This window comes from Leptospira adleri, from assembly GCF_002811985.1.
Lineage (GTDB): Bacteria > Spirochaetota > Leptospiria > Leptospirales > Leptospiraceae > Leptospira > Leptospira adleri.
On record NZ_NPDU01000035.1, the window covers coordinates 1 to 45,133 of the forward strand.

At 42.5% G+C, this 45,133-nt stretch carries 44 protein-coding genes and 1 pseudogene; 20 read left to right on the forward strand and 25 right to left on the reverse strand.

All coding sequences use genetic code 11. The features are described from left to right. The first annotated feature begins 132 nt into the window (after positions 1–132). The 5 genes from CH376_RS13845 to CH376_RS13865 are packed head-to-tail and all read left to right on the forward strand — an operon-like array spanning position 133 to position 4,092. Entirely contained in the window at positions 133–1,278 is a 1,146-nt protein-coding gene (locus CH376_RS13845) for an LIC13341 family surface-exposed protein (protein WP_243394678.1), read from the forward strand. Beyond that, positions 1,275–1,925 (forward strand): FFLEELY motif protein, encoded by a 651-nt coding sequence (locus tag CH376_RS13850; protein WP_100784657.1) that lies wholly within the window; start codon positions 1,275–1,277, stop codon positions 1,923–1,925. The genes CH376_RS13845 and CH376_RS13850 overlap by 4 nt, the downstream gene beginning before the upstream one ends. Beyond that, positions 1,922–2,650, forward strand: a complete 729-nt coding sequence (locus CH376_RS13855) for an OmpA/MotB family protein (protein WP_100784658.1) — start codon at positions 1,922–1,924, stop codon at positions 2,648–2,650. Before CH376_RS13850 ends, CH376_RS13855 begins: the two co-directional genes overlap by 4 nt. Positions 2,651–2,661: 11 nt before the next feature. Continuing rightward, on the forward strand, positions 2,662–3,087 hold the full coding sequence (locus CH376_RS13860; RefSeq protein WP_100784659.1) for an LA_2478/LA_2722/LA_4182 family protein: 426 nt from the start codon (positions 2,662–2,664) through the stop codon (positions 3,085–3,087). 12 nt (positions 3,088–3,099) lie between these two features. Next, positions 3,100–4,092: a M14 family zinc carboxypeptidase gene (locus CH376_RS13865; RefSeq protein ID WP_100784660.1), complete on the forward strand. Its 993-nt coding sequence runs from the start codon at positions 3,100–3,102 to the stop codon at positions 4,090–4,092. 278 nt (positions 4,093–4,370) lie between these two features. On the opposite strand, the gene CH376_RS13870 is transcribed toward CH376_RS13865, so the two are convergent. The 5 genes from CH376_RS13870 to CH376_RS13890 all read right to left on the reverse strand — a co-directional run bounded on the left by CH376_RS13870 (position 4,371) and on the right by CH376_RS13890 (position 8,920). Beyond that, the gene (locus tag CH376_RS13870; RefSeq protein ID WP_100784661.1) at positions 4,371–5,576 is read right to left on the reverse strand and encodes a pyridoxal phosphate-dependent aminotransferase; all 1,206 of its coding nucleotides are present in this window, start codon (positions 5,574–5,576) and stop codon (positions 4,371–4,373) included. Next, positions 5,573–5,812, reverse strand: a complete 240-nt coding sequence (locus CH376_RS13875; protein WP_100784662.1) for a DUF2905 domain-containing protein — start codon at positions 5,810–5,812, stop codon at positions 5,573–5,575. Before CH376_RS13875 ends, CH376_RS13870 begins: the two co-directional genes overlap by 4 nt. Before the next feature lie 91 nt (positions 5,813–5,903). Next, entirely contained in the window at positions 5,904–6,635 is a 732-nt protein-coding gene (locus CH376_RS13880; protein ID WP_125231908.1) for a hypothetical protein, read from the reverse strand. 153 nt (positions 6,636–6,788) lie between these two features. Then, the gene (locus CH376_RS13885) at positions 6,789–8,354 is read right to left on the reverse strand and encodes an FAD-dependent oxidoreductase (protein ID WP_100784664.1); all 1,566 of its coding nucleotides are present in this window, start codon (positions 8,352–8,354) and stop codon (positions 6,789–6,791) included. After that, the gene (locus CH376_RS13890; protein WP_100784665.1) at positions 8,351–8,920 is read right to left on the reverse strand and encodes a hypothetical protein; all 570 of its coding nucleotides are present in this window, start codon (positions 8,918–8,920) and stop codon (positions 8,351–8,353) included. Before CH376_RS13890 ends, CH376_RS13885 begins: the two co-directional genes overlap by 4 nt. Positions 8,921–9,006: 86 nt before the next feature. Between CH376_RS13890 and CH376_RS13895 the strand changes: the two genes are divergently transcribed. The 3 genes from CH376_RS13895 to CH376_RS13910 all read left to right on the forward strand — a co-directional run bounded on the left by CH376_RS13895 (position 9,007) and on the right by CH376_RS13910 (position 11,563). Further along, complete coding sequence (locus CH376_RS13895) at positions 9,007–9,240, forward strand: ferredoxin (RefSeq protein WP_100784666.1); 234 nt, start codon at positions 9,007–9,009, stop codon at positions 9,238–9,240. A gap of 393 nt (positions 9,241–9,633) precedes the next feature. Beyond that, positions 9,634–11,172: a PAS domain-containing sensor histidine kinase gene (locus tag CH376_RS13905; protein ID WP_100784668.1), complete on the forward strand. Its 1,539-nt coding sequence runs from the start codon at positions 9,634–9,636 to the stop codon at positions 11,170–11,172. 1 nt (position 11,173) lies between these two features. After that, positions 11,174–11,563, forward strand: coding sequence for a response regulator (locus CH376_RS13910; protein WP_100784776.1), 390 nt, complete (start codon positions 11,174–11,176; stop codon positions 11,561–11,563). Here the strand turns inward: CH376_RS13910 and CH376_RS13915 are convergent. The 12 genes from CH376_RS13915 to CH376_RS13970 all read right to left on the reverse strand — a co-directional run bounded on the left by CH376_RS13915 (position 11,545) and on the right by CH376_RS13970 (position 23,011). Next, positions 11,545–12,540, reverse strand: coding sequence for an NAD-dependent epimerase/dehydratase family protein (locus tag CH376_RS13915; RefSeq protein WP_100784669.1), 996 nt, complete (start codon positions 12,538–12,540; stop codon positions 11,545–11,547). The two genes, CH376_RS13910 and CH376_RS13915, sit on opposite strands and share 19 nt — an antisense overlap. Next, positions 12,540–14,006 carry an NADP-dependent isocitrate dehydrogenase gene (locus CH376_RS13920; RefSeq protein ID WP_100784670.1) on the reverse strand — a complete coding sequence of 489 codons (1,467 nt, stop codon included), beginning with the start codon at positions 14,004–14,006 and terminating at the stop codon, positions 12,540–12,542. Before CH376_RS13920 ends, CH376_RS13915 begins: the two co-directional genes overlap by 1 nt. 143 nt (positions 14,007–14,149) lie before the next feature. Continuing rightward, complete coding sequence (locus CH376_RS13925) at positions 14,150–14,332, reverse strand: hypothetical protein (protein ID WP_100784671.1); 183 nt, start codon at positions 14,330–14,332, stop codon at positions 14,150–14,152. A gap of 192 nt (positions 14,333–14,524) precedes the next feature. Then, a complete protein-coding gene (locus tag CH376_RS13930; protein ID WP_100784672.1) occupies positions 14,525–14,938 on the reverse strand; it encodes a nucleoside-diphosphate kinase in 414 nt (137 codons plus the stop codon). A gap of 9 nt (positions 14,939–14,947) precedes the next feature. Then, positions 14,948–15,430, reverse strand: a complete 483-nt coding sequence (gene coaD, locus CH376_RS13935; RefSeq protein ID WP_100784673.1) for a pantetheine-phosphate adenylyltransferase — start codon at positions 15,428–15,430, stop codon at positions 14,948–14,950. Further along, positions 15,427–16,638 carry an argininosuccinate synthase gene (locus tag CH376_RS13940; RefSeq protein ID WP_100784674.1) on the reverse strand — a complete coding sequence of 404 codons (1,212 nt, stop codon included), beginning with the start codon at positions 16,636–16,638 and terminating at the stop codon, positions 15,427–15,429. Before CH376_RS13940 ends, coaD begins: the two co-directional genes overlap by 4 nt. 121 nt (positions 16,639–16,759) lie before the next feature. Next, complete coding sequence (locus CH376_RS13945) at positions 16,760–17,287, reverse strand: hypothetical protein (protein WP_100784675.1); 528 nt, start codon at positions 17,285–17,287, stop codon at positions 16,760–16,762. A 67-nt stretch (positions 17,288–17,354) separates the two neighbouring features. Further along, positions 17,355–17,999 carry a hypothetical protein gene (locus tag CH376_RS13950; RefSeq protein ID WP_100784676.1) on the reverse strand — a complete coding sequence of 215 codons (645 nt, stop codon included), beginning with the start codon at positions 17,997–17,999 and terminating at the stop codon, positions 17,355–17,357. 365 nt (positions 18,000–18,364) lie between these two features. Continuing rightward, complete coding sequence (locus tag CH376_RS13955; protein WP_243394679.1) at positions 18,365–18,988, reverse strand: hypothetical protein; 624 nt, start codon at positions 18,986–18,988, stop codon at positions 18,365–18,367. A gap of 31 nt (positions 18,989–19,019) precedes the next feature. Beyond that, entirely contained in the window at positions 19,020–20,015 is a 996-nt protein-coding gene (locus CH376_RS13960; RefSeq protein ID WP_100784678.1) for a M12 family metallopeptidase, read from the reverse strand. Between the two features lie 258 nt (positions 20,016–20,273). Further along, entirely contained in the window at positions 20,274–21,542 is a 1,269-nt protein-coding gene (locus tag CH376_RS13965; protein ID WP_243394686.1) for a DUF2779 domain-containing protein, read from the reverse strand. Positions 21,543–21,853: 311 nt separating this feature from the next. Then, the gene (locus CH376_RS13970) at positions 21,854–23,011 is read right to left on the reverse strand and encodes an ACP S-malonyltransferase (protein ID WP_100784680.1); all 1,158 of its coding nucleotides are present in this window, start codon (positions 23,009–23,011) and stop codon (positions 21,854–21,856) included. Between the two features lie 268 nt (positions 23,012–23,279). Between CH376_RS13970 and CH376_RS13975 the strand changes: the two genes are divergently transcribed. Continuing rightward, positions 23,280–24,374 carry an AraC family transcriptional regulator gene (locus CH376_RS13975; protein WP_100784681.1) on the forward strand — a complete coding sequence of 365 codons (1,095 nt, stop codon included), beginning with the start codon at positions 23,280–23,282 and terminating at the stop codon, positions 24,372–24,374. A 42-nt stretch (positions 24,375–24,416) separates the two neighbouring features. Then, positions 24,417–26,321: an AMP-dependent synthetase/ligase gene (locus CH376_RS13980; protein WP_100784682.1), complete on the forward strand. Its 1,905-nt coding sequence runs from the start codon at positions 24,417–24,419 to the stop codon at positions 26,319–26,321. Between the two features lie 185 nt (positions 26,322–26,506). Here CH376_RS13980 and CH376_RS13985 read toward each other — a convergent pair whose 3' ends face one another. Then, positions 26,507–26,917 carry a DoxX family membrane protein gene (locus CH376_RS13985; RefSeq protein WP_100784683.1) on the reverse strand — a complete coding sequence of 137 codons (411 nt, stop codon included), beginning with the start codon at positions 26,915–26,917 and terminating at the stop codon, positions 26,507–26,509. 548 nt (positions 26,918–27,465) lie between these two features. Between CH376_RS13985 and CH376_RS13995 the strand changes: the two genes are divergently transcribed. The 8 genes from CH376_RS13995 to CH376_RS14030 are packed head-to-tail and all read left to right on the forward strand — an operon-like array spanning position 27,466 to position 35,649. Further along, positions 27,466–28,395: an ABC transporter ATP-binding protein gene (locus tag CH376_RS13995; RefSeq protein WP_100784685.1), complete on the forward strand. Its 930-nt coding sequence runs from the start codon at positions 27,466–27,468 to the stop codon at positions 28,393–28,395. A gap of 7 nt (positions 28,396–28,402) precedes the next feature. After that, a complete protein-coding gene (locus CH376_RS14000; protein ID WP_100784686.1) occupies positions 28,403–29,131 on the forward strand; it encodes an ABC transporter permease in 729 nt (242 codons plus the stop codon). Next, positions 29,128–31,101, forward strand: a complete 1,974-nt coding sequence (locus CH376_RS14005; RefSeq protein WP_100784687.1) for a motility-associated ABC transporter substrate-binding family protein — start codon at positions 29,128–29,130, stop codon at positions 31,099–31,101. Before CH376_RS14000 ends, CH376_RS14005 begins: the two co-directional genes overlap by 4 nt. Then, positions 31,098–32,195 carry a hypothetical protein gene (locus tag CH376_RS14010; protein WP_100784688.1) on the forward strand — a complete coding sequence of 366 codons (1,098 nt, stop codon included), beginning with the start codon at positions 31,098–31,100 and terminating at the stop codon, positions 32,193–32,195. Before CH376_RS14005 ends, CH376_RS14010 begins: the two co-directional genes overlap by 4 nt. Continuing rightward, positions 32,192–32,809: a hypothetical protein gene (locus CH376_RS14015; RefSeq protein WP_100784689.1), complete on the forward strand. Its 618-nt coding sequence runs from the start codon at positions 32,192–32,194 to the stop codon at positions 32,807–32,809. Before CH376_RS14010 ends, CH376_RS14015 begins: the two co-directional genes overlap by 4 nt. Next, on the forward strand, positions 32,806–34,203 hold the full coding sequence (locus CH376_RS14020; RefSeq protein ID WP_100784690.1) for a UDP-N-acetylmuramate--L-alanine ligase: 1,398 nt from the start codon (positions 32,806–32,808) through the stop codon (positions 34,201–34,203). Before CH376_RS14015 ends, CH376_RS14020 begins: the two co-directional genes overlap by 4 nt. Beyond that, positions 34,200–35,225 (forward strand): phenylalanine--tRNA ligase subunit alpha, encoded by a 1,026-nt coding sequence (gene pheS, locus CH376_RS14025; protein ID WP_100784691.1) that lies wholly within the window; start codon positions 34,200–34,202, stop codon positions 35,223–35,225. The genes CH376_RS14020 and pheS overlap by 4 nt, the downstream gene beginning before the upstream one ends. A 1-nt stretch (position 35,226) precedes the next feature. Further along, positions 35,227–35,649 carry an acyl-CoA thioesterase gene (locus tag CH376_RS14030; protein WP_100784692.1) on the forward strand — a complete coding sequence of 141 codons (423 nt, stop codon included), beginning with the start codon at positions 35,227–35,229 and terminating at the stop codon, positions 35,647–35,649. Positions 35,650–35,912: 263 nt separating this feature from the next. On the opposite strand, the gene CH376_RS14035 is transcribed toward CH376_RS14030, so the two are convergent. Beyond that, on the reverse strand, positions 35,913–37,898 hold the full coding sequence (locus CH376_RS14035) for a gamma-glutamyltransferase family protein (protein ID WP_100784778.1): 1,986 nt from the start codon (positions 37,896–37,898) through the stop codon (positions 35,913–35,915). A 304-nt stretch (positions 37,899–38,202) separates the two neighbouring features. After that, positions 38,203–38,343, reverse strand: coding sequence for a hypothetical protein (locus CH376_RS24265; RefSeq protein WP_165781694.1), 141 nt, complete (start codon positions 38,341–38,343; stop codon positions 38,203–38,205). On the opposite strand from CH376_RS24265, the gene CH376_RS14040 reads away from it, so the two are divergent. Then, positions 38,294–38,845 carry an MORN repeat-containing protein gene (locus tag CH376_RS14040; RefSeq protein ID WP_100784693.1) on the forward strand — a complete coding sequence of 184 codons (552 nt, stop codon included), beginning with the start codon at positions 38,294–38,296 and terminating at the stop codon, positions 38,843–38,845. The genes CH376_RS24265 and CH376_RS14040 overlap by 50 nt on opposite strands. A gap of 450 nt (positions 38,846–39,295) precedes the next feature. Here CH376_RS14040 and CH376_RS14045 read toward each other — a convergent pair. The 5 genes and pseudogenes from CH376_RS14045 to CH376_RS14065 all read right to left on the reverse strand — a co-directional run bounded on the left by CH376_RS14045 (position 39,296) and on the right by CH376_RS14065 (position 44,693). After that, positions 39,296–40,155, reverse strand: a pseudogene (locus tag CH376_RS14045) (LIC13305 family lipoprotein). Positions 40,156–40,942: 787 nt separating this feature from the next. Continuing rightward, the gene (locus tag CH376_RS14050; RefSeq protein WP_100784694.1) at positions 40,943–41,380 is read right to left on the reverse strand and encodes a hypothetical protein; all 438 of its coding nucleotides are present in this window, start codon (positions 41,378–41,380) and stop codon (positions 40,943–40,945) included. A gap of 1 nt (position 41,381) precedes the next feature. After that, positions 41,382–42,647 (reverse strand): acetyl-CoA acetyltransferase, encoded by a 1,266-nt coding sequence (locus CH376_RS14055; protein ID WP_100784695.1) that lies wholly within the window; start codon positions 42,645–42,647, stop codon positions 41,382–41,384. Positions 42,648–42,667: 20 nt separating this feature from the next. Next, positions 42,668–43,978, reverse strand: coding sequence for a 3-hydroxyacyl-CoA dehydrogenase family protein (locus CH376_RS14060; RefSeq protein WP_100784696.1), 1,311 nt, complete (start codon positions 43,976–43,978; stop codon positions 42,668–42,670). 199 nt (positions 43,979–44,177) lie between these two features. Continuing rightward, positions 44,178–44,693, reverse strand: a complete 516-nt coding sequence (locus tag CH376_RS14065; protein WP_100784697.1) for an O-acetyl-ADP-ribose deacetylase — start codon at positions 44,691–44,693, stop codon at positions 44,178–44,180. Positions 44,694–44,850: 157 nt separating this feature from the next. On the opposite strand from CH376_RS14065, the gene CH376_RS14070 reads away from it, so the two are divergent. Further along, positions 44,851–45,133, forward strand: a 283-nt coding sequence (locus CH376_RS14070; protein ID WP_125232021.1) for a DUF1564 family protein, incomplete at its 3' end; no start/stop codon positions are given.

Below are 45,133 nucleotides of genomic sequence, written 5' to 3' on the forward strand. Positions count from 1 at the left end.
CTTTCCGAAAAAATAAAATAAGTTTTTGGGACGCACTGTAAGTCGAATTTTTTCTTAAAATCTGCGACGGAAAGTAGGGTATCGGAAAATCATAGACAGGCTTTTTTCCCTCTCGGATTCTGTTATCGAACCATGAATCCATTCGTTTCTCGTTTTCAAAAAATTCTTCAAGTACTGATTTTGATTTTTATCGCGGTGAGTTGTTCCTCAAAAACTCCTTCGGATTCTCGAATCGTAGAATTGCTGTTATCCCCTTCCGATCAAAAGAACCCCGACGTCGTCCTGAAAAAGGTGGGCAATCTCGATGAAGATCAGGATTTAGAATCGTTCGCTCTGGTTCGAAACGGAACCGAGGAAGTTCTCGGCGTTTTCAAAAAGAAAAACGGCGAATGGTCTTTGATAAATAAATTTTCCTTTTCCCTCTTGAACATAGGTCCTCTTCACTACGAAGCTTCGAAATCTTCCTGGCTGCCTGGAGAAGGCGAGAATCCGCAAACGAAGGAAGCCGGTTTTGTAGTTAAGAGAATTCTAATGGAAGAACTTCCCGGAGACGGATTCAACTCTCTCTTTTTAGAAGTGTTGAGCGAAGAGCCTCCGCTCGGACTCTTTTCGGTTCCTTACGGGATCAGAAAAGGTCAAAAAATTTTGGACGGGCTTCTGTCTCTGAAAGATCACGAGTTTCTAATCAAAACAAAACGAATCGACTTTGATTATAATAAAACCGAAAAAAACATAACGATCTTCCCATCGAATCGTAGTTATGCGCAGAATTTTATTTTTAACGGTTGGGAAATGGTTCCGGATATACCGCGAGTCGCCGTTCCGTCGCTTCTTTCCTTGGAAGCTCCCGCAGAATGGAAAAAAGGAATCGCCGGAGAAGCCGTCCTTTGGTTTAAGAATCGAGGTTCTTATGCGGGTACGACTTATCTTTCCCTTTCTTTTCCGGACGGAGGAAAAGTAAGCATTGATACTACAAAAGAAGGCCAGAGATTCTACTCTCCAGGTTCGAGTGTTTTTTCATCTGCGGGCAAATATATCAATTCTTCCGTTCCCCTCGTTGAGATTACGAAAGAAGGATGGGGAAGAAATCATAAATACGGAATTCGTTTTTCCATAATACCGGATAAGGATGGAATTCCGAGCGTTCTTTTTCGATCCTCGACTCGCATGGGAAGAGACGTGGTAAATCTTCCGAACCAATTCGGCTCGGTTCAAAAACAAACCGATCAACAAGGTTTTTCGGCTTATAAGCTGGAGTTGATTCCAAAAAAAGAATGAGCGATCTCGCGGGCAAAAAACTAAAAGCGGCGAAAGCCGAAGTCGTTCGCGCTCAAGTGGAACGCTTCCGAGTCTTCTACGCCAACTACTTTCATCTGGAAGAAACGATTCCTATGGTGGAATATTTCTTCGAAAAAATCTACAACTTGGACGGAAGAGAAGTCTGGCTGCAACTCGCGATGGACACTTACCAAAAAGTGAAAGGTATGATGAAGGAAAGCTCGAGAGAAAACATCGAATATTTGATCGAACTTAATAATCTGACCGAAGAGATGGATACCATTCTCGCGAAACATCTGGTGGATGGAGGTTGGGACGGAAAACGTCTGACAAGAGAAGAATACGATCTTCATTACGGCCAGATGGGGCATTATAAGGAAAGAATCAGACAACTTGAGATCGTTCTTAGAAATTTGAAGGTTTTTTACGAACTCGCACACAAACCGATCGCAGCATATTTGATTCGACCCGCGCGATTTATGGCCGGAATGCTCGGAGTGTCCGCTCTATTTCAAAGCGTGGAAGAGGCGTATAACGCGACGTTGCCCGTTTCCTCCAAGATCTTTAATTCTTTTTACGAAGAAGTGGAAAAGAGGGAAACCGAATACATAGAAACTTTGTTGGGAAATCATCGGAAGGAAGCATGAGCCGTCTTCGAAGACAACTTCTGGAAAGGAGCCGCCGCAAGGAAGAATCGCACGAAAATCGTGAACGTTGGTTGTTGACTTACGCGGATATGATCACGTTACTTTTGGGTTTGTTCATCATCATGTATTCCATTTCGCAAGTCGACCAAGCCAAGCTCAAACAAGTAGCCGACGTGATCCGCGGAGGTTTCGGTTTGGGAGAATCTTTCTTTCAAGGAAGTAACGTTTCCATAGAAGAAGATCCGCTATTGCAGCCTCGAACGCAGCTTTATCGTTTTTGGGAGCGAGTCAGTTATGCGTTGAAAAAATTAAAAGAAAAAGCAAAATTGAATATAGGAATCCAGGAAACCGAAGAGATTAAAATCGTGCTTTTCGGATCATCTCTGGGAGAAGGCCAGTTTCAACCGGACGAGGACATGACTTTCGCTTTTCAAAAAATATCGGAACTATCGAGTGCGATGGACGTCGATATCACGTTAAAGGTTCAGATTCCGTACGGAAACGAAGCCGCGCAAAAAGGATTTAGAAACGTATGGGAATACAATTCATATAGGGCGGAGTTGATAGCGGATTCCTTATCGAAGAATTATAAAATTCCGAAAGATAGAATTTCCATCGAAGCGTCCAGCGCCTACAAAGCGATTGAGAATTCTTCTTCCACGCCGGAAGGAAAGGCTTCGGGAGAAAGGGTTGAAATTTTTATTCGTAAAAAATCGGAACACTGATCATAAAAACTATGAAACAAAAATACAGAAATATTACGCTCGGTTTTCTCGGAATTTATTTCCTTTTGAACCTCTCGTTGTGCAAAAAGAATTCCTTACCGCAGGGAATCGTCGATGAAAAATGGAGAGAAGAATCTTCCGAACTAGTTTCTTCCTATTGTCAAAAACTTGCAAATTGCACAGGAGAATCTCCTCTGAATCTAAAGGATTCGACAAAAAATCTGATTCAAGAAAGACTCAACCCCGCGAACTGCGCCGAAAAATTTCGCAAATCGAACGCCTATCTACTCGCGAACGAAGATCCCGAAAAAATCAAAAAGGCGGTTCGAGGTTGTTTTCAGATCGTCGCAAACGAGACTTGTGAGAAGATTCAAGGCGGAGTTTTGAAACTTTCCGAAGATTGCAACGACCTGCAGCTTATTCAATCTAGACAATAAGTCGCCAAATCTATGTTACGCGGATATAAAAGACTCAATCGATACGATAAAAAACTTCTCAAGATATTGAAGTTGGGCGGTAAACTCGCGAACCTGAGTCAGATCGGCTTTTCAAGAAAAACCGAAGAGGGGTTTCGTTTTCCGATCCACGCGCTTCGATTGGGAACAGAAAAAGGACTGAAGGAACACCCCGTGGGAATCGTCGCTGGCGTTCACGGATTGGAAACCATCGGGATTCTTATCTTACTGGATTTTCTAGAATATATCTTACATCCGGATTCCACGGGTTATCTCCCGGAGTTGAAGAAGGGAAAACTCGGAATTGTGATTTTACCGATCGTCAATCCTGGCGGCGTCGTTTTAAAACAAAGATCGAATCCCGCGGGTGTGGATCTTATGAGAAACTCCGGTATCGACGCCGTGAAAGCCCTTCCTTTTTTCGGCGGTCAAAAAATTTCCAAACGACTTCCTTACTATCGAGGTCAAGGATTGGAACCTGAATCGAGGGCTTTGTTCCGATTGGTTCAAGATTCTTTTTTTGACGTGGAGGATGCGATCATGCCCGTTCTCGATCTTCACTCAGGTTTTGGCACCGTAGATAACGTTTGGTGGCCTTACGCTTATACAAAAAGTCCCTGTCCCGATACTCTTCTGTATCAAAAGATAGGAGAACATCTCAAGAATCACTGCGGACACATTCACTTTCAGTATGGACCTCAGAGCGAAACTTATACGACTCACGGCGATCTCTGGGATAAGTTCTACGATCACTATCATGATTATCATAAAGAAAAATCCCCTTGGAATTCAAAATTTTTGCCGTTAACTCTCGAAGTCGGTACTTGGTCCGATATCAAAGAGGATCCTTCCAAACTTTTTCGAAAAAGAGGAATTTTCAATCCTGCTTCGTTTAACAAAATTGAGACGGTGGGAAGATACAGGGGTTTTTTAAGAGACTTCGTGAAACTCGGCACGACCAAACCGAAAGACTGGGGACTTCAATAGATTTTTGCATTTCCTTTAGAAAGAATTTTTCCGAAAACTTTCCGTCGCAGATTTTAAGAAAAAATTCGACTTACAGTGCGTCCCAAAAACTTATTTTATTTTTTCGGAAAGATCAAGCTGCAAGGTCCTGTCCCAGTATTGGGACAGGACCTTATACGATTTCCGAAAATGGATTTCGTTAGTTTTCCCAGAGTTTACCTTTTTTGAAGCACTTCCAACACCGCAACTTCTGAGGATTTATCAGGTCCAAATTCGGCAAAACCTTCTTTTAGATTGTACTAATTAAGTCGGATCTCTTTCGAGAATTCTAAAATTTTTGCGAGGCCGGACTCGAAAACATCTGTTTCCGTCAACAGGCTCAGAACGATTCTGCCGGCCGCGTCTGTGTTCGGAAATCCGAACATTTCTCCCGCGTGAACGTAGACTTGTTTTTCTTTTAATAAACGAAGTGAGAATTTTTCCTCCGGAAAAAAATCCTTACTTTCTATCATACAATACCAGCCTGCCTTCGGAAGATCGCACTCGATTCTTTCCGATGTGTCGAATTCGAAGATAATCTGCTTTAACACGGCTCGATTTCTCTGAATTCTTTTTAAAATCTGAGTTTGTATCATCGTTCTCCATTGCATCAAATCGGAAAGGACGTTTTGTACGGGAGTATTTACGGAAAGATAAGTGTCCGAAATCAATTCTAAAAGTTCTTTCGTTTTCTTTTTCCAAGGCGCGGGGCCGCTGAGGAGAATCCAGGAAAGTTTCATTCCGGGCAATCCTAAAGTTTTCGACAGACCGTTTACCGTAATTACCGGAATTTCGGAATCGGTCAGAGTAAAATGGGATTCTCCTTCGTAGACGTAGTCCGAAAAAACCTCGTCGATGACCGTTGGAATATTATATTTCTTTAAAATATCTTTCACGGATTCGAAATCGGATCGGCCGAATACGGAGCCGGTTGGGTTGTTCGGACTTACGATTAAGAGAAGTTTGCTTTTGGAGAGAATTTTCGGATCCAGATCGGTCGCTTTTAAGCGCCAGGAATTTTCCTTTTTTGTAATATAAGCAATCGTTTGAAGTCCTTCCATTACGGAAAGAAATTCGAACAAAGGATATCCCGGAGCCGGTATTAAAATCGAATCACCTGCGTCGCAAAAGAGTTTGAATAGATAAGAAAATGCTTCGGAAGAAGATGAAACTAAAAACAGATCGTCGGGATCAATCATAACCCCTTTGGATCGGTAGTAATCGGAAATCGTATTGCGAGCCAGTTCGTTTCCTTGAGGATCTGGAATATAAGTGATGAGATCGTTCGTTTGAAAGCTATGTCTAATCGCTTCGAAAGGATATTGAAATCCGGCTTGCGTGGGATTGGATAAGGTTAAGTCGATATAGGAAATTTTCTTTTTTTTGTATTCGGAAAGAATTCTTGAGAATTCGTTTTCACCGTCTTGGAAAGAGAATCGCGAGCTGAAGCGAAATTCCTCCTTCATGGCGAACCGTTTCTGAATTTTTGAATTAAAAAAAGGACGATCGAAATTACGACGCTGACGAGAATTGAAGTCGTGAGCGGAAAATAAAATCTAAAGTTTTCCTTTTCGATTCGAATGTCTCCGGGGAGTTTTCCTAATTCGTTTAGGAACGGAAACCTGCTTCCATAGAGAAAAAAGATTCCGAGTAATAAAAATAACGCACCGAGGATAAGAAAAGGTTTTCCGAAAGATTCCATTTGCAGTTTCGATCTTATTTTGATTATGGATTCAGTCAAGACGCATTCGAAAAGAGCCAGAAGTTTATCTAAATATGCAAGATTTCTGATATTATTTCCGAATTGGGACGGCTTCTAAAGTTTCCAATCGGATATGAATATTCTTTTCGGGACTCAACAAAGGTATATGAGTTTTTACGAAAACTTCGCCGGATCGTACGATCGCGACTTTATCCGGAGTTAATTCCATGTTGATTTTGAAATACAAATCCTTGACTCCAAATTTCCACTTAGAAGTGGTTCCTTCGATATAATAAGGATGTAACGAGTTTTTATCGTAATAAATTTTTCCTTTGAAATGTCTCGGTGAAAGCTGCAGAGGCGTCACTTCCACTACGTAGCTTTCCCTGTTTTTAAAAAGAATCGGTCCCTGGATTTGGATGGAATAATGGTCTTCGGATTGATCGTCGAATATAGGATAGGTGGGAGACGTTTTTTCCGGCTCATAATCTTTAGGAGGAAGATTCTCTCCGTTCTTAACGTAACTCAGAACTACGATGACGGGTCTTTCATAGTAATATTCGACTCTTCTCGTAGAAATTTTTGAAACTGAAATTTGACTGCCGGTTTTGGAATCCGTTTCCGTGATCGTTAAATCTCTCTTATAGTCTATCCCTTTAAATTTTGCGATTACGCTCTTAGAGCTTTGTTTGATTTTTTCGACTACATGGCTTAGTTCCCGATTCGAAGAAGGGGACGCAGTAAGGCCGTATGATTTTCCTATTAGAATATAAAAAGATAGGATTAGAAGAGTTGTTCCCTTTCGAGTAAGAAAAATTTTCATGATGATCTGCGGATGACGGAGCAAGATGATAAACCTTGGCCTTTCAAATGCAAGAAATTATTCGTTTTCTAATTCTCAATCGAGATCGATTTATAGATCCGGCTAAAAGTCAAAAAAACTTACCGAAAAAGAATGAGAAAAAAATTCTTTATGTCAATTTGCGGATACGTACGAATCTTCAAGGATGAATTTGGCAGTTTGTTTGCTGAAAGCCATGATCGTATAACTTGGATCGACCGAAACTCCCGTCGGAAAGACGCTTGAATCGGAGACGTAAAGATTTTCGAGTCCGTGAACGCGATGTTTCCAATCGACAACGGAACGAGCGGGATCTTGTCCCATTCTGCAACCGCCTGCGGGATGAGGCGCGGCCATCATCATAGAGGCCGGGTTCAGTTCAAGTTGATCCACTTTATCGATTTCTTTTTCGGATTCGATTCTTGTTCTTTGAAGATCCGGAAGGAGAATCCATTTCGCTCCGGCTCGAAAATTGAGCTGAATTTGTTTTCGTATACAGTCCCTAAGAAACGCTTTCGTCGTCTTACCGAAGTTATACGTTACCGTTCTTTTCCCCGAAGAATTTACGGAAATATTTCCCAGTTCCGAAGGAACGTCGTCGATCCAGCCGATCGTCCCGCCTACGTGGGGAAGAATTTTCATTATCTCTCTGTGCTCGGATCCGAATCCCGGAATCAATGCGGCAAGACTTCCCGGTTGAAGCTGATTTGCCATGATCAAAAATCCGCCTTCCAAATACTCCCCGTCCTTAAAACGCGCGAGTCGAAATTCTTCCACGCCGAACGCGGAAGGAATGTTTCTCCATTGTACGATCGGTTCTTCGTAGATCGCATGTACGAAAGGAGAAGGGTTGATTGCGAGGTATTCTCCGAGCGCCGGTAATTTTTTCTTCCATCCGTTTCGAAGTAAGAATGTGGAACTTCCGAAACCTCCGGCCGCAATCGCAAAAACAGGCGCCTGAAATTTTAGCGTGATTCCCGACTCCTTTCCCGAAGGTCGATCCATCATCACTGCTTCTAAAAATTCGACCTTATCGCCTTTCAGTTCCAAGCGAACTGCTTTACAGTCGGCGTAGATATCGGCGCCTAACGCCAACGCTTTTGGAATGTGAGTGACCAGCTGGCTTTGTTTCGCTCCGAACATACAGCCTTGCATACAATGACCGGACTTCTGACAGTTTTTTCTCGCTTGAGGGACTGGATTGCCTTCCCACCCGAGAGACTTACACGCCTTTCGAACGAGCTGATTCATTTTATTATGATATTCTTCTTTAGCGGGATGGACGTTGAGAGTCTCATCCAATTCTTTCCAGTAAGGTGCGAGGTCTTCGGGAGAATGTCCGTGTATTCCGTATTCTTCCTTCCAAAGGTTGAGACGATCGTCCGGAGTTCTGTAACTGTCAGCCCAATAATGAACCGATGCGCCGCCCACGTTTTTTCCATAGACTAAATTGATGGAACCGGATCCGTCCGTAGCCATGTTTCTTTCGGCGGAAACTTTTCCGGCCATATTGAGTTCATGATTGTCGAAAGTTCCGGTGTGGTAATAACCGCCTTCCTCGATGAGAACTACCTTTTTCCCATTTTTGGAAAGTTCGTAGGCAAGAGTTGCGCCGCCGCAGCCTGTTCCCACGATCACGACATCGGCCTTGACCGTTCTTGAATCTCCGAGATTCTTCCATTCGTAAACGCGACCGCTCATGATTCCCCCAAAATTTTTCTATAGTAGATTCTGGATTCGCTTAATTTTTCCGGCGGATCGGAGAAAGGCCCGTCATACGAAATTGCTTTGAAAGAAGATTCGTGTCCGTAGTACATCAAAAAAATCGGCATTTTAAGATTTGCTAATGCAGCTCGAATCAGATCCGAATCGGTAGTTTCTTGGGAAGATAAAAATTCGTTTCTATCTTTTTCATCAAGTCTGGAAAATCGGCTCCAATATCCGCTTACGAGCGGCAGATATTCTAATATAAGAATGAGAGATTTAAAATCATCGGTGATTCCCGGATCTACGAAAAAAAATTCTTCGTCGAGCCGACGAACAACCTCCGCTTTTTCTATATCGGGGAATCCTTTTTCCGATGGTAACAGCGTTTGAGCGTAAGCCTGCAAAAACTCTGCCTCCGATTCGGAGAAGAATAACGTCTTGGGAACACTTCCGGAATACGACCTGCGGCAGAGTAGAGTTCCGATAACGATACTGAGTAAACCTCCTAGGCCGAAGCCGAAGAGTTTGCGTCTTGAGATTTTTTCCGAAAGCGCGTTCATCGTTCCGTGATTATTCTTATATTAGAATCGGTGTCAATTCTGAAAACAGGGTTGACGAAACAATCGTTCGATTAACTTTGTAAAGCATGGCTGACAAAAACGACAAAGTCAAACAAAACGCTCCCGGTAAATATTATATAGATAACACCTGCGTTCCTTGCAACGATTGTGTGGAAGAAGCTCCTATGCTTTTAAAATATACGGATGACGAATCCAAGGTTTACTTTCATAGACAACCGGCAAATCCGGAAGAAGAAGTGGCCGCGAAAAAAGCAATGGAGATTTGTCCAGTGGAAGCGCTTGGAGACGACGGAGAATAATTTTTATCCGAGCCGGATTGGTTCCTGTAATCCGGCTGAAACTTCCTCTCTAGCATTGTAAAAGTTCATTTTCTTCTTTCTGTCTCCTTGATACATCCGATTCCTTTTTAGTTCGAACGATCCTTTCACCGTATTCTTTCATTGTAAGCTGCGTGCTTTTTCACGATTTGGAACCCTTTCAAAGGACATGAGTTTACTATGTCTGGAAGCCGATTCCGTTATAAAGGGGTTGAAGAATCGTTTCTTTAAAAACGTAAAACCCTAAAAGAAATCGTCCAATTCTATCTCCTTTATCTTGTTGCAAAAAAGATAAAATTCGAAAATTCACGTTTGGTATTGGATTGTTTTTTGTAGAAGTACGTTTATCGTAAATCAACTTGCAGAAGGCCTATTTTGAGTGAATTGAATATTCAATCCGAAGAATTCTATAAACTATTGGTTCAAAGAAGTCCCGAGCTGATCTGTTATCATAAGCCCGATGGAACTTACGAATACGTAAGTCCGGTCGTGCAATCAATGTTAGGTTATCAACCTGAAGACTTGATAGGAAGAAGTCCGTATGATTTTTTCAATCCATTGGATAAGGAACGTATTTTTAAAAATTCTCACGAACCGTTACAGAACGGTTCTAACTTCGGAAACGTAGAATATCAATTTCTTCGAAAAGACGGAAAGTATGTCTGGTTGCAAACGCTTGCTCAGTCAGTTCAAAATGAAAAAGGAGAAGTAGTCGGTATTCTTACGAGTTCGAGAGAATATTTAGGATTGACTACGATCGTAGACGAGACTGAAAAAAAAAGGGCATTAGAGGAAGTCCGTTTATCGGAGGAAAAATTCTTCAGCGCTTTCTATTACTCCGGTGTCGGAATGGCTTTGGTTTCCTTGGAGGGGAAATGGCTGGAAGTAAACCCTCATCTTTTGGATATTCTCGGTTATACAAGGGAAGAGCTCTTAAAACTTACGTTTCAGGACATCACTCATCCCGACGATCTTGTGGAGGATCTAAGTCTTGTTCAAGAGCTACTCGATGGCAAAAGGGATTCATATAAAATGGAAAAAAGATACTTTCATAAAAACGGAAGTATCATCTGGATTCTTCTTATCGTTTCGATCGTAACGGATCCGAAAAAGAAACCGCTATTTTTTATATCTCAGATTCAGGATATAACGGATCGTAAGAATATGCTTTCTGCTTTGATCGAAAAAAACGAGACTCTACAGGCTCTGAGTAATCGCCTAACGGAAAGAAACGCTCAACTGGAAGAATTTAATCAGATCGTGTCCCATAATCTTCGAGCCCCGATAGGGAATATTTTCACTTTAGTTCAAATGCTCCTAGAAAAAGACGCTATCGACAAAGAGGATCTACTTGAGTCTCTTGAAATCAGCGCGAACGATCTGATATCCACATTGAACGATATCATTGAAGTAATTAAGATTAGAAAAAGTCTAAATATAGACAAACAGACGGTTTCCTTTCAGGAGGCTTTTTTGAAGGTGCAGAATCTGCTTTCCGCACAAATCAAGGAAGTCGACGCTGAAATCAAATGTGATTTCTCGGCGGCACCAGAAATTCTTTACCCTAAAGTATATTTAGAAAGTATTCTTCTCAATTTATTGAGTAATTCTCTGAAATATTGCGATCGGAGTCGAAAATTGGAAATATCTTTCGTCTCATTTGTAGAGGATAATAGAGTCTTTTTAGTGGTTCGAGACAATGGACTCGGGATCGATCTGAGAAAATACGGCCACCAGATTTTCAAAATGAATAAAACGTTTCATCGGGAAAAAGAAGGACAGGGAATCGGTTTATTTATGACTAAGAATCAGATAGAATCTTTGGGCGGGGAAATTACCGTGGATAGTACGCCCGGTCGTGGTACTGCTTTTGTAATAAATTTTAACAAGTACAATGATTTTGAACAAAGATAATATGAATTTCTGGTTAATCGATGATGACACTATTTACATCATGATTGCAAAACGATTTTTAGCAAAAGACGGAAGAACGAAAAAATTAAGAGACTTTCAAGACGGAGAAGTTGCGATCAAACAACTTCAAACCCTCCGCGCAAATTCGGAAGAACTTCCGGACGCTATTCTTTTAGACATCAATATGCCATTCATGGACGGTTGGCAGTTTTTAGACGAGTTTAAGAAAATTCAAGGCGGTCTCGCCAAGAAGATCACGATTTTTATGGTTAGTTCTTCCGTGGACGAGAGGGATATCGTTAAGGCGAATTCCTTTCCGGAAGTAAGAGGTTATCTCTCAAAACCGCTTACCCAAGATCATATTCGAAAACTTTATAACGATTTAGCATAGGCTTTGATCCAAGTCTGCGTTAATTGAAGAGCTTCTTTTGTTTCAACTTTGGGTTGATAACCCAAAATCGATTTTGCCTTTTCAATCGAAACAGGATTTTCTCTTAAAATAAAATTGACTCCTTCCGTCGTCGCAGGCGGTTCTTTCCCTAAAAGTTTATAGAAAATTCCCATTACAAAAATCATAACCTTTAGAAACCATGCAGGCGCTGACAAAGGCCTGGAAAGCCCCGCTGCGTCCGCCACTTGGAAAAAATATTCCTTCCAAGTCAGAGTAGTTCCGTCGGTGATATTAAACGCCTCTCCCCACGCTTCCTTTTCTAAAGCGAGTAACGTGCCTTCCACAAGATTGTCCACGTAAGTAAGATTGATTCTTCCCTTGCCTCCGCTCGGAAGCGAGAGCAATCTTTTTTTCATCAGTTGAATCGGTCTAACTACCCAAGGCCCGGATCCGGGTCCGTAAACGTCGCCTGGACGAATGAATAAGATTCCGAAAGAAGAAGGAACATTTAACGGACGTAAGGCGGATTCCCCTTCGATCTTGGTCATACAATAAGGATTTCCCTCTCCTCGAAACGGTCCTTCTTCGGAAATGTCCGCAGGATAAGAAAAGCCGTAAACCATTATGGAAGAATAATGGATCATTCCTTTGACTCCGGAAGCCTTGGCGATCTTCGCCAATTCCACCGTGGAATCCACATTCACTTTTCTGAATTCTTCTAAGGAACCGCCTTCGCGTACGATTGCCGCCGTGTGAATTACGTAATCCGATCCGGTAACCGCTTCTTTTAAAGCCGAGCGATCACCGGTATTTCCTTGAATAACCGTAAAGCCTTCTTTACGCAGCGCCTCGGCTTTTATCGGATCGAGTTCGATTCCTCTGACTTGAATTCCTCTTTCCTTCGCGATCTCCGCCAAACGCCTTCCGATAAAACCGCCGATCCCGGTGATACAGACGGTTTTTCCTTTGAGATTCATTATTCTCCCTGGCCCAAGGAGAAGGCTCGTTTTCCATTGAAGTAATAAAGGTTTTCCGTTTTTATCGCGTCAAATCCCGCTTCGTCCAATTTTAAAAGTAATTCGCCGATTTGTTTGTGAGAGACGGGATAGTAGGTGGGATTTTCGGGATGTAAAAGAGCTTCCTTGTTGACGAATCTGCAACGCCAATGATCGATCAAAAAGGTTTCAGGTTGTCCGTCCGGATATACTTTTACGCCTCGATTCGTGATGATCTTTAGCTTTAGGTCGCCGGCGATTGATTCCAGTTTTTTTCCGAGTTCGTTCGGATCGGTTCCGGTCCAATCCAGGAAAACGTCGGTTCCAACCAATTCTTTTTTCTGTAAGGCTCTCGTATATTCAGGAATTGTAATTTTCTTAGCTTTGCCGAAAGATACCGGTTTGAATTTTTCAGGGAGATGTCCCAGGTTTCCGATCACCGCTTCCGCGAATTCTTTGGTTCCGACTTTGATTCGGCTGACTCCGGGTTTGAAAATATCGCCTGTATGAATTCCTTCCTCTATCGTCAGCAACCATGCGTTATTTATCTTCGCAGCGATATCCGGTTGTCCGATATGAACCAACATCATCACTGCCGCGTTGATGAGACCGGAAGGATTTGCAAGATTCTTACCTGCGATATCGGGCGCCGATCCGTGAATCGCTTCGAACATGGAAACGATTTCCCCGATGTTCGAAGAACCTGCCATTCCTACCGAGCCTGCGATTTGAGCGACGATATCGGAAATGATGTCTCCGTATAAATTTAGCGTTACTACGACGTCGAAGTTTTGGGGCCTGTCCGCGAGGTTGGCGGCTCCGATATCGATAATTTGAGAATTGGATTCGAGCTCCGGATATTCTTTCGCAACTTCCTTAAAGATGTCATGGAACAATCCGTCCGTTTGTTTCATGATATTATCTTTCACCATTGCGGTTACTTTTTTTCGGCCGTAAGCTCTTGCATATTCGAACGCATAACGTATGATTTTTTCCGAACCGGGACGTGAAATCAATTTGAGACATTGAACGGTATCGTTCGTTTGTTGGTGTTCGATTCCGGTATAAAGATCTTCTTCGTTTTCACGAACGATCACGATATCTAAAACAGGATGTTTGGTTTCGACATAAGGATAAAGCGAAAAGCACGGTCTAACGTTGGCAAAAAGTCCCAAAGTAGTTCGAACCGTAACGTTTAAACTTTTGTAACCGCCTCCCTGAGGAGTCGTGATCGGAGCTTTCAAAAAAACTTTCGTTTGTCGCAAGACGTCCCAGGCTTCCGGTTTGATTCCGGAGGAATGTCCTTCCTTATAAACTTTTTCTCCGATCTGAATTTCGATCGGTTCGATTTTGGCTCCGGCGGCGTTGAGAATCTTGAGGGTCGCCTCCATAATTTCAGGACCGATTCCATCACCGTGCGCGATTGCGATTTTAGTTTTTTCGGACATTCTCTTCTCCTAATACTTCAAATAGAAAGAGAATCGAGAAAGAGGTCAATTCCCTTCCTGCGGCTCGGTATCGAAAGAAAGGAAAATTTGAATCGGAGAATTTTGCAATAGAGAAATGTAAGAGTTATTAAAGCGAAGTCGAGCTATTCAATTTCAAAGTCGGATTCCGAATCCACAAGAAACTCTTCTCTGGAATAGATCAGTTCCATCACGTCGTCCATCCAATCGGGCGTTCCGTGATTGGGATCTCCGAACGGATCGTTCGCTCTGTACTGTTTCATAATTTCGCTGTGCTTCTGAATCTGGTCTCTCGTGCTTGCGTTCATACTAGAATTGTCGGTTTAAAGAACCTTTTCCTGACAGATTTTGGAAAGAATTAATAATTTCTTTCCAAAAGTACAACCGAAAAATCGTTTATTTTTGCAATACTTTTAACCGAAGGGGCGTCGCAATAAAACCGGCGCGTTCTCAGAAAAGAAAGAGCGGAGCCTAACGAATGTCAGGCTCCTAAAAAGTTTTTAGAACAGTTCGTTTCCTTTGAAGAAAAAGGAAATTTCAAGCGCTGCGTTGTCGTCCGAATCGGAGCCGTGTACCGCGTTCGCTTCTTTGCTTTCCGCAAAAAGAGCGCGAATGGTTCCGGCCGCCGCTTCTTTCGGATCGGTTGCGCCGATCACTTCTCTCCAATGAAGAACCGCGTTGTCTCTTTCGAGAGCGGCAGCTACGATCGGACCGGAGGACATGTAAGAGCAAAGGTCGTTATAAAACGGACGGGCCGAGTGAACCTTGTAGAATTGTTTTGCATCTTCCAAGGACAACTTCAGGTATTTTAAACCTAGGATTTTGAATCCTTCTTTTTCAATTCTTGCGAGAATATCTCCGACGTGTTTGTTTTTAACTCCGTCGGGCTTGATCATGATAAACGTTCTGGACATTTTTTTTCCTTATTGAGAGAGTTTTTTAAGTAATGCTTTGCTTACGATTTCCGGAACCTGATTGCTTACGTCCCTTCCGTGTCTCGCTACTTCTTTTACGATCGTTGAGGATATGAAAGAATATTCGTTCGAAGACATGAGAAAAACGGTTTCTACTTCAGGCGCAAGTTTTTTATTCATTAGAGAAATTGCATATTCATAGTCGAAATCGGTCACGGCCCTTAAGCCACGAATGATGCTGGTAGCTCCCACCTTGGCGCAATAATCCACGGTAAGACCTTGAAACGTGTCTATTTCCAGACCTTTCATTCCTTTTGTAACTTCGCTGATAAATCCGAGTCTTTCTTCGATCGAAAACAAAGTCGTTTTGTTGGAGTTCACCGCAATCGCAATGATGACCTTGTCGAACAAGGTCAAGGATCGATGGAGAATATCCAAATGACCGTTTGTCAACGGATCAAAGGAGCCCGGATAGATCGCGACTCGGTTCATTTTTTACGAAGCCTTGCCGTTTCTTGCGCGGGGAGTCCGTAAATATTGATAAAACCTTCCGCGTCTTTTTGATTGTACAATTCTTCCTTTTCGAAAGTCGCCATTTCAGGATTGTAAAGGGAAACGGAGGATTTTCTTCCCACAACGGAGCAGGTTCCTTTGTACATCTTTACTTTCACGGTTCCGGTGACGTATCTCTGTGTTTCCGAAACAAAAGCGCGAACCGCTTTCATCCTGGAAGAAAACCAGTGTCCATTGTAGATGAGTTCCGCCAATTCGATGGATAATTTATCTTTATGATGTTGAGTATCTCTGTCGATCGTGATGGATTCTAGATCTCTATGAGCGATAAATAAAACGGTTCCGCCCGGGGTTTCATAGACCCCTCTCGATTTGATGCCAACGAGTCTGTTTTCAACGATATCCACCCGACCTACTCCGTGTTTGCCCGCGATCGTATTGAGGGTTTCCATCACTTCCAAAGGATTCAATTTTTTACCGTTGACCGCGACACAGTTTCCTTCTTGAAAATCGAGTTCTACATATTCGGGAGAGTCCGGAGCTTTTTCGGGAGAAGTCGTCAAAAGAAACATTTTCTCGTCGGGCTCTTTATAAGGATCTTCTAATATCCCACCTTCATAGGAAATGTGCATCAGATTTCTATCCATGGAATACGGTTTTTCCGCGGTGACTGGAACGGGGATACCTTTCGACTTTGCATATTGAATGAGGTCGGCTCTTCCGCCGAATTCCCAGATTCTCCAGGGAGCGATGATCGTTTTTTCGGGAGCTAAGGATTTAACTCCGAGTTCGAAACGAACCTGATCGTTTCCCTTTCCGGTGGCGCCGTGTGCGAACGCGTCCGCGCCTTCTTTTTCCGCAACTTCCACCATCGCCTTTGCGATGAGAGGTCTTGCCAAGGACGTTCCTAAAAGATAACGCATTTCATAGAGCGCGTTTCCTTGAATGGCCGGGAAAATAAAGTCTCTAGCAAATTCCAGACGAAGGTCTTGGATATAGACCTTGGAAGCTCCGGTTTTAATTCCTTTTTCTTCCAACCCGGAAAGTTCTTCTTTTTGACCTACGTCCGCGGTAAAAGCGATCACTTCGCAGCCGTATGTTTCTTTTAGCCAGGTTAGAATCACGGATGTGTCCAACCCGCCTGAGTAAGCTAGGACGATTTTCTTAACTGGTTTGCTTTGCGCCATTCTGAGAACACTGAAAATCGATCCATGTCTGTGGACAACCGGATTTTATGGGTTCTATCCGAGGATTTCCGAAGATTCTTATGAGAGCGGCTTTTACATTCAAAGTTTTCGAAGAAAGGATTTAAGAATTTCCATCCGCCCAGTCTCGTGCTTTCTGATTTGAGTTTGGTTGATTGGTTTCGATTTCATAACGGATCTGTTCAAAGCCGTGTAATCCTTTTACAAAAAGAATTTCCCGGGTTCGCGACTTTTTATGAGTAATGGATTGATCGTGTTTATCTTTTTTATACTGGTAAATTCTGAAAATGATCGCAAAAGGTTTTCCGTTTTTAAAACGCCATTCGAACATTCTTTCCTGATCCGAAAAAGCAAGGTCTTGTTCTGCCACCGGGATTGCCGCGTCTTTTCCGTTAAAAATCCCGATTCTTACCGATTTCTCTCCGGAATAAATTTCCAGTTTGTAAGATCCGTATCCTTTGCAGATAATCGGAATGTCCTGTCCTTCCATAGCATAAGACGGATCTTCCTTACAATCTTTCGGAATATTCGTATATCTGCTCGTGTAGCTCGGTAGTTCGCCTTCGCCAAAGATGGGATTACAAAAAATGGCGAAGACGATAAAAGTGAGGATGTATTTTTCGAAACTCATAACCTTTCAACAAGCGATTCCAAATTCTTATTCTTTTTTTTACGATCGCAGGTCGTGATCGATTGTATTAATAACACCCTCTTCCAAGAGACGTAATCTCAACTGTCCAATCGGCGTTCGCATTTTGTTTTTGAATCGTAAAATCCGAATCGTTACAGGCGCTTGCGGAACCGTCGGCGGCTTTTCGTTTCATATCTCCTTGGTATCGATACCAAAATCTTTCACCTGAGTTTCCGAATTCTCCGTCGTCGATTTTGAGATCGGAAAAAGTATATTCTCCCGAATATTTATCGTTCAGAGCTTTGAGAATGATTTCTTTCACTTTCGGTTTTGCAGGCGCTGCTTGATCTCCGCCGGCCATCTTCTCGACGTTGCCTACGCCCACTTCCGAAAAATTCCATTGATTGGATTTGCTGAGAACGTAATTTGCGCCGGCCTCGAATTTTGTTTTGGAGTTTCCTTTTTTGGAAACGACGATAAAAGGAATTTTATATTTCGTTTCGACGACCTTTCCTTTTGCGTCGGTCTTTTCTAAGATCACCGGTTCTCCGCCGCTTTCAATGGACTCGATCGTTTCTCCTTTGTATTTTTTTGCCCAATGAGAACGAAGATCCGATTTTGCTTTTTCCTCACTCGGCGGGGCCGGAGTTTCGGAATAAACCGAAGTTGTGAATAAAGCGAAGGTCAGACAAAACGCTAAAAATCTTTTCATAGTTTCTCCCAAGAATGATCTGTTTCGGAAAGTTTTTCCGCAATGAGAAAGAATAGACGAATTATTTTAGATTTCAATCAGGGAATCGAAAGAAATAAAATATTTACAGAGCGTCCCAAAACCTTATTTTATTTTGTCGGAAAGATCAAGCTGCAGCGTTCTGTCCCAGTTTTGGGACAGGTTCTTATCAAAGAAAGAAGGAATTTTTTGCGGGAAGGATTTCGAAGATCGGTTTTCCCGAAACGAAGCGAGAACGGGCTTTAGGTCCGATAAAGGCCGTTTTCATTTAAACGCAATTTTCGAACAACAAAGGATCGACTCGGAAAATTAAAAACGACCGAGCGTATAAAGAAGCAAAACCAATCTCATTCGACAAGGACGGTTTTTTCTTCCGATCTCAGATTCAGGATTCGTTTCGGTTTAAAATCCACCCAGGAATTTTGATAATAGATCAGGAAGAATGTATATTCTCCCGAACGCGGAAGAAGAATCAAATGATTCGGTCTTAAGAAATCCTCTCTTTCTTTCATTGTGGAAAGAATTTCTTTACGATTCCGATTGAGGACGAGCATCGAAGATATTTCAAAAAGAGTTTCGTCGACTGCGTCGTAACCTTCCGGGTCCAAGAGTTTTTTTGAAAGAGAACGTTTTGGTATTTTAGAATTCGGAATCCAAGTCGCCGTTACGGATCGTTCCCAAGATTCTCCGGGGAGTAAGAGGATCTTATTTTTATCGTAATAATTTCGCGTGGGAGGCTGAGCGGGCGGACCGTAGTACGAACGTAATTCCTGCGTCTTTGAATCCTGCATTTCCACTCTGAAATGCGGGCCGCCCCATCCGATCGTCTGCGGAAACGTTGCGATCTTCGGATAGATTTCTACGGCCTCTTCTCCGTGATTTTCAAAACGAATCTTAAATTCTAAATCGATGATTTGAGACGAAGGAAGAATGGAATCGGAAGTTTCCGCTCTTAACATAACGGATTTCATTTTTTACCTATACAATGGATTTTTAATACATTCAAATTCCATTGTATAGGTTGTGAATCGTAAAAATATCGGTAGCGCTGAACCCAGTAGGGTATGGAATCGTTTTTTCATCCTTTGTAATGATAAGAGGAGCTAACGTAGTAAGGTTGAGAGTGGAGTAGGAAGAATAGTGCATAATAGAACACAAATCGTAGTTCGGCGCCGTCGTTTCAATTCCTGCGGGCTTTTCAAATCGAACAAAACCGCCTGAGCCGGATGGAGGGACATTTAACCAGACAACGCTGATAAAGGAATCGCGATCGGGCCTCTGATGTTCATGCAATAATCCTAATGAATGACCCATCTCGTGAACGACGGCGGAGACTCCGCATTCGTTTCCTACATTGATATCCTGTTTTCCTCCGATTTTTCCGATATTAGAATTGCAACCCGACTGATTATCTTGAAAATTTACGTAATCAATTTCGATCGTACGAGGAACAAAACGAATTTCAGTATGAATAGAATAATAATCGATTGCCCGCGTTATGCGCGTTGTTTCTTTGAGTGAGGAATGAAGAGTGTAGGGAACGGTCTTGTTTGCCCACAATCTAGCGAAAGGAGAAGAGATAGCGAAAGTTCTGGGAGTTCTCGTATCAGAGAATAAATCGATTTTATTTTTAAAAACCATATCTCCTCCCACTATAAATTCTCCGGAATTCAATTGAGAATACTCTGCGCTGATAGTTCCCGTTGGAGTTGAAAAAGATCCGAATTTTGAAATTCGATTCGGAGTCGCATCCGCTAAAGGAAACAGCTCTTGATTCAAATTTGTTGGACCCGAGAAAATCGATTCGTTCCCGCGGGTCGGAAGAGAACCGATCGGTTGACAAACCACTTGATTTTTTGAAAAAGCAAAGAGAGTTCCCGCAATCAATTCGATCGTTTCTTTTTCAGTGACATAGGAGGATACGGAATTTGCACAAGAAGCCAGAAGTAGAACGATGAAACGAATCGGAAATAAAATTAATTTATTTTTAAGCCTCATGGAGAAAGATGTATTTTTGAAAAATCGAATTGTCGATAAATTTTTTACTGTATAAGTTCACCAAATATTGATTAACCGATGTTCTGTGTTGGAGTATTATAAAGTGTAATCAATTTTATAAAGTAATCGTGATAAAAGTAAAAATACTATCGATCGTCTGTTTAGAAAAATTTACGAACTCGAATATGTTTCTTAAGTGATTTTCTCGATACGTTAAGCGACTTCGAAAAAAAGATCAAATCGTTCATTAGAATTCTTTCATGCGTCCGGGTTTGGATGACTTCTGACCCATTCCTGAATTTTGCGGAGAATGAGAACCATCGCATACGTATCCAACTTGCAGTATTGAATCAGATTCTTTTCGATTTCCCGTTTTTCGGAATCGGAGAGCGGTTCGGTTTTGACTCTCAAAAATTCGGAGTTCGCCATTTGGCCGGATTTGATTCCAAGATCCTTATACGATTGACCGGTAATCACGGGAAGAATCGTTTTCAAGGACGTACTTCCTTTTTGATCCGGATGGTAGTAATCGTATTCCCAAAACGGTTTCGCTAAATCGACAAAGTCGTCTTGGATCGATTTGAGCCAAGGTTTGTGTTCCGGGAACGCAGCCGCCGATTCTTCCAGACATCTTCTTTCGAACTTATCGTTGAAACAAAGAATAGTTCCTCCGGGCGAAATCCACTGTTCCAGTTTTTCCAAAATTCCCTTTCTCGGATCGACGACGGCATCGTCGATATAATAAAAACTTTCCGGTTCACCGAAAAGATCCTCCCGAACCACGTGAAGCGAAAACAAAAACGGAACGTGTTGGAAAGGATAAGAATTAGGATAAACCGGAATCGGAGGATTGATCGATTCGAAATCGAGAAAGTAAATCGGATATCGGATCTTACTCAAGAATTCCGCGAATACTTTATGATTGGTAAAGGGTTTTCCGGTTTGCGACGCCTGGATCTGCGTTTTTTGACGGTGTGTGAGATTTTCGGTTTCTTGAATGTCTTTTAGGTTTAAGATTCCTTTTTCGTAAAATTTTCCCGATTCTTCCTTTCCTTCACGAAGCGTAAATATATCTCCGGGAATTTTCGGAGTCAGACAAACTTCAGGATACGCGCAATTTCTCGGATGGGAGCACATGCGGCTTAGGTAACGAGCGGGGCGGTTTTTTCTGGATAGAAGATCGTAGAGAGAATCCGCGAGTTCTTTTGTTTCTTTGTCTTTGAGAGAGGTTTCGGCGGTTACATCCTTTCTAACGAAGAATTCTTCCGGTTGAATTTTTCCTTGATAAAAGAATTTGGAATTCACGAAAATCAGAGTACATTTTGAAACGGGGAATCCGGCTTCTTGCGCCGCGAATTTTTGAAATGCAATTTCTTGAATATGTTGTTTTTTGAATGAAGTAGACGCTTTTAAGACTACGATTTCGAAAGTTCCGGCTTGTTCCGGATTCGGAAGGATATATTCCGTTTTCATCGAGAACTTTTCCGTTTCCAAACAGGCGGATCTGACTCCTTGTCCGGAGTTCAAAATTCTCCTTGTTTCGCTTTCGGAATAACGGACGTTTTTGGTATTCGGATAAAGAAGCTGAGAGAGATCTCTAAGAGCGGATTTTTGTCTTGGAGAAATATACTGGTGCTCGTAAGGATCGAAATCGGGGCGAGGTTCGTATGTGTTTAACCAGAGATGATATTCGCAGTAAAGACCGGTGGTAAAATGCGCTTTGGTGAGTTTCGGAATTTCCTCTTCCGGTCTTTTTAGAGATAGAAGGACGGAAACCCATTCCGGAAGAAACTTCCGAAACGGGTAAATCAATTTTAAAATCGAAAATCCCCGGCTGTTCAGGCCAGAAGAACCTTGATATCCTTTGGACTGGAAACCGCGTAGATTTTGTTCTCGGATGTTCCCATATTTGCCTGAGTCAATTTCTGACTCACGACACTCGGTCCAAAGTCGATACCGATAACGTTAGGCGTGTTTACAAATGCCTTTACGGCTTTGTCCCAGTATAAGGTTTTGATCAACATTTCTCTAAAAAGAGGAAGGCCGATTCCTTCGTCCGATTGCATATTTCTTCCGTCGAAGATCGAGAAGACCGGAGTTTTCAGATCGGAACCTTTGAAATCGAAGCCGATTCTTTCCATATCCAGAGGAACCGTTTTGTTTGTATCCTCCATATGCGGAGAATGAAAAGGGGCCGTTGTTTTTAAATAAACGAACTTCACTTTTTTCTCGTCCATTTCCGCTTTGAACTTTTTACGAAGTTCTAAAAGTGATTCCGGGCTTCCGGAGACGATATTGGAATCGGGAGTGTTGAAAAGACTTACGTAAATCGCTTTAGTTCCGCTCAGACCCAGCGCTTCGTTTGTTTGTTTGACTCTGTCTTCTAATTCTTTTTGTAGATAACCGATCACCGCAACCATCGGAGAAGGTTGTTTGTCTCCGATTTCTTCGTTCGCTTTGATAAGAGCTTCGGAAGGATTGTAAGGACCGACTAGCTCCTGCGCTCTGTAACCGATATACAAAACGAACTTTAAGAATTTTGCATATGCGGAATAAAAAACCGCTCCTTCTTTTCCGAGGGCGATCAAAGCGGAAGAGATCACTCCTTGGCTATGACCGGTGACTCCGATCGAATTGGAGATCAATTCCGAAACCGGAAAGCCTTTGTTTACGAACGAGATATAATTTGCGATTTGAGTCAGAAAAATTCCGACGATGGAAACCGGAGCGCTGCAGAGATAGTTTTCATCGGGAGCCGTATCCGGGTTTTTTACCCAGCTTTCGAAATCGTAACCGCCGTAGATGATCTTTTTGTCTAAACTTGGAACTTCTTCCGCGATGGTTTTAAAAGAAATGTCGAAGAATTCTTTGAGAGACGGCTCGGATTCATAAAGTTTGGAGAGTTCTTTCAAGAAGGGAGATCCTTGTCCTCCGAATTGAAGAAAGAGTTTGCCTCCTCCAGTCTTTACTTGAGTCAGAAAGTTTGCGATTGCCATGAACTTTTGTTTTCCTTAGGTGTTTAAGGATGGATCCCGTTTCACGGGTGGTTTCGCAATTCTTTTTTGGTGGGATGAGTTCCTAAGATCCTGAATTGACATAACTCTCATCATTTTTAATGAGAAATCGGAATAATTTAAGAGAATTTAGGACTTTTTAGAGATCGATTCCATTCTTCGCGTCGACGAAGTCGGGATCAAGATTCTTCGATAAAAATAAAATTGGCAGAAATCAAACGAACGTTAGTTTTGCGAATCGGTTGTAAGAATGTGGATCGAGTTGTACGGATACGCGAGCGCCCTCTGCGCAGTTTTGATAGGAGTAATGTTGGGAGTGAATCGAAGCGATTCACTTTCCTTAAGAATCGGATCTTTTCTTTTTGTCGCGATTTCAATTTGGCTCGGACAACTTCACCTTTTTATTTCCGGAACTTTGCTGAGCTTTCCCGATCTCATTTTTTTGCACGTTCCATTCGCCATTTTTTCGGGCCCTTTGTTTTTCCTTTTTATTCAATCCATTTTCGAACAAGAGTTTGAATGGAAGAAATTCCAATGGGCGCATATCGTTTTCGTGATCTTTTTGGATTTTCTTTTTCTTCCGGTCGCATTAATACCTAAGGAAATAAAAATTGAAATCTTTCAAAAAAACCTTTCGGTGGTTTCACCGCATCTCAAATACTATATTCTATTTTTCTTAAATATGAGTTATTTAGTTCCCGGAATCTATATCGCGTTTTCGTTTCGACTTTTATTCAACGGAAGAATTCTGTTTTCCGCCGGAAAGGAAAAAGCTCTTTTTGTGTTCTACATGATTCTTGGAATTTTCGCGGTCTCTATGTTGTTCACTTTTTCGGGATTTAGAATGGAACTTGCGTTTCTAAAAACGATAGGCGCCGTCGGATTTTCGACCGGTGTATTTTTGATTTTTATTCTTCTTTCCCGTTATCCGGATTTTTTGGATCTCGTAAGCAGGGATATCAGGGAAATTCAAAGGAAACAGAATCGGATCAATCCGGAACTTTCCGGGTCGGCTTTGGAAAAGCTGAAATTTCTCTTCGAAGAAAAAAAAATTTATCTAGAAGACGATATTTCACTTCAATCGCTCGGGCGTCAGCTTTCGCTTCGGCCGGATCAACTTTCTCAGGTTGTAAACGATTCTTACGGAATGAATTTCAACCGATTTCTAAATTATCATAGAATTCAGGAAGCGATTCGGATTTTAAAAAAGGATCCGGATGCGAAAATCATTCACGTTGCGATGCGCTGCGGATTTAACAGCAAGAGTTCGTTTAACGAATCCTTTCGGAGAGAAACGGGAACAACGCCGACGGAATATTTCAAAAAAAAGAGTATGGAATCATGAATCCCGTCGACCAACTCTGAAATTAGAGTTATTGTCTTTTGCATGTCCAATGCAAACTTTAAGAATTATAAAAATCTCGCTCAGTTGTTTCGAGATTCGATTCAGACTTACAAAAATGAAAAATCCTTTCTCACTAAAAATTCGAAAGGAGTTTTCGAAGGCCCGACTTACGGAGAACTCTACGAAGACGCTCTTTCTTTGGCTTCTTATCTGATCGAAAAATGCGGTTTGAAAGAACAGGAAAACGTAGCAATTATCGCGGACAATCGGCTCGAATGGATCAAAACGGATCTTGCCGTTTTATTTTCGGGTGCCGCCGACGTTCCGAGAGGCAGCGACGCGACCGTGCAGGATTTGGAATACATTCTTTCGCATGCGGATTGTAGAATCGTATTTATCGAAAATCAAAACGTACTCAAAAAATTGAATTCGATAAAGGATAAACTTCCGAAATTGGAATTTATCATTTTGATCGAAGGAACTCCCGAGATTTTCAAAGAAGGAAAAATTCTTTCCTTCAGAAAGATTTTAGAGGAAGGTTCGCGGCTTTCGAAGCAAAAGGTTTTGTCGAGAATCGACAAAATCGAATCGGACGATCTGCTCACTCTGATCTACACTTCGGGAACGACCGGAAATCCCAAAGGTGTGATGCTGACTCACGCGAATATTCTTTCACAAATCAGAAACATACCTTTGGGTTTGCAAAAGGAGGATAAAATTCTTTCCATACTTCCCGTTTGGCATATCTTCGAAAGAATTTTCGAAATAGGCTCGATCGCCTTCGGTTGTAAAACGTATTACACGAATATCCGTTCTTTAAAGGAGGATTTACAGATCGTGAAGCCGACGTTTATGGCTTCGGCTCCTAGGCTATGGGAAAGTATCTTTCAAGGTATTCAATCCAAGCTGCAAGCTATGGAAGGGTTGAGTAAGTTTTTGCTCCTTACCGCGCTCAGGACAAATCGGATTCGATATAAACACAGCTCCAATCTAAAAAATTTAAAACTGAAGATGATTCCGGAATCCCGGCCGGTTTCCTTTTTTAAAAAACTTTATTCTTTTATAATATTCTCGATCGTAATCTTTCCCGCAAAACTTTTGGACAAAATCGTTTTGAAAAAAGTAAGACAAGCGACGGGTGGAAACTTAAAGGCGAGCGTTTCCGGAGGAGGCGCACTTCCTCAACACGTGGACGAACTTTTTAACGCCATCGGCATTCCCGTTTTGGAAGGTTACGGTTTGACGGAGACAAGTCCGATTCTTGCGATGAGAACTCCTGATGAATTGATCGTTGGCACTGTGGGAAGAATTTTCCCTCAGACCGAAATTCGAATCGTGGACATTACGACCGGAAAGGATATTTATCCGAGTTCGAATCCTTTCGGAAAAAAAGGCGAGCTGATCGTAAAAGGTCCTCAGGTTATGAAAGGTTATTATAAGAATTTGGAAGCGACTGAAAAAGTATTACAAGACGGTTGGTTTAAGACCGGGGACCTGGCGGTTTTTACTGCGAACTCTTGTCTGAAGATCGTGGGAAGAATCAAAGAAACGATCGTACTATCCAACGGAGAAAACTTAGAACCGGTTCCGATCGAAGCGAAATTGCAGGAATCACCTTTGATAGAATCTTGTATGGTCGTCGGACAGGATAAAAAGTTTCCCGGAGTTTTGGTGGTTCCTAATTTTCAAAATCTAAAAGAATACGGAGCCGATCTCGGTGAAGTTTGCAAACATCCCGAAGTAAAAACTTTGATTCGCTCCGAAATTTCAAAGATGATCAGCGATCAAAACGGATTCAAATCCTTCGAGAGAATCGGAGGCTTTAGTCTTCTTGATCGTTCGTGGGAGAAAGGAGAAGAGCTTACGGCTAAACTTTCTCTCAAAAGATTTTTGATTACGGAGAAGTATTCGAAACAAATCGATCAGATCTACGAAAATGGAAAGTAATTATTAAAGGAAACGTTAGTCTTCGCTTTCGTTTCTTTTTTTGCAGGGACAAATCCCTCAAAGTTGGAGGATCGATAAAGCTCGGAGATGCTTCTACGGAGGGGAGGCTCCGAGCTTTTTTAGAAAGAGCTGTTTTTTGTCTCACTTTTTGAAACGATTGAATGCCGCTCTATGCAAATGGAAAGTCAGCGTTTTTGCGGATCGAATTCCAATCCTCGAAATAGATGTTTATAAAATTCTTTTCGACGATAAGCCAAATAAAATCCGGCGCTCGATAAAAATAGACTCATCACAAACGGCGGAAAACCGATGCCGGCTTGTAAAAATAAAAGATAAGAAACTATATTGACTACGATCGGCGCCAAAACCAAAAGTCCGAGCGCGGTCCATCTTCCGGAAAGAACCAGGATTCCTCCCAAAATTTCCATAACACCGAGGATCTGCCAAAGATAACCGGTTTCCAACAAGGAACTTATAAATCGAGCGGCGTGCGGGAGCATCGGAGGAGAAGGAATAAACAGAACGAATTTGTTGATTCCAAACGCAAGGAACACTCCTCCGAGCGCATATCGAAAGAAAAGGTCTAAGATTTTCATAAGAATCTCCATTACTTGTCTAAACAAGTAATTATTACCTAAGACCGGATTTAGAAATATTACAATCCTTTTTTACTTGTTCGAACAAATAAATTAAGAAAAATCGTTTCCGGTCGATATCGTTTAGAGGGATTTTTTGTCTTAGTGATTGGGTCATCCGATCCGGAAGAATCAAGAAAGCGAATCTTTGAAATTTTCGACAGCCGGAAGCTGATCCGAGATTCGTTTGACGGAACGACTCGGCTCGACCTATTCGAATCGAAGTCGCTTCTGCCTTGGAAGAAAATTCTTTCCGTTCGCGGAACTTGTTTTAATCTTAAAACGGTCCAAGAACGTTCTTCGAGAATTCTTTTCAGCAAGAAAGAACGCTTCTACTTCTTAACATAGAAAAGGGTTGACCCGATGCCTAAAGTTTTTTCTATTCTTTCCTTGGGAACGATCGGATTTATTTTCCCGAGATCCCGCAAAACCGCATTCGTAAGATGAAATTTTTCACGGGAAAATTTCATTGATTTAGAACCTGTCCAATGTGAGCAGTTTAAACAAAGATGATCAAAGTCAAAAACCTATCTAAATTCTATGGCAAAAAACTCGCTATAGACCGTCTGAATTTTGAATTGGGAGAAGGGGAGATCGTCGGTCTTCTCGGCCTGAACGGCGCGGGAAAGACGACTACGATCCGTATTCTTACCGGATATCTAATCGCCTCCGACGGAATCTGCGAGATCGACGGAACCAATACGTTTGAAAATCCTCTCGAAGTAAAAAAGAAGATCGGATATCTTCCGGAAACTCCGCCTCTTTATCCGGAATTATCGGTCGAAGATTATCTCAAGTTCGCTGCCAGGATCAAACAAGTCCCGATCGAGTCGATCGATTTCGAAATCGCAAGAGTCTGCGAAAGAACCAACTTAAAAGACGTTCGAAGAAATAACATCGAAACTCTTTCTCTCGGCTTTCGCAAAAGAGTCGGAATCGCACAAGCCCTTCTTGGAAATCCGAGGATCATCATTTTGGACGAACCCGTTTCGGGACTCGATCCAAAACAGATCGTTGAAATCAGAAATTTAATCCATTCTTTGAGGGAAGGACATACGATTCTTCTTTCGAGTCATATTCTTCCGGAAGTTTATAAAACCTGCACGCGGTTTCTGTTTCTTCATAAGGGAAGAATGGTGTATCAAAGGGATCGTAAACAACTTGAAGAGGAAATGGAAAAACTTTCCGGTTTGGAAGTCACTCTTTCCGGAACCGATCCCGAGTCGGGTAAGAAATATCTTTCAACTCTTCCGGGTGTGATCTCGGATAAAACGCAGGCGATCGGAGAGGATTCGAAAGGGAATACGTTTCTTGTTTCCACTTCCACGGAAAAGGAATTTAAAGACAAACTTTTCGCTTCGGCGTCTTCTTCTCCGCGTCTCGAGTACATTCGCAAACAGGAAGTAACGTTAGAACAGATTTTTATGAATCAGGTTTAAGGAAACTATGTTCCAAAATATCAAATGGATTTTTTTTAAAGAAGTGAAAGTGTTCTTCGGAACGTTTATGGCTCCGTTGGTTTTCGGCGGAACCGCTTTCTTGAATTCTCTTTTTGTGCTCATCTTGAATTTTAACGCGGGCACAAACTACGTTGACACAACGGTCATCACGTTTCTATCATTTATGTCCACGATCATCATCGCGATGTTGATCCTGTCGATGGGAAGCATCACGGAAGAAAGAAACAGAGGAACTCTGGAGTTTCTTTTTACGGCTCCGATCACCGATCTCGAAATCGTTGTCGGCAAGTTTACTTTCGGCGCCTTGGTCTGTCTTTTGATTTCGGTTTTCGTAAACGGATTGTTTCCGATCTTTCTATATTCTTTTTGGAAGGCCCCGTTATACATCGTTGTTTCGGGAACGATCGGAGTTTTTCTTTTGGGAATTTTTTCCTTCGCCGTAGGACTTTTCGGAAGCAGTCTCGGAAAAAATCAGATGACCTCTCTTTTGATTTCCATCGTGATCGTTCTGACGCTCTGGGTTTCGGGTTATTTCTCTTATCTTTTCGATTCGGTCACTCGAAAGATCTTATATCACCTTCATATTTTTTCCCATTTTATCGGGTTTTGTAAAGGAGTACTCCCTTTGAACGGAATCGTTTTCTTTGTCAGCGGAACGTTATTCTTTCTTTATCTCACCGTAAAAGTTTTGGAATCTAGGAGGTGGAGAGGATGAACGAATCGGTATTATTCAGAATCCTTCCCTGGATTTCACTCGCTTCGCTTTTTTTATACTTTCCGGTAAGAGACAGCATTCAGACTCCGGGCGCTCGCTGGCTCTGGCTCGGTTTTGTATTCGCGGTCTTAATCCTCGAACCAGGTTTTCGCTTCGTACGGAAAAAGAACATAAAGGAAGAATGGAATTCTTATCTTTCCGCCGGTTTGGGTTTGCTTGCGTTCGGAATCTATCACCTTCGGGTTTTTCTGGAAGACCTCGCTCTGAAATCGAGCGGTTCTCATTCCGGGAACGATCGCTTTCGGGAAATTCTTCTCGTGTTGTTGGTTTTTTCGGCGATCGGATTTTTGATTCTTACCTTGCTGAAAGAATTGGGAAAAGATTCCGCGGGAGCGCAGAGCGTTCTCAAAACTTCCAAACAGGCTTTGGTACGTTATTTCATTTTGAATCTTGCGATCGTCTTTGTCGTTTTGGTGATCATCAATTACGTTTCCGTAATACGAAATCACAACTTCGATTTGAGTTCGAAAGGACAATATTCCTTCAGTCCCACCGCGGTTAAAATTCTGAAAAACGTAAATCGAGAAGTCGAAGTCGTCGCGTTTTATCCGAGACCTCTGGAGAATTCGTCCGCGAGCGATAAGGCGAATTCTTTTTCACTCCGTAGAATCCGTCCGGATCTGGAGATTTATCTCGATCAGCTGCGGTCCTTAAGTCCTCAGTTTAAGGTTCGTTTTATCAACGCGGACGTTGAGTTGGACGACTTGGGAGAATTCGGTCAGGTTTCCAACGGCTTGATTCTTGTAAGAACCAAAAAACCGTTGTCAGACGACGGAAAACAATACGCAGAACAAAGGCTCTCCGTAAAAGAGAAAAACGATCTCGAAGACTTGGAAAGAAAGCTCGTTCAAGCTGTCGTGAACATTACTACCGAAGAGAAAAATATTTATTTCACACAATCCAACGGGGAACGGTTTTCTCCGATCTTCCAAAATCTTCCCAACGAGAAAGTCGGAATTCTCACCAACTCTCTCAGCTTTCTCAATTTTAAAGTGAAAGGTTTGGGAATCGCGGAAGGCTGGCCGGGAAGAATTCCCGAAGACGCGGACGTTCTTGTGATCGCGGGGCCGACCGTCACGTATTCGAAGGACGCGCGTGAAGCCGTATCGGATTTTATCGAAAAACGTAAGGGAAAGGTTCTCATTACGATTGAACCGAAAGGAACCGAGAACTTCGATTGGCTTCTCGAAAAGTCCGGTTACGAATTTATCAAAGGACCTCTTTCTCAGATTCCAAGTCAACCCGGGGTTATCGTTGCAAAATCCTTCCGCAAACATCCGATCGAGGAAACCCTGACTCGTAAAGATATGGGAGCCATGTTTCCGTTCGGCGGATTTTTTCTTCCGAAAGCCGTGTCCAATCCCGGAAGTCAATCTTTGGAACCGTTTCCTCTTATGGAATCGGGCGGAGAATCGATTCTTGATAAAAACAACAACGGCAAAATGGACACCGGAGAAGATAAGAGAAACGTAATACTCGGTTTGATTCTTAGAAGTCCGTCCAAGAAAGAAACGACGCCTAACGCGACTAAGGCGGAAATCGATCCGACGACGAACCTTGTTCCGGGCCTCGCTCCGGAATCGGAAACGCCGACGCCGAACATCGCGAATACCGAATCAAAGGGCGAAGGACGCGCAGTGATTTTTTCCGGTACTTCTTGGATCACGGATCAGTTCATTTCTTACGGAACGAATTACGAACTCGCAACTTCGGCGATTACCTGGATGTATCAGGATCTTTCTTTGTCTTCGATCCAGCCTAAAAAGGAAGAGATAAATACGGTTTCGCTTACCGACACTCAAAAGAGAATCGTCTGGATTTTAGGAATGTTTATCTTTCCGGGTTTGATCGCCTTTCTCTCTTCCGTCGTTTTGATACGTAAAAGAAGAAACGAAGGAGAAGAATCTTGAAAAGAGGAATTCTTTTCGTTCTAGCATTGGTTCTTTTGATCGCGAGTTTCTTCTTTCTGGAGGAAAAAAAAGAAGATCAGACGGAAGTTTCGTTTTGGGATATCGATATCGACGAGATCGAATATCTTCCTCCTAAATCCTCTTGGAACGCCGAAGACGCTATGAGTTTTTATCCATCTTCGATCGTTCTCAAAAAGGAAAGAACGTTAAGCGAAACCGGCGAGTTCATTTCCGTAAAATCGATCGACTTGGAAACCGGCGGATCTCTTGCATTCGAAGGGGGTTACAATGCCGAAAATCTCTTTCGCGAGTTGTCGGTTTTTAAGGTAAAGGGAGTTGAGTCGATCGGCGATGCAAAGGATTCTTCCACTTTGAAAATCAACGAAGGTTCGCCTGAAATTCTTCTTAAATCCTCCGGAAAATTGATCAAAAAGATTTTGATCGGCAAAAAGAAACCTTCCGATTCGGCCCGAATCGTAAAAGAAGGAAACGATATTCTCATCGCCCAAAGTCATACCCTGGATCGATTTTCGCGTTCCATCGGAGAATTCAGACAAAGGCAGCTCGTCAATCTCAAGGATGATTTTATTTCGGAAACGGTCTGGGAAGAGGAAGGCAAAACTCTTCGATTGGACAATCACCCTTACAAAGAAGAAAATATTAAGAAGAATTTTTGGAGAAGACTTTCCGGAAAGATCGTGGCGATCGAACCGCATTTGGGCGACAACTGGAACAATCAGATCATCGGTCAGAGAGTGGATCTTTATCCGGACGATCCGAACGGCGCCGGTTTTGCCGTGGCTAAAAGTCTTACATCAGTGCCTGCGGAATCTTCCCTCAAGTTGCGTCTTTCGAACGGAGACTGGTTGACGATTCGTTATTATCCGAAGACCAATATCAATTCGGTGGATTACAGACCAGCAGTTCGAATTTTAAACGATCGATTTTCCGAACCTCCTTTTTACATCCGCGAAGATAGTTTCTTGCGGATAAAAGAAAATGTGGGGAATTTGGATAAAGCGGAGCAGAAAAAGCCGGCGGCGATTCCGATCCCGACGCAAAAAAATCCGACGTCCGCTTTTCCCAAAAAATGATCGTAGATAAAGAACAAGACTTCTCAGACGTTAGATCCGATATTCTCCGAAGAATTTTCCAATCTCCGGAGAACGCTTATGAAATCTATCAAAAGGCGGAAGGTTTCGGTTACGCCGAAATTCTTAGAACTCATTTTCTCCTTTGGATTTTAGCGCCGGCCGGTAAATTTATTTCCAATCTTGTATTTTCCGTTCTTTCCTTCGTTCGTTTTGACGAGGGAGAATGGACGATTTTCTCCGGAGTTTTATTTTCCTTTTTGATCTATCCGGTCGTTCTGTTTTTGGTCGTGCAGTTCGACGTCTTCCGAGTATTTCAAAAAAAAGCGGACCGAACCAAGGGAGAAGTTCTTCCGCCGGCGAATATTCTTTTGTTGTCGTTTTTGCCGTTCAGCGCTTCTTCCGTCTTCTGGATTTTACCTTCTCCGTTTCAAGCCGTCTTTGTTACGGTCTCCTTTTTTCTTTCCTGTGCATTGTCGGTAAGAAGCATGAAAAAAATTCTAAACTGGAATGATAAGGAAATTATAATATTCTTTTTATCCGGAGTCGCTTATTTGCTGACCGGAGTTTTATTTTTGACCGTAATCTATAATTTAATTAGGACTATTCTCAATTGAAAATTTTTCTGATCGGGATCGGCGGAATTGCGATGGGCAATCTTGCACATATGCTCAAAAAAAGCGGACACGAAGTTTCCGGTTCGGATGCGGGCGTATACCCTCCTATGTCCGACAAGCTGAAAGAATGGGGAATTCCCTACTTCGAAGGTTTTAAGGCCGAGAACATTCAAGGTCAGGATCTGATCATCGTTGGAAACGCTATTTCCCGTGGAAATCCGGAAGTGGAGGAAATGCTCAACTCCGGAGTGGATTATCTTTCCATGCCGGCGGCCATCAGCAGATTTTTTCTGAAAGGAAAAAAGGCGATCGTAGTCGCGGGAACGCACGGAAAAACGACGACTACATTCTTAATTCATCATATTCTCAAAGAGAACGGGGTTTCTCCCGGTTTGTTCGTGGGCGGGATCCGCAAGGACGGTTTTCCCGGATTCGAACTCGGGAACGGTTCTTATTTCGTGATAGAAGGCGACGAATACGATACCGCTTTTTTTGATAAGTCTTCCAAGTTCCTGCACTATCGTCCCACCTATGCGGTGTTAAACGCATTGGATTACGATCACGCCGATATTTTTCCAAATATAGAAGCGATCGAAACGATGTTCAAACGTTTGATCAACTTGGTTCCCGGAAACGGAAAGATCTTCTATTGGAGCGGATCCGGTTCTTTGAAGAAATTGGTGCAACACGTGAAGTTCACGAGGACCGAAGGTTTTGAATGGAATCGAAAAGATTCTTCACTTTCCTGGAAAAAGCACGAACTCTTCTGGGAAGAACGAAAACTGAATCCTGTGATTTTCGGGGATCACAATTATCGAAATCTGGAAGTTGCAATCCGCGTTTGTTCCGAAATTTTGAAAGAAGAAAACCCGAGCGGTTATAAGGAAGGGATCGCAAAGGCGATCGATTCCTTTCCGGGAGTAAAAAGAAGACAGGACATTCTTTTTCAATCTCCGAAAGCGATCGTGATGGAGGACTTTGCACACCATCCGGTCGCCGTACACGAAACGATTCACGCGATCAAAAAACGCTTTCACGGTTATAAGATCATAGCCCTTTTCGAACCGAGAAGCGCGACGTCGCACAGAAACGTTTTTCAGAAAGAATATTCTTATTCTTTTCTGGGAGCGGATCTGACCATTCTTACCGAAATCCATAACTTGAAAAAAGTCTCAAAAGACATCCGTCTAGACGTTAAAAAACTGGTTCAAAAACTTTTGAAAAATTCCAAAACGATTCCGGTTTATGCAAAGGATCCTCAGGAGCTGATTGCAAAACTTCAGAAAATGATTCCCCAATTTACGGGAGAAAAAATTCTTATCTTAGCCATGTCCAACGGCTCTTTCGGCGGAATTTACAACGGACTTGTGGAACTGGCTCGGAATCACAAATGAATTTATCTCAAGAACTCGATTCTATTTACGAAGAGGCGATCCGAAAAATCGGAGCTTCCATTTCCGAAGAAGATTTAGATAAGAATAAAAACGACTTTATCGGTAAAAAAGGAAAGTTGACTGCGGTTTTAAAAAACGTGGCTTCCCTTTCCATCGAGGAAAAAAAGACCGTAGGTCAAAAGGCCAACGAACTTTCTAAAAAACTCGAGGCCTTTGTTTCTGAAACGAAATCGACTCTCAAGAAAAAACTTTTCGAATCTCAAGCCGCTTCCGAATTCTTCGACGCGCTTAGACCTCTTTCAAGTCCGGAGAACGGAAGTTTACATCCGATCACTCAGATCCAATACGAAATCGAGGACATCTTTGCTTCGATGGGTTTTAGCGTGATGGACGGACCTGAGATCGAAACCGATACGAATAATTTCGGCGCTCTTAATTTTACCGAAGATCATCCTGCTCGTGAAATGCAGGATACGTTTTATTTGGAGAATGGAAATCTACTAAGAACACATACTTCCGCGATCCAAGTGAGAACGTTGAGACATCTCAAACCTCCTTTTAGAATCATTGCTCCGGGAAGAGTTTTTCGTTACGAAGAAGTCGACGCTTCTCACGAGCATACGTTTTATCAGATCGAGGGAATGGTCGTTGGGAAAAATATTTCCGCGGCGAATTTGATCGATACGATGCAGGTTTTGTTATCGAGAATTTTCGAAAAGGAAATCAAAACCAGACTTCGTCCCGGTTATTTTCCCTTTGTCGAACCCGGTTTCGAGTTGGACATCAACTGTCTCGTTTGCGAAGGAAAAGGATGTCCCGTTTGTAAACAATCCGGTTGGTTGGAACTTCTTCCTTGCGGTTTGATTCACCCGAACGTTCTTTCGCATGCGGGTTTGGATCCGAAAGAATGGACCGGTTTTGCGTTCGGTCTCGGCTTGGATCGTCTCGTGATGATGCGTTACGGAATTCACGACATTCGTTATTTTCAATCGGGCAATTTAAGATTCTTAAAACAATTCTAATATGATTTCCACGCCGATTCAAACTCGATGGATGGATATGGATCCCTTTGCTCATGTGAGCAATTCGGTTTTCGTTTCTTATTTGGAAATCGGAAGAGTCGATTATTGCCGCCGTCGTTTCGGCGTGAAGGATGTTTTCGAAGTTCCTTTTATTCTCGCAAGAATCGAAATCGATCTCAAAAAATCGATCGAGATAAACCACGTGGTTGAAGTGCAAACTTCCGTGATCCGAATCGGAAACAGTTCTTGGGATTTTCAATCCGTAATTTTAGAATCCAATACGAAGGAAATCTTTGCAGTCGCGAAGACGGTCCAAGTTACCTTTGATCATAAAACGAAGGCTTCGATTCCGATCCCTCCGAAAGTGCGCTCGATTTTGGAAGCGGATCTCAAAGTGTTTCAAAGGCAAAACGTAGAAGGCTGACAGCAATATCGCTCGATCACGAGACCTTTGCGGTGGATTTTGAATGTAGGAACTATTACGTGGTCCTCTCGTAAAACGGAAAATTGTGGGAACTCTTACAAAGAGGGCGCCGTGTTTTTTCACAAAATTTCCGCAACGAGGATGAGACGTAATCTGTGGGAACTATTACGTTTTTCTACATACGATTTATCTGAGAATCAAAGAATGTAGGAACTCATACTTTCTTAAGAGTTTTCGAAAAAGTCCGCTTTCTTTTGGAGCGGCTAACGTCCTTCCGCCCAGGATTCTTTTCTCGGGTCCGCTCCTCCGTAGAGTTTCCCGGTCTTTGGATCTTTCATCGAAATACAAGGCGCCGCAAAATCGTATTCCCAGGCATCGCGTCCGATCACGTCGTAACCCAATTCTTTCAGCGCTTTTCCGTATTTAGAATCGATTTCTTTTTCCAGTTCCAAACGGCCCGGATAATAAGCGTGAGGCGAAAAAGCGTCCGGCCAATTTAGGGAACGAAACCGAGGGGCGTTAACCGCGACTTGAGGGTCCATTCCGAAAACGATCATATTCAAAAAAACTTGTATTGTCGCCTGCGTCTGCATATCGCCGCCCGGTGTTCCAAAACTCATAAAAAATTTTCCGTCCTTAAATACCATGGAAGCATTCGGAGTTATGGTCGGTCGTTTTCCGGGAAGAAGAGCCGAAGGATGATCCGGATCCAAACGAAACTGAGTCATCCGAATTCCCAAAGTGATATCTCCTTCTATCATCGGAGATTGCGGAAAGTCGCTCGGCGTGAGAGAGAGGGAATTTCCCTCCGAATCGATGATGCTGAGGTAAGTGGTATCTCTTCCAATTCTTCCGGTTTTTTCCCAAAAGGAAAGTTCCAGATCCTCCTCGGAAGAACGGGAAGCAAGAGAAGAAGAGTTGTTATCGACGGGTTTTTTGTCATCGGAAAGATCGATTTGAATTTTTGGAATTCCGGTTTGAGAAGAATTCTTCTTTAAATCTATGCCGGCCTTGAAAGAAAGATTTCTTTTTTGAAATTGAAACGGATTTCCGAAAGGAGGAGTTTTACCGAAAGCGTTCGACTGAAGAAGTTTTCTTCTTTCGTTCGCGTATTCCTTACTAAGAAGTCCCTCCGTAGGAACGTTCACAAAGGACGGATCTCCGAAATACTTTTCCCGATCCGACATTGCGAGCTCGATCGCCTGTGCGACCGTGTGAATGTATTGGGGAGAATTGTGGCCCATCGATTTTAAATCGATCCCTTCCAGAATTTGAAGCGCGATCGGAACAACGGCTCCTTGGTTCCAAGTCTGATTGGAAAAGATCGTATAAGATCCGTATTTTCCTTGAAGCGGTTTTTCCCAAGCGCCGGAATATGTCGAGAGATCGGATTTGGTCATCGTTCCGTCGTTCAGATCGTGAGCTTTTACGATCCTATCCGCGATCGGACCTTCGTAAAAATACTTTCGAACCGATTCCAGGGCTTTGTTGCGATCTGAGCCTGATGCGATCGCTTGAGATTCTACGTTGGCAATTTCGCGTAACGTTCTTCCTAAGGCCGGGCGGGAAAACTTTTCCTTGTGATAAAGGGGCTTCCACCATTTTTTATCGAGATAAATTTCAGCATTGTAAGGAAGAAGAATAGAAAACCCCAATCTTTTGAAAATGTTGATATTCAGATTTCGCAGAAGAATCCTGTGAACCGGAAAGCCTTCCTCGGCAATCTTAATGGCCGGGGCGCTGATTTGTCCGAAACTCATCGTTCCGTATTTTTTCAAAAGCGCAACGATTACATCCGGAGAAGCGGGAACCAATTGGGAACTATATTTCAAAGTTGGAATGTATTTGTGTCCTCTGGATTGAAAGTATTCTATCGTGGCTTTGGAAGGGGCCTTCCCGGCTCCGATGTAACTTTCAACGGCCTGTTTTTTTGCGTCGTAGTAGAGAAGAGGTGCGACTCCCGGAAAGGATGCTTCCTCTCCTTGCGTCACGTTTAACACCAATAATGCGGCAATCCCCGCATCAGCAGCGTTTCCTCCTTTTTCCAAAATTTCCAAAGCCACTCGGGTTGCGAGCGGGTGACCGGAGGCAACCATCATCTTCGATCCTTCTGCGAGAGGGCGGTCCTGATGATAGGGATCGTTAAATTCTAAAATTTGATTGGGTCTTGAAAAGGCGAAGTAGAGGACGGAAAGTAAGACGATTACGCTTAAAAAACTTCCAAGAATGTATTTTAAAATTCGGTTCATTTGTTTTTCCTCTTTGAATTTCTGTTGCGAAAATCCATTTCTCCATTTATATAAGAGTTGTCCCAAAACCGGGACAGCTCTTTCAGCTTGATCTTTTTGACAAAGTAAAATAATGTTTTGGAGGTGCGCGCTGTAAGTATTTTTCGGTCAAAGTATAACTTTTCGGAAAAATGAATCCAGAGAAAAAGTGCTCTTGGAAATAAAGACGAATGAACGCCTAAAGCTTAAGAGTTCCTACTTTAAGGACCGAACGCGGGTTTTGTTTAGAATCATTTCCGATAGTCCAGAAGTTTTTTTCTCCGTTTTAGGTTGTTAACAATAAATAAAGATATCCCGTATAAGATTCGCAGACTTCCATTTTTTTGAGGGGAGATTCGGGAAGTTTCCCCGTCGACATGTTTAAGATAATAGTATTCATTCTTTTTTGTTTCAGTTTTTCCTCCATTCTTCCACAATCCTTAGCGTTAAAGAGTTGCTTATCCGGAAATTGCCGAAATGGAAAGGGTGTTTTTCTCGATTCTTTCGGAAACGAATGCAAAGGTACTTTTGTGAACGGAAAATTGGAAGGTTATGCGGAAGTTAAATTCAAAAATCGGGAAACGTTTTCGGGAGTTTATAAAAATTCTTCCATAAGAAGTTTGGGCCAATGGACCGATCCTGAAACCGGAAAAATTTTATACGGGACTTGGATCGAGGACGGGGATTGTGATAAAAAGGGATGTAAAACTTGGGCTAAATTCATCCCGGATTCGGACGTGGAATGTATCTTTCGGGGATTATTTAAGGAAAACCGAAAAGTGGGAAAGGGCAGTTACACTTGTATAAACGGAGAAAGTTTTGACGGAACCTACGCAAACGATTTGGCGAATGGCCGCGGAAAATTAAGATATTCCGCCGGAATTATATTTGAGGGAGAATTCAAAGACGGTCACCCGGTTTTTAAATAGAAATTCAATCATAAACAGGCGATTGTTTTGCGGATTTTATCTTCGTTTTTTTGGAACAAGAATTTACGAACTTTTTAAAAGTTGGAGCTCCTACAATCCAAGACAAAAATAGAACTCCTTTAGGGTTGAACTCTGCGACAAAGGAGCATATCGACGGAATTATTCTTGCAGCTTTTGCCTAACGCTTTGTTATTTTCAAGTCGGATTCGATACCACCCTGATTCTATGAAATGTTTTGAGGAAGTTCCCACAAATGGAAATTCTTTATCTGCAAAAATGAAATCTTCTGATAGAAAAAGCTGTCAGAATCTATCATCGCATCGCGCAAGGTCCCACAAAAAGGCGGCCGAGTCTTTTCCTCCGTTTTAAATCGGAGAAAAAATTCTTCGATTTAAAAATGAGTCATTCGATGGTGTCTAATGTTATTTCGTTTTTTGTTAAGGAATTCGGTCAATTACATTGAATCTCGGAGAATCTACGCTTCCAGGCTGTGTTCTCCGTTCCATGATAGGGCCAAAAACGGTTCATCTCATCGATCGTCAAACGCACCTTTGCGGCAACGATCGGATCGACGGCGCAAATTTCGTTTAAATAAGAAAATTGACGTCCTTGAATAGCGCCACCGACATCCGCTCTGTCCTCCGCAAAATTCGATGTGGCATATTCGCTTACAAAACCGTCAATGGGATTCCAAACTGGAGTTAAAGGGACGTTGGGATTAGTGAAACGACGCGGACTGGAAGAATATTGATAACTTCCGTATTGAAAGGAAGGCGGGTTTAACGATTGCCATTTTGGATCCCAATAATATCTCATCACATCATCCATATTGTGTGTAATTTCATGGTGTATCGTTTTTGATAACCTGGTTGCACTAAATAAGTTAGGATTTGTCATTGAGCGGGATTTTATCCCGTCCGCAACGTCTATAAATATAATATTATCTTCAGGTTTTGATAGCCCCCGGCAGCACCAAACGAATTCGCTGTTAGATTCCGCGTGAACACTATTCTTTCCGCGCGAGCCTTGATAAAATATCCTCTTGGATACCTTGCAATTTCAGCTACTATAAGATCTTTAATAAAGTTTAAATCTTCATCCGAATAGTTGGTATCATAAGCAACGCCGGGCGATGATACCATCGTATGAGTTATGATTTGAACGTCACGGTCGTAGTTTTCAACTCGACCCTGAAACAATAATAGTAAAAGAAGATCCGAAGTATTTTTATCTCCTTTGTCTGTGGAACAAGAGGATAGTAAGGGAAAAGCCAACAAAAGGCTTAAAACTAATTTAATATAGATTCCCATAGATTTTTCTCCGGATTTTTTCAAGACATCCAGGTAAAAATACGGAAAACCTCTTCAAATTAGGTCAAAGAATCCTGAGAAAATTCGCACAAAAGAATTCAGATTATAATGAGAACTTCTAAGAACTTCGCACAACAAAGAAGTTGATTCGAGCATCCGATAACTTCTCAGGGAATCTGTGGTAGTTCCTACATCTCCCGCATGATCGATCTATACGGGGTCAAAAAATTGGCATTAAGAAAATGGAATATTATAAGAATCGAATTAAATTTGTCGACCCTTATATTTCGACCTGTAGGAGAATATTGAGTTAGGGGAGAGCGCGACTCTGTGCAAGAAGCAAGAGAAGATTTCGCAGAGGCACGCCCGCGGCAAAAATTACTCTGAAGCTCAGAAATACGAAAATCGAAGTTGAAACAACTGTAGATTTTCGTATTATCAAGGTTCCTACTGGACTGTTTTCGAGGGAGCATTCAAAAACGGCTATTCGGTTTCAAAGAAGAAATCCGATGAAGAAAGGACGTTGAAGTAAGTGTCGAGCGGGGCGATACAGGATTTATAGGAGTTCCTACAGAATCTTTCGTAAAACAAACTTCGCCCCGCCTTAATCTTGGGTGATGGGGTGACGAGCGATCCGTAGAGAGCAAGGTGCGGAGTTTAGTGGGAAGACCCTGGAAATTTTCCTCTACCACAAAATTAAACTTTCAGCAAGTCCGATTTTTGAATCCCGAAATGTGGGAACTCCTGCAAAAAGAAAGAAGTCCTTAACTAAACCGAAAAAAACCGATTAAAGTTCTTCTTCCGCTGAATAGGTCAGGATTAAAGAAGAAATGAGAGTGAGAAGAAATTGCGAGAAAACCCAAAGCCAAACAATCATACTTGGTAAAACGTTGATAAAGTTTAGAATGGAGATCGCAGGTCCCACATAAGCCGCCAACGAAAAACAAACTGCTACGATCAACCCGCCGACAATTCCGGTCGGTAAGGAATCTTTCGCAAGGCGAATGATAATTCCTAAAAAGAAAACTTGGATCAGATCAGCGACGATCGGCCCTACCCATAAAATCATTCCAACGGATTGGAAAAAGGATTTATAGGCAGGGTCGTAGTAAAAGCGGGAGAACAAAAGACTGCGAAGAGGTACGGAGATCACTTCCCAAAAACCAAAGGCGATAAACAGCCTTAAAAGAAATTGATTCCAATCTTTTGCAGTCTTTAAGCTCATTTTACTTTCCTACGATGAAAACCACGTTAGTCGTTGCGGATCCGCCGATGTTCAGCATCAATCCGTTTTTAGCGCCTTCTACTTGGTAGTTTCCGGCGGTACCGGTGACTTGCTTGTAAAGGTCGAGCATCATTCGAACTCCGGAAGCGCCGACAGGGTGCCCCACTCCGATGAGTCCACCGGACGGATTGATCGGCTTTTTACCGTTGATATCGATGATTCCGTCTTCGATTGCCTCGTGTTCTTTTCCGGGCTGCGTGATTCCGAAAGCGGAAATCGCTGCATATTCGGAAGAAGTGAAACAGTCGTGAGTTTCAAAAACGTCGATGTCTTTTACTCCAAGTTCCGCTCTGTCATACGCGTCTTTTACGGTTTGTCTGGTCCAAGGGAGAATGTATTTGTCTCCTTTAGATTCGGCGACCTTTGCGTCAAAGGTGATCGGAGCAACTCGGTGTCCCCAGCCTTTCAGCCTTGGGATCGTGTTGATCTTCTTGCCTCTTTTTTTAGCGTATTCTTCGGTATAAGATTTATTCGCGAGAACCACCATCGCCGCACCATCGGTTACTTGAGAACAATCGGTGATGCAAAGTCTTCCACCCACGGCCATGTTGTATTCTCCGCCGCGTGCGTTTGCGTGTTCTTTGTTCATGAACCAAGAACGGGTTTGAGCTTTCGGGTTTCTCTTCGCGTTGTCGTAGTTGATTCTAGAGATTTCGGCTAACGCTCCCATGAATCTTTGTTCCGGAAGTTTGTATCTTTCCAGAATAACGTCTGCAAGTTTTCCGAAAAGTTTCGGGAAAGGAAATTGAACTCCCTTCGCTTCTTTTTCGTAATAAGCGGCTGTTCCTAAAAAGTCTCCACCTACGGAAGAACTTACGGTTTTCATGATCTCGATTCCAAGAACGATGGCAACGTCGTAGTCTTTCGCGCGGATCTTTGTGGCTGCGGCGTCGAGTGCGATCGAGCCGGAAGCACAAGCGGCTTCAAAACGTCCGCCGGGAATTCCGTAGAACGCAGGATCGACTTCGGTTAAGAATGCGCCCAAGTGACCTTGAGTCGCGTATTGTTCCGCATCGAAGTTTCCTACGAAAATTCCGATTCTATTTTGTTTATTGAGTTTTTTGAGTTCATCGGGTGTGATTCCCACTGCGGCTAAACCGTCTTGAACAGCTTCGCGCATCAAGGACATGAAGGTTTTTCCTTCTTTGGTCCAGTTCCTTTGAAAATCGGTCTGTTCCCCGCCGAGTATGTAAATTTTCTCGCTCATGGTGATACCTGCCTCCCTAATTATCCTTTGAAAAGTGATCGAGCGTCAAGTTTTTCCTTCAGCTCGTAAAACGGTTTCCCTGGTTTCGCTTTGGCTAATACTTCAGGAACCGGAAGTTTTGCTTTTTCGATCAGTTGAATCGTGTCCTTAGGTCCGCCTAAGAAATCGACAAACGCAGAAGCCGGAGCCCAGTTGAACCCGGTTCCCATCGCGAGATCCGCCATCTCTTTCGTATCTACGACTTCGCCAACGATCGAAAGAGAATAACTAACGTATCTTGCGATGAAATATCTCGCGAGATCAGCTTCGAAACCTTTCGCTTCCTTTACGATATTCATAGCGCCGATATAATCCGCTTCGGAAATTCTTCTGTTCGCCTGGCGAATGAATTCGATATCGAATTTTGGAAGTGGTTCGTAAAGATCCGCGCCTATATTATAGACTAACTTTTCTTTCTTGCCGTCCGGAGTTTTGGACATCTTGTAAAGGCCGCCGCCTGCTTTTCGTCCGAGATCGCCTTTATCGATTAACTTTTGGAAGTAACCCGGCATTTTAAAAGTAGAATGCGCCGCGTCTTTTGTCATTTCATAGAGGTTGTCCACGATCGCTTTGTGAACGTCCAGTCCTACGAAATCCGCGGTGTCCAGAGGAGCCATCGCTCTTCCCGTATAACCGCTCATGATCGCGTCCATAAGAGCGATCCCGCCTTTATCGGAATACTTTTCCGCGATTTGAGCGACTTCGTTGATGAGCTGAAATCCGATTCTGTTTCCGGCAAACGCAGGAGTATCATTTGTGTAAACGACTGCGCGGCCTAAAACCTTATCCAGATATTCGCCGAGTTGTTTGAGAACTTTTTTATCGGATCCTTTATGCGAAACGAGTTCGCAAAGAATCATCTTGTATGGAGGGTTGAAGAAGTGGGTTCCAAAATAATGCTTTTGTCCGTCTTCATCGAATGCCTTTGAAAGTCTTTCGATGGAAAGTCCGGAAGATACTGTGGAAACGATAGTCCCAGGTCTTCTGGAGCTCGCGATTCTTTTGTTGATCGGTTCTTTTACTTCATAACTTTCCGCAACGAGTTCGAAGACCCAGTCGGATTCCGCTACCGCTTTTTCGAGATCCGCATCGTAAGAACCGGGAATGAGTCTTGGTCGAATCGTATCCGTCTTCACTGAACCGATCGCTTTCTCAATACCTTCTTTCGCTTTGCTTATGTCCCTTGCAAGCATGTGGACTTTTGCCTTCCCAAAGGAAGCAACGATTGCTGCTGACCCGGCGCCCATTGTACCGTTAGCGCCTAATACTGTTACTGTTTTTATCTCTCTCATGAAACTATACCAATTCTTGGATTTTCAATGGAATAGAACCTGTTTAAAACAGCTATGTGAGGAGGAAAGGTTTTTTTCAAGCGATAGATTGTAGAATCGCTCTAAAACAGAACGAATGTTCTGTTTAAACTTACTTAAAAAGGCTGAAATTCGTGAACAAATCGATGAATTCTCCTTAAATTTGAATGGGAACCTAATTTCAAAGCAGACCTTCATAAATTTTAAAATTTTCAGAATCAAAACAAACGAAGAATATTTTTTCGAACTTGCCGTCGTTTTTCAGAAAATCGAGCACCGAATGAACCGCTATCTTTGCGGCTCTTTCCTTAGGAAAATTATAAATTCCCGTGCTGATATTGGGAAAAGCGATCGTAAGAATCGAGTATTCTTTTGCTAAGAGAAGACTATTTGTATAAGCGTTTTTTAATAGTTCATCTTCGTTCTTTTTTCCTCCGTACCAAATCGGGCCTACGGTGTGGATCACAAATTTTGCTTGGAGTTTGCCGGCCTTTGTAATTACGGCCTCTCCGGTTTTGCAATTTCCTTGTTTGTTTCGGATCTTATAGCATTCTTCCAATATTTCCGGACCTCCAGCGTTGTGGATCGCTCCGTCCACCCCACCTCCGCCTAACAAAGAATTATTGGCCGCGTTTACGATCGCATCCACCTTTAGTTTGGTAATGTCTCCGTGGATGAGTTGAATTCTATCTTTCATAAAGTTTTCTGATTTGATCTATTATTTTTGATGAGGATTGTATTAGAGTGGATTTTCCACAAAATTTTTGAATCGATAGGGGTTAAAAAAATTCTTATTTATGAATTTTTTCTCCTAAAAATGTTTCTTGAAAACGAACTCGAGAACCGTTTTTGGTATGGGGATTTTGCTTCTAAATTCTGATCATGAAATTCAATCCGTTCTTCAAGACAATCGGATGGAAGTGGTGACCTTGCTCGTTCCGAAACATACGTTGTCTTGTCTTGGCGAAAAAGAAAGGGGAAATCTCCCGAAAAGAATTCCTCTCCTTTTGAAGAGATATGCGAAATATCTTACTGCAATAAATCGTTTAGGAAATAAAGCGGAGAAAACTTTATATCAGCCGAGCCCGGGAAAAAAGCAAATGCAAAGAATCAATGTCCGGGTGAGTAGGGGGAGCT

What these genes read in the sequence shown, in the direction of transcription:
- CH376_RS13855 (WP_100784658.1), top strand. Translation starts at nt 1,922, where the DNA reads ATGAGCCGTCTTCGAAGACAACTTCTGGAAAGGAGCCGCCGCAAGGAA.
- CH376_RS14015 (WP_100784689.1), top strand. Translation starts at nt 32,192, where the DNA reads ATGATCGTAGATAAAGAACAAGACTTCTCAGACGTTAGATCCGATATT.
- CH376_RS13910 (WP_100784776.1), top strand. Translation starts at nt 11,174, where the DNA reads ATGAATTTCTGGTTAATCGATGATGACACTATTTACATCATGATTGCA.
- CH376_RS13945 (WP_100784675.1), bottom strand. Translation starts at nt 17,287, where the DNA reads ATGAGTTTCGAAAAATACATCCTCACTTTTATCGTCTTCGCCATTTTT.
- CH376_RS13985 (WP_100784683.1), bottom strand. Translation starts at nt 26,917, where the DNA reads ATGAAAATCTTAGACCTTTTCTTTCGATATGCGCTCGGAGGAGTGTTC.
- CH376_RS13885 (WP_100784664.1), bottom strand. Translation starts at nt 8,354, where the DNA reads ATGAGCGGTCGCGTTTACGAATGGAAGAATCTCGGAGATTCAAGAACG.
- CH376_RS14005 (WP_100784687.1), top strand. Translation starts at nt 29,128, where the DNA reads ATGAACGAATCGGTATTATTCAGAATCCTTCCCTGGATTTCACTCGCT.
- CH376_RS14000 (WP_100784686.1), top strand. Translation starts at nt 28,403, where the DNA reads ATGTTCCAAAATATCAAATGGATTTTTTTTAAAGAAGTGAAAGTGTTC.
- CH376_RS13880 (WP_125231908.1), bottom strand. Translation starts at nt 6,635, where the DNA reads ATGAAAATTTTTCTTACTCGAAAGGGAACAACTCTTCTAATCCTATCT.
- CH376_RS14035 (WP_100784778.1), bottom strand. Translation starts at nt 37,898, where the DNA reads ATGAACCGAATTTTAAAATACATTCTTGGAAGTTTTTTAAGCGTAATC.
- CH376_RS14060 (WP_100784696.1), bottom strand. Translation starts at nt 43,978, where the DNA reads ATGAGAGAGATAAAAACAGTAACAGTATTAGGCGCTAACGGTACAATG.
- CH376_RS13955 (WP_243394679.1), bottom strand. Translation starts at nt 18,988, where the DNA reads ATGAAATCCGTTATGTTAAGAGCGGAAACTTCCGATTCCATTCTTCCT.
- CH376_RS13895 (WP_100784666.1), top strand. Translation starts at nt 9,007, where the DNA reads ATGGCTGACAAAAACGACAAAGTCAAACAAAACGCTCCCGGTAAATAT.
- CH376_RS13915 (WP_100784669.1), bottom strand. Translation starts at nt 12,540, where the DNA reads ATGAATCTCAAAGGAAAAACCGTCTGTATCACCGGGATCGGCGGTTTT.
- CH376_RS14065 (WP_100784697.1), bottom strand. Translation starts at nt 44,693, where the DNA reads ATGAAAGATAGAATTCAACTCATCCACGGAGACATTACCAAACTAAAG.
- CH376_RS13865 (WP_100784660.1), top strand. Translation starts at nt 3,100, where the DNA reads ATGTTACGCGGATATAAAAGACTCAATCGATACGATAAAAAACTTCTC.
- CH376_RS13875 (WP_100784662.1), bottom strand. Translation starts at nt 5,812, where the DNA reads ATGGAATCTTTCGGAAAACCTTTTCTTATCCTCGGTGCGTTATTTTTA.
- CH376_RS13970 (WP_100784680.1), bottom strand. Translation starts at nt 23,011, where the DNA reads ATGGCAATCGCAAACTTTCTGACTCAAGTAAAGACTGGAGGAGGCAAA.
- CH376_RS14030 (WP_100784692.1), top strand. Translation starts at nt 35,227, where the DNA reads ATGATTTCCACGCCGATTCAAACTCGATGGATGGATATGGATCCCTTT.
- CH376_RS13925 (WP_100784671.1), bottom strand. Translation starts at nt 14,332, where the DNA reads ATGAACGCAAGCACGAGAGACCAGATTCAGAAGCACAGCGAAATTATG.
- CH376_RS13940 (WP_100784674.1), bottom strand. Translation starts at nt 16,638, where the DNA reads ATGGCGCAAAGCAAACCAGTTAAGAAAATCGTCCTAGCTTACTCAGGC.
- CH376_RS13870 (WP_100784661.1), bottom strand. Translation starts at nt 5,576, where the DNA reads ATGAAGGAGGAATTTCGCTTCAGCTCGCGATTCTCTTTCCAAGACGGT.
- pheS (WP_100784691.1), top strand. Translation starts at nt 34,200, where the DNA reads ATGAATTTATCTCAAGAACTCGATTCTATTTACGAAGAGGCGATCCGA.
- CH376_RS14055 (WP_100784695.1), bottom strand. Translation starts at nt 42,647, where the DNA reads ATGAGCGAGAAAATTTACATACTCGGCGGGGAACAGACCGATTTTCAA.
- CH376_RS13950 (WP_100784676.1), bottom strand. Translation starts at nt 17,999, where the DNA reads ATGAAAAGATTTTTAGCGTTTTGTCTGACCTTCGCTTTATTCACAACT.
- CH376_RS13995 (WP_100784685.1), top strand. Translation starts at nt 27,466, where the DNA reads ATGATCAAAGTCAAAAACCTATCTAAATTCTATGGCAAAAAACTCGCT.
- CH376_RS13920 (WP_100784670.1), bottom strand. Translation starts at nt 14,006, where the DNA reads ATGTCCGAAAAAACTAAAATCGCAATCGCGCACGGTGATGGAATCGGT.
- CH376_RS13975 (WP_100784681.1), top strand. Translation starts at nt 23,280, where the DNA reads ATGTGGATCGAGTTGTACGGATACGCGAGCGCCCTCTGCGCAGTTTTG.
- CH376_RS14050 (WP_100784694.1), bottom strand. Translation starts at nt 41,380, where the DNA reads ATGAGCTTAAAGACTGCAAAAGATTGGAATCAATTTCTTTTAAGGCTG.
- CH376_RS13845 (WP_243394678.1), top strand. Translation starts at nt 133, where the DNA reads ATGAATCCATTCGTTTCTCGTTTTCAAAAAATTCTTCAAGTACTGATT.
- CH376_RS13960 (WP_100784678.1), bottom strand. Translation starts at nt 20,015, where the DNA reads ATGAGGCTTAAAAATAAATTAATTTTATTTCCGATTCGTTTCATCGTT.
- CH376_RS13930 (WP_100784672.1), bottom strand. Translation starts at nt 14,938, where the DNA reads ATGTCCAGAACGTTTATCATGATCAAGCCCGACGGAGTTAAAAACAAA.
- CH376_RS24265 (WP_165781694.1), bottom strand. Translation starts at nt 38,343, where the DNA reads ATGGAGGAAAAACTGAAACAAAAAAGAATGAATACTATTATCTTAAAC.
- CH376_RS14040 (WP_100784693.1), top strand. Translation starts at nt 38,294, where the DNA reads ATGTTTAAGATAATAGTATTCATTCTTTTTTGTTTCAGTTTTTCCTCC.
- coaD (WP_100784673.1), bottom strand. Translation starts at nt 15,430, where the DNA reads ATGAACCGAGTCGCGATCTATCCGGGCTCCTTTGATCCGTTGACAAAC.
- CH376_RS13850 (WP_100784657.1), top strand. Translation starts at nt 1,275, where the DNA reads ATGAGCGATCTCGCGGGCAAAAAACTAAAAGCGGCGAAAGCCGAAGTC.
- CH376_RS13980 (WP_100784682.1), top strand. Translation starts at nt 24,417, where the DNA reads ATGTCCAATGCAAACTTTAAGAATTATAAAAATCTCGCTCAGTTGTTT.
- CH376_RS13890 (WP_100784665.1), bottom strand. Translation starts at nt 8,920, where the DNA reads ATGAACGCGCTTTCGGAAAAAATCTCAAGACGCAAACTCTTCGGCTTC.
- CH376_RS13860 (WP_100784659.1), top strand. Translation starts at nt 2,662, where the DNA reads ATGAAACAAAAATACAGAAATATTACGCTCGGTTTTCTCGGAATTTAT.